Source organism: Cellulomonas sp., from assembly GCF_015234515.1.
GTDB lineage: Bacteria > Actinomycetota > Actinomycetes > Actinomycetales > Cellulomonadaceae > Cellulomonas.
Genome location: NZ_JADGMY010000010.1, coordinates 57,672 through 115,342 on the forward strand (window position 1 = coordinate 57,672; position 57,671 = coordinate 115,342).

General features: G+C 74.1%; 55 protein-coding genes (2 of these 55 cut by a window edge). 9 read left to right on the forward strand and 46 right to left on the reverse strand.

What is annotated here, in order from left to right:
- On the forward strand, window positions 1-419 hold the 3' portion of the coding sequence (locus IR158_RS02590) for a sodium-translocating pyrophosphatase (protein ID WP_291809107.1). It extends 2,257 nt beyond the left edge of the window; only the last 419 of its 2,676 coding nucleotides appear in the window; its start codon lies beyond the left edge, outside the window; it ends in the stop codon at window positions 417-419.
- Between the two features lie 11 nt (window positions 420-430).
- Complete coding sequence (locus IR158_RS02595; protein ID WP_291809109.1) at window positions 431-1,489, forward strand: glycosyltransferase family 1 protein; 1,059 nt, start codon at window positions 431-433, stop codon at window positions 1,487-1,489.
- Window positions 1,490-1,514: 25 nt separating this feature from the next.
- On the opposite strand, the gene rbfA is transcribed toward IR158_RS02595, so the two are convergent.
- From rbfA to IR158_RS02620, 5 genes are all read right to left on the reverse strand, one after another.
- On the reverse strand, window positions 1,515-1,955 hold the full coding sequence (rbfA, locus tag IR158_RS02600; RefSeq protein WP_227581228.1) for a 30S ribosome-binding factor RbfA: 441 nt from the start codon (window positions 1,953-1,955) through the stop codon (window positions 1,515-1,517).
- Window positions 1,956-2,112: 157 nt separating this feature from the next.
- Window positions 2,113-5,040 carry a translation initiation factor IF-2 gene (gene infB / locus IR158_RS02605; RefSeq protein ID WP_291809115.1) on the reverse strand — a complete coding sequence of 976 codons (2,928 nt, stop codon included), beginning with the start codon at window positions 5,038-5,040 and terminating at the stop codon, window positions 2,113-2,115.
- A gap of 71 nt (window positions 5,041-5,111) precedes the next feature.
- Complete coding sequence (locus IR158_RS02610; protein WP_366928398.1) at window positions 5,112-5,585, reverse strand: YlxR family protein; 474 nt, start codon at window positions 5,583-5,585, stop codon at window positions 5,112-5,114.
- Complete coding sequence (gene nusA, locus IR158_RS02615; RefSeq protein WP_291809117.1) at window positions 5,582-6,715, reverse strand: transcription termination factor NusA; 1,134 nt, start codon at window positions 6,713-6,715, stop codon at window positions 5,582-5,584. Before nusA ends, IR158_RS02610 begins: the two co-directional genes overlap by 4 nt.
- Window position 6,716: 1 nt before the next feature.
- The gene (locus tag IR158_RS02620; RefSeq protein ID WP_291809120.1) at window positions 6,717-7,283 is read right to left on the reverse strand and encodes a ribosome maturation factor RimP; all 567 of its coding nucleotides are present in this window, start codon (window positions 7,281-7,283) and stop codon (window positions 6,717-6,719) included.
- 140 nt (window positions 7,284-7,423) lie between these two features.
- On the opposite strand from IR158_RS02620, the gene IR158_RS02625 reads away from it, so the two are divergent.
- Complete coding sequence (locus IR158_RS02625) at window positions 7,424-8,521, forward strand: DUF4439 domain-containing protein (RefSeq protein ID WP_291809123.1); 1,098 nt, start codon at window positions 7,424-7,426, stop codon at window positions 8,519-8,521.
- A 43-nt stretch (window positions 8,522-8,564) separates the two neighbouring features.
- On the opposite strand, the gene IR158_RS02630 is transcribed toward IR158_RS02625, so the two are convergent.
- A complete protein-coding gene (locus IR158_RS02630; RefSeq protein WP_291809126.1) occupies window positions 8,565-10,358 on the reverse strand; it encodes a proline--tRNA ligase in 1,794 nt (597 codons plus the stop codon).
- Between the two features lie 140 nt (window positions 10,359-10,498).
- Here IR158_RS02630 and IR158_RS02635 point away from each other — a divergent pair, with 140 nt between their 5' ends.
- The gene (locus tag IR158_RS02635) at window positions 10,499-11,389 is read left to right on the forward strand and encodes a DNA-formamidopyrimidine glycosylase family protein (protein WP_291809128.1); all 891 of its coding nucleotides are present in this window, start codon (window positions 10,499-10,501) and stop codon (window positions 11,387-11,389) included.
- A 45-nt stretch (window positions 11,390-11,434) separates the two neighbouring features.
- Window positions 11,435-11,833 carry a hypothetical protein gene (locus IR158_RS02640; RefSeq protein WP_291809131.1) on the forward strand — a complete coding sequence of 133 codons (399 nt, stop codon included), beginning with the start codon at window positions 11,435-11,437 and terminating at the stop codon, window positions 11,831-11,833.
- 40 nt (window positions 11,834-11,873) lie between these two features.
- Here the strand turns inward: IR158_RS02640 and IR158_RS02645 are convergent, their stop codons facing one another.
- From IR158_RS02645 to IR158_RS02655, 3 genes are all read right to left on the reverse strand, one after another.
- Window positions 11,874-12,776, reverse strand: a complete 903-nt coding sequence (locus tag IR158_RS02645) for a DUF4081 domain-containing GNAT family N-acetyltransferase (protein ID WP_291809134.1) — start codon at window positions 12,774-12,776, stop codon at window positions 11,874-11,876.
- A 75-nt stretch (window positions 12,777-12,851) separates the two neighbouring features.
- The gene (gene ispG / locus IR158_RS02650; protein WP_291809543.1) at window positions 12,852-13,988 is read right to left on the reverse strand and encodes a flavodoxin-dependent (E)-4-hydroxy-3-methylbut-2-enyl-diphosphate synthase; all 1,137 of its coding nucleotides are present in this window, start codon (window positions 13,986-13,988) and stop codon (window positions 12,852-12,854) included.
- Between the two features lie 140 nt (window positions 13,989-14,128).
- Window positions 14,129-15,442: an RIP metalloprotease gene (locus tag IR158_RS02655; protein ID WP_291809138.1), complete on the reverse strand. Its 1,314-nt coding sequence runs from the start codon at window positions 15,440-15,442 to the stop codon at window positions 14,129-14,131.
- Between the two features lie 339 nt (window positions 15,443-15,781).
- Between IR158_RS02655 and IR158_RS02660 the strand changes: the two genes are divergently transcribed.
- Window positions 15,782-17,158, forward strand: a complete 1,377-nt coding sequence (locus IR158_RS02660; protein WP_291809141.1) for an FAD-dependent oxidoreductase — start codon at window positions 15,782-15,784, stop codon at window positions 17,156-17,158.
- A gap of 26 nt (window positions 17,159-17,184) precedes the next feature.
- On the opposite strand, the gene dxr is transcribed toward IR158_RS02660, so the two are convergent.
- The 8 genes from dxr to rpsB all read right to left on the reverse strand — a co-directional run bounded on the left by dxr (window position 17,185) and on the right by rpsB (window position 24,442).
- Window positions 17,185-18,339, reverse strand: coding sequence for a 1-deoxy-D-xylulose-5-phosphate reductoisomerase (gene dxr, locus IR158_RS02665; RefSeq protein WP_291809145.1), 1,155 nt, complete (start codon window positions 18,337-18,339; stop codon window positions 17,185-17,187).
- Window positions 18,340-18,370: 31 nt separating this feature from the next.
- Window positions 18,371-18,925 (reverse strand): DivIVA domain-containing protein, encoded by a 555-nt coding sequence (locus tag IR158_RS02670; protein ID WP_291809148.1) that lies wholly within the window; start codon window positions 18,923-18,925, stop codon window positions 18,371-18,373.
- On the reverse strand, window positions 18,922-20,052 hold the full coding sequence (gene rlmN, locus IR158_RS02675; RefSeq protein ID WP_291809151.1) for a 23S rRNA (adenine(2503)-C(2))-methyltransferase RlmN: 1,131 nt from the start codon (window positions 20,050-20,052) through the stop codon (window positions 18,922-18,924). Before rlmN ends, IR158_RS02670 begins: the two co-directional genes overlap by 4 nt.
- 31 nt (window positions 20,053-20,083) lie before the next feature.
- A complete protein-coding gene (locus IR158_RS02680) occupies window positions 20,084-20,926 on the reverse strand; it encodes a phosphatidate cytidylyltransferase (protein WP_291809154.1) in 843 nt (280 codons plus the stop codon).
- Window positions 20,926-21,483 carry a ribosome recycling factor gene (gene frr, locus IR158_RS02685; protein ID WP_291809157.1) on the reverse strand — a complete coding sequence of 186 codons (558 nt, stop codon included), beginning with the start codon at window positions 21,481-21,483 and terminating at the stop codon, window positions 20,926-20,928. The genes IR158_RS02680 and frr overlap by 1 nt, the downstream gene beginning before the upstream one ends.
- 64 nt (window positions 21,484-21,547) lie before the next feature.
- The gene (pyrH, locus tag IR158_RS02690) at window positions 21,548-22,303 is read right to left on the reverse strand and encodes a UMP kinase (RefSeq protein ID WP_291809159.1); all 756 of its coding nucleotides are present in this window, start codon (window positions 22,301-22,303) and stop codon (window positions 21,548-21,550) included.
- A 135-nt stretch (window positions 22,304-22,438) separates the two neighbouring features.
- Window positions 22,439-23,284 carry a translation elongation factor Ts gene (gene tsf / locus IR158_RS02695; RefSeq protein ID WP_291809162.1) on the reverse strand — a complete coding sequence of 282 codons (846 nt, stop codon included), beginning with the start codon at window positions 23,282-23,284 and terminating at the stop codon, window positions 22,439-22,441.
- Between the two features lie 117 nt (window positions 23,285-23,401).
- Window positions 23,402-24,442 (reverse strand): 30S ribosomal protein S2, encoded by a 1,041-nt coding sequence (gene rpsB / locus IR158_RS02700; protein ID WP_291809165.1) that lies wholly within the window; start codon window positions 24,440-24,442, stop codon window positions 23,402-23,404.
- A gap of 436 nt (window positions 24,443-24,878) precedes the next feature.
- Between rpsB and IR158_RS02705 the strand changes: the two genes are divergently transcribed.
- Window positions 24,879-25,445, forward strand: a complete 567-nt coding sequence (locus tag IR158_RS02705; RefSeq protein ID WP_291809168.1) for a M23 family metallopeptidase — start codon at window positions 24,879-24,881, stop codon at window positions 25,443-25,445.
- Between the two features lie 8 nt (window positions 25,446-25,453).
- Here IR158_RS02705 and IR158_RS02710 read toward each other — a convergent pair whose 3' ends face one another.
- From IR158_RS02710 to IR158_RS02850, 29 genes are all read right to left on the reverse strand, one after another.
- Window positions 25,454-26,383, reverse strand: a complete 930-nt coding sequence (locus IR158_RS02710) for a FliA/WhiG family RNA polymerase sigma factor (RefSeq protein WP_291809170.1) — start codon at window positions 26,381-26,383, stop codon at window positions 25,454-25,456.
- A gap of 80 nt (window positions 26,384-26,463) precedes the next feature.
- Window positions 26,464-27,396 carry a tyrosine-type recombinase/integrase gene (locus tag IR158_RS02715; protein ID WP_366928399.1) on the reverse strand — a complete coding sequence of 311 codons (933 nt, stop codon included), beginning with the start codon at window positions 27,394-27,396 and terminating at the stop codon, window positions 26,464-26,466.
- Between the two features lie 137 nt (window positions 27,397-27,533).
- A complete protein-coding gene (gene dprA, locus IR158_RS02720) occupies window positions 27,534-28,748 on the reverse strand; it encodes a DNA-processing protein DprA (protein ID WP_291809175.1) in 1,215 nt (404 codons plus the stop codon).
- Window positions 28,745-30,262, reverse strand: coding sequence for a YifB family Mg chelatase-like AAA ATPase (locus IR158_RS02725; RefSeq protein ID WP_291809177.1), 1,518 nt, complete (start codon window positions 30,260-30,262; stop codon window positions 28,745-28,747). The genes dprA and IR158_RS02725 overlap by 4 nt, the downstream gene beginning before the upstream one ends.
- Window positions 30,263-30,619 (reverse strand): YraN family protein, encoded by a 357-nt coding sequence (locus tag IR158_RS02730; protein WP_291809180.1) that lies wholly within the window; start codon window positions 30,617-30,619, stop codon window positions 30,263-30,265.
- 145 nt (window positions 30,620-30,764) lie between these two features.
- Window positions 30,765-31,088: a DUF2469 domain-containing protein gene (locus IR158_RS02735; protein ID WP_291809182.1), complete on the reverse strand. Its 324-nt coding sequence runs from the start codon at window positions 31,086-31,088 to the stop codon at window positions 30,765-30,767.
- A gap of 25 nt (window positions 31,089-31,113) precedes the next feature.
- Entirely contained in the window at window positions 31,114-31,941 is an 828-nt protein-coding gene (locus tag IR158_RS02740; RefSeq protein ID WP_291809185.1) for a ribonuclease HII, read from the reverse strand.
- Entirely contained in the window at window positions 31,938-32,825 is an 888-nt protein-coding gene (gene lepB, locus IR158_RS02745; protein ID WP_291809188.1) for a signal peptidase I, read from the reverse strand. Before lepB ends, IR158_RS02740 begins: the two co-directional genes overlap by 4 nt.
- Window positions 32,826-32,985: 160 nt before the next feature.
- Window positions 32,986-33,351 carry a 50S ribosomal protein L19 gene (rplS, locus tag IR158_RS02750; RefSeq protein ID WP_291809191.1) on the reverse strand — a complete coding sequence of 122 codons (366 nt, stop codon included), beginning with the start codon at window positions 33,349-33,351 and terminating at the stop codon, window positions 32,986-32,988.
- Window positions 33,352-33,636: 285 nt separating this feature from the next.
- Window positions 33,637-34,443: a tRNA (guanosine(37)-N1)-methyltransferase TrmD gene (gene trmD, locus IR158_RS02755; protein WP_291809193.1), complete on the reverse strand. Its 807-nt coding sequence runs from the start codon at window positions 34,441-34,443 to the stop codon at window positions 33,637-33,639.
- Window positions 34,444-34,446: 3 nt separating this feature from the next.
- On the reverse strand, window positions 34,447-35,010 hold the full coding sequence (rimM, locus tag IR158_RS02760) for a ribosome maturation factor RimM (RefSeq protein ID WP_291809196.1): 564 nt from the start codon (window positions 35,008-35,010) through the stop codon (window positions 34,447-34,449).
- A 78-nt stretch (window positions 35,011-35,088) separates the two neighbouring features.
- Window positions 35,089-35,328: an RNA-binding protein gene (locus IR158_RS02765; RefSeq protein WP_191783510.1), complete on the reverse strand. Its 240-nt coding sequence runs from the start codon at window positions 35,326-35,328 to the stop codon at window positions 35,089-35,091.
- A complete protein-coding gene (gene rpsP / locus IR158_RS02770) occupies window positions 35,328-35,756 on the reverse strand; it encodes a 30S ribosomal protein S16 (RefSeq protein WP_291809205.1) in 429 nt (142 codons plus the stop codon). Before rpsP ends, IR158_RS02765 begins: the two co-directional genes overlap by 1 nt.
- 179 nt (window positions 35,757-35,935) lie before the next feature.
- Window positions 35,936-37,024, reverse strand: coding sequence for an amidohydrolase family protein (locus IR158_RS02775; RefSeq protein WP_291809208.1), 1,089 nt, complete (start codon window positions 37,022-37,024; stop codon window positions 35,936-35,938).
- 5 nt (window positions 37,025-37,029) lie between these two features.
- Window positions 37,030-38,649: a signal recognition particle protein gene (gene ffh, locus IR158_RS02780; RefSeq protein ID WP_291809212.1), complete on the reverse strand. Its 1,620-nt coding sequence runs from the start codon at window positions 38,647-38,649 to the stop codon at window positions 37,030-37,032.
- Window positions 38,650-38,678: 29 nt separating this feature from the next.
- A complete protein-coding gene (locus tag IR158_RS02785) occupies window positions 38,679-40,475 on the reverse strand; it encodes a [protein-PII] uridylyltransferase (RefSeq protein ID WP_291809215.1) in 1,797 nt (598 codons plus the stop codon).
- A 21-nt stretch (window positions 40,476-40,496) separates the two neighbouring features.
- On the reverse strand, window positions 40,497-40,838 hold the full coding sequence (locus IR158_RS02790; RefSeq protein ID WP_291809217.1) for a P-II family nitrogen regulator: 342 nt from the start codon (window positions 40,836-40,838) through the stop codon (window positions 40,497-40,499).
- A complete protein-coding gene (locus tag IR158_RS02795) occupies window positions 40,838-42,142 on the reverse strand; it encodes an ammonium transporter (protein WP_291809219.1) in 1,305 nt (434 codons plus the stop codon). The genes IR158_RS02790 and IR158_RS02795 overlap by 1 nt, the downstream gene beginning before the upstream one ends.
- 181 nt (window positions 42,143-42,323) lie before the next feature.
- Entirely contained in the window at window positions 42,324-43,547 is a 1,224-nt protein-coding gene (ftsY, locus tag IR158_RS02800) for a signal recognition particle-docking protein FtsY (protein WP_291809221.1), read from the reverse strand.
- Between the two features lie 56 nt (window positions 43,548-43,603).
- Window positions 43,604-43,945 (reverse strand): hypothetical protein, encoded by a 342-nt coding sequence (locus IR158_RS02805; protein ID WP_291809224.1) that lies wholly within the window; start codon window positions 43,943-43,945, stop codon window positions 43,604-43,606.
- Between the two features lie 120 nt (window positions 43,946-44,065).
- Window positions 44,066-47,626 carry a chromosome segregation protein SMC gene (gene smc, locus IR158_RS02810; RefSeq protein ID WP_291809227.1) on the reverse strand — a complete coding sequence of 1,187 codons (3,561 nt, stop codon included), beginning with the start codon at window positions 47,624-47,626 and terminating at the stop codon, window positions 44,066-44,068.
- A 115-nt stretch (window positions 47,627-47,741) separates the two neighbouring features.
- Window positions 47,742-48,176, reverse strand: coding sequence for a nucleoside-diphosphate kinase (ndk, locus tag IR158_RS02815; protein ID WP_291809229.1), 435 nt, complete (start codon window positions 48,174-48,176; stop codon window positions 47,742-47,744).
- A 59-nt stretch (window positions 48,177-48,235) separates the two neighbouring features.
- Complete coding sequence (locus IR158_RS02820; protein WP_291809232.1) at window positions 48,236-48,634, reverse strand: DUF4233 domain-containing protein; 399 nt, start codon at window positions 48,632-48,634, stop codon at window positions 48,236-48,238.
- Between the two features lie 51 nt (window positions 48,635-48,685).
- Complete coding sequence (gene dhaM, locus IR158_RS02825; protein WP_291809235.1) at window positions 48,686-49,453, reverse strand: dihydroxyacetone kinase phosphoryl donor subunit DhaM; 768 nt, start codon at window positions 49,451-49,453, stop codon at window positions 48,686-48,688.
- Between the two features lie 72 nt (window positions 49,454-49,525).
- Window positions 49,526-50,167, reverse strand: coding sequence for a dihydroxyacetone kinase subunit DhaL (gene dhaL, locus IR158_RS02830; RefSeq protein ID WP_291809237.1), 642 nt, complete (start codon window positions 50,165-50,167; stop codon window positions 49,526-49,528).
- A 34-nt stretch (window positions 50,168-50,201) separates the two neighbouring features.
- Window positions 50,202-51,197 carry a dihydroxyacetone kinase subunit DhaK gene (gene dhaK, locus IR158_RS02835; RefSeq protein ID WP_291809240.1) on the reverse strand — a complete coding sequence of 332 codons (996 nt, stop codon included), beginning with the start codon at window positions 51,195-51,197 and terminating at the stop codon, window positions 50,202-50,204.
- Window positions 51,198-51,275: 78 nt separating this feature from the next.
- Window positions 51,276-52,661, reverse strand: coding sequence for a folylpolyglutamate synthase/dihydrofolate synthase family protein (locus IR158_RS02840; RefSeq protein ID WP_291809242.1), 1,386 nt, complete (start codon window positions 52,659-52,661; stop codon window positions 51,276-51,278).
- Window positions 52,658-55,918 (reverse strand): isoleucine--tRNA ligase, encoded by a 3,261-nt coding sequence (gene ileS, locus IR158_RS02845; protein WP_291809245.1) that lies wholly within the window; start codon window positions 55,916-55,918, stop codon window positions 52,658-52,660. The genes IR158_RS02840 and ileS overlap by 4 nt, the downstream gene beginning before the upstream one ends.
- Window positions 55,919-56,197: 279 nt before the next feature.
- A complete protein-coding gene (locus tag IR158_RS02850) occupies window positions 56,198-56,674 on the reverse strand; it encodes a DUF2975 domain-containing protein (protein WP_291809248.1) in 477 nt (158 codons plus the stop codon).
- Between the two features lie 87 nt (window positions 56,675-56,761).
- Between IR158_RS02850 and IR158_RS02855 the strand changes: the two genes are divergently transcribed.
- Both IR158_RS02855 and IR158_RS02860 read left to right on the forward strand, forming a co-directional pair.
- Window positions 56,762-57,433 carry an HAD hydrolase-like protein gene (locus IR158_RS02855; protein ID WP_291809251.1) on the forward strand — a complete coding sequence of 224 codons (672 nt, stop codon included), beginning with the start codon at window positions 56,762-56,764 and terminating at the stop codon, window positions 57,431-57,433.
- A gap of 27 nt (window positions 57,434-57,460) precedes the next feature.
- Window positions 57,461-57,671 carry the beginning of an HAD hydrolase-like protein gene (locus IR158_RS02860; RefSeq protein ID WP_291809254.1) on the forward strand. 512 nt of this gene lie beyond the right edge of the window, so the window shows 211 of its 723 coding nt (coding positions 1-211); it begins with the start codon at window positions 57,461-57,463; its stop codon lies off the right edge, out of view.

Below are 57,671 nucleotides of genomic sequence, written 5' to 3' on the forward strand. Positions count from 1 at the left end.
ACGCGTCGATCGTCGGCGACACCGTGGGCGACCCCTACAAGGACACGTCGTCGGTCGCGCTGAACCCCGTCATCAAGTTCACGACGCTGTTCGGCCTGCTCGCCGTCGAGCTCGCGGTCTCGCTCCGCCACCAGGGTCAGGGCACGCTCGTGCTGGTGCTCGCGGTGGTGTTCGCGGCCGTGTCCCTGTGGTGCGTCCACCGCTCGTTCTACGGGATGCGCATCGGCCGCTCGCACGACGGCGGGCCCGCGCCCCTGCCCACCGAGCCGGACGACGACAGCGCACCGGGAGCCTCGCTCCCTCGCGTCACCGCGCCGGGCGGCACGGCCGACGTCTGCGACGACGGCGCCCCCGAGGTCGAGGACGACACGCCCAGCGACGTGCCCGACCAGGCCCCGACGCCCGTACCCGCCCGGTGAGGGGCACGACCATGCAGATCGCGATCGCGTACACCAACCCCGTCGGCCTGCCCGTCCTCGACGAGGACGGGCGGGTCACCGGCCACGACGCGGGGGCCACGCTCGTGCGACGGCTCCTGCGGGTCTTCCCGGACGCCGTGCTCGTGGGGCACGAGGCCCGCAGCGGCCCCGTACCGGTCGTCCCGCTGGCGGACCTCGACACGGACTCGACCGTGGTCCTCAACATGGACGTGCTCGACTCCCCCGACCTGTGGCGCAGGCTGGCCCGCGACGGCGGCGAGCCGAGGATCATGAACTTCCTGTGGTGGAACGTCGGGACCCACCACACCCACCGCGTCGCCCGGTCCTCGCTCGCGCTGTCGTGCGCGCTGTTCCCGACGTTCGCGAACTCCGAGCGCACGGCGTCCGAGATCCGCGAGGTGGTGCGCATGTTCACGGTGCCGCCGCTCGCGGAGCGCGCGGTGATGGCATGGGTCGACCTCGGCATCCGCCTCGAGCACGTGCGACCCCGCACGCCGGCCGACGTCCCCGTGGTGCTGTACCCCGCGATCTACCTGTCGGAACGCAAGCAGCCGCGCCTGTTCGTCGACGTGGTCGAGCAGGTGCGGGCACGCACGCCGCTCATCGTGGAGATGCGGCTGCACGAGCAGCACCTCGTGAGCGAGCTCGCGATGCGGTTCTCACGCCACGACTGGACGTGGGTGGGCCCTCTGACGTCCGACCGCGAGTCGTACTGGCAGGCCCTGTCACGCACGACGGCCTTCCTCGCGACGTCGGTCGACGAGTCCTACGGCTTGGAGTACGTCGAGGCGCTCGTCGCCGGCGCGGTCGGGGTGTTCCCCGACCTCGCGTGGGCGCGGGCCATCCTGCCGACCCGCTACCCGTTCCTGTACGGCGACCCCGCGCAGGCGCAGTCCATGCTGCTGCGAGCGGTCCAGGACACGGACGGCTGCCGCGAGGAGCTCGACGCGTGCGTCGGAGGCTACTTCCAGGGGTGGTTGCGTGGACGGCACGACGACGACGTGTTCGAACGGGCGATCGCCGAGCGCGTGCGCGAGTGGTTCGCCTGAGGCTCGGTCCTGATCCGTCCGAGGCTCAGTCCTGGTCCGTGTCGGCGTCCTCGGGGCGCCGGTACGGGTCGGCGTCACCGGCGTACCGCGCGGCCGCGGCGAGCCGTGCGACCTCCGCGTCACGACGCGCTGCCTCCGCGAGCGCCTCCTCGAGGTGCGCCGCCGTCTCCGGCACCGCGTCGAGGTGGAACGCGAGCGTCGGCGTGAGGCGGATGCCCGTCTGCTTGCCGACCTCGGAGCGGATGAGCCCCTTGGCGCTCTCGAGCGCCTGGGCGGACCCCTGCCGCGCCTCGTCGTCCCCGAGCACCGTGTAGTACACGTCGGCGTGCTGCAGGTCACCGGTGACACGCACGTCCGTCACCGTGACGAACCCGAGCCGGGGGTCCTTCACCTTCGTGTCGATCATCTGCGCGACGACCTGCTGGACCCGCTCCGCCAGCTTGCGTGCCCGCCCTGAGTCGGCCATGGTCCTGCCTTCCTTCCAGCCCTGCGCCCGGGGGCGCGAGGGTCTGACGACTGACGGGGGTGGCCGCAGGGAGCGGCGCGCCGGGCCGTGGCCCGTCGCACCGCTCCCCGAGGCCGCCCGGGGGTGAGCCGATCGACTCACCCCCGGGCAACGGAAGTCACTTCCGCGGCTTCTCCCGCATCTCGAACGTCTCGATGACGTCCTCGACCTGCAGGTCGTTGTACGACCCGAGGCCGATGCCGCACTCGAAGCCCTCGCGGACCTCGGTCGCGTCGTCCTTGAACCGCTTGAGGGACTCGATCGTGAGGTTGTCCGCGACGAGCTTGCCCTTGCGGAGCACGCGCGCCTTGGTGTTCCTGCGGATCTCGCCCGAGCGCACGATCGACCCGGCGATGTTGCCGAACTTCGAGGAGCGGAAGACCTCGCGCACCTCGGCGGAACCGAGCTGCACCTCCTCGTACTCCGGCTTGAGCATGCCCTTGAGGGCCGCCTCGACGTCGTCGATCGCCTGGTAGATGACCGAGTAGAAGCGCACGTCGACGCCCTCGCGGTCCGCCAGCTCCTCGACACGCGGCGCCAGCTTCACGTTGAAGCCGATGATGATCGCGTTGTCGACCGTCGCCAGGTTGACGTCGTTCTGCGTGATCGCACCGACACCGCGGTGGATGACACGCAGGTCGACCTCGTCGCCGACGTCGATCTTGAGCAGCGCGTCCTCGAGCGCCTCGACGGCACCGGACACGTCGCCCTTGAGGACCAGGTTGAGCGTCTCGACCTTGCCCTGCTGCAGCGCCTGCGTGAAGTCCTCGAGGCTGATGCGCTTGCGGCGCTTGGCCAGGAGGGCGGCACGCTCGGCCGCCTCGCGCTTCTCGGCGATCTGCCGAGCGGTGCGCTCGTCGGGCGCGACCAGGAACGTGTCGCCGGCGCGGGGCACCGAGGACAGCCCGAGGACCTGCACCGGACGGGCCGGGCCCGCCTCGGAGACGGTCTCGCCGTGCTCGTCGAGCATGGCGCGCACGCGGCCGTGTGCCGTGCCGGCGACGATCGCGTCACCGACGTGCAGCGTGCCGGACTGGACCAGCACCGTCGCGACGGCACCGCGGCCCTTGTCGAGGTTCGCCTCGATCGCGACACCGCGCGCGTCCTTGTCCGGGTTGGCACGCATGTCGAGGGCGGCGTCCGCGGTGAGCAGCACCGCCTCGAGCAGCTCGTCAATCCCCATGCGCTGCTTGGCGGAGACGTCGACGAACATCGTGTCGCCGCCGTACTCCTCGGCCACGAGGTTGTACTCGGTGAGCTGCTGGCGGATCTTGTCGGGGTTGGCCCCCTCCTTGTCCACCTTGTTGACCGCCACGACGATCGGCACGTTGGCCGACTGCGCGTGGTTGAGCGCCTCGATCGTCTGGGGCATCACGCCGTCGTCCGCCGCGACCACGAGGATCGCGATGTCGGTGACCTGGGCACCACGGGCACGCATGGCGGTGAACGCCTCGTGGCCCGGGGTGTCGATGAACGTGATGGCCCGGTCGACACCCTCGTGCTCCGTGCGGACCTGGTACGCACCGATGTGCTGGGTGATGCCACCGGCCTCGCCCGCGACGACGTCCGTGGAGCGGATGGCGTCGAGGAGCTTGGTCTTGCCGTGGTCGACGTGACCCATGACGGTGACGACGGGCGGACGCGCGACGAGGTCGTCGTCCCCCTCCGCCTCGAGCTCGGCGTCGAGGTCGATGTCGAAGGCCCCGAGCAGCTCGCGGTCCTCCTCCTCGGCCGAGACCATCTCGATGATGTAGCCGAGCTCGGTCGCGAGCGTGCCGAACGTGTCCTCGTCGAGCGACTGCGTCGCCGTGGCCATCTCACCGAGGTGGAACAGCACGGTGACGAGCGACGCGGGGTTCGCGTCGATCTTGTCCGCGAAGTCGTTGAGCGACGAGCCGTGACGCAGGCGGACGACCGTCTTGCCGTTGCCGCGCGGGACGGACACGCCGCCCAGCGACGGCGCCTGCATCTGCTCGAACTCCTGGCGCTTGGCGCGCTTCGACTTCCGTCCGCGGACGGGCCGACCACCGGCGCGACCGAACGCACCCTGCGTGGAGCCGCGACCGGCGCCGCCGGGACGACCGCCACCGCCGGGACGACCGGCGAAGCCGCCGCCGCCCGCACCGGGGCCGGTACCGCCGCCGGGACGACCGGCACCGCCGCCGGCGTAGCCGCCGCGACCTGCGCCGCCGCCGCGACCGGCCGGAGCCGGACGCTCGCCGGGACGACCCACACCGCTCTGCGTGCGGCCGGGCATCATGCCGGGGTTGGGACGCGGCCCACCGGGACGCGGCCCACCAGGGCGCGGCCCACCGGGACGCTCCCCCGCCGCGGCCGCGGGCGCACCCTCGGCCGGTCGACGGTCACCGGGGCGGGGCATGCCCTGCGACGGCGCGAACGGGTTGTTGCCGGGACGCGGGGCGCCGGAGCGCGGGCCGCCGGGACGCTCGCCCTGGCGGGGCATGCCCTGCGCGGGAGCGAACGGGTTGTTGCCCGGACGTGCCGGGGGACGCGGCGCACCGGGACGGGCGCCGCCGCTCTGGCCACCGGCCTGGGGGGGCCGCGGCGCACCGGGACGAGCACTCTGCGCGGCCGGCGCGGGACGCGCGGCCGGGGCAGGTGCCTGCGGGGCAGGTGCCTGCCGGGCGGGTGCCTGCGGGGCGGGCGCCTGCGCTGCGGGTGCCTGCTGGGCAGGTGCCTGCGCTGCGGGTGCCTGCTGGGCAGGTGCCTGCGGTGCGGGTGCCTGCGGAGCAGCGGCCGGCGCCGGAGCGGCGGGGGCCGGAGCCACGGGTCGCGCGGGGGCCGGCGCGGCCGTGCCACCGGGAGCCGCGGGCGCCTTGGGGGCGGCAGGGCGTGCGGGCGCGGCGGACCGGCTGCTGCCGGACCCGCCGACCGGGTACGTGTCGCGCAGCTTGCGCACGACGGGGGGCTCGATCGTCGATGACGCCGAGCGGACGAACTCTCCGAGCTCGTTGAGCTTGGTCATGATGGTCTTGCTGTCGACCCCGAGCTCCTTCGCGAGCTCGTAGACGCGGACCTTGGCCACATCTCTCCTGTCCTGGCCCGCCCTGGACAGGGTCGGACCGTCGTTAGTGCTGGGTACTCATCGCTGGGTACTCATCGGTGCGTGCTCATCGGGTCGCCATCGGCTTCCAACCCGCTTTCCCTGTCGACGGTCGGCACCGGAGTCGGCTCCGGCACCGTGGTGCTGTGCTGTGGCTGGACCTGCGCGGCGAGCCGCGTCACGGCGCGCTCCACGGCCTCGGTCCCCAGGGGGCCCGTGTACCGCAGCGCCCGTCCGAACGCCCGCCGTCGTACGGCGAGCTCGAGGCAACGCTGGTCGGGGTGCAGCCACGCACCCCGGCCCGGCATCCGGCGGCGCTCGTCCACCACGAGCACGGGATCTCCCGCGCCGTCGTCGGACAGCACCACCCTCAGCAGGGCCGACCTGAGGCCGGCCGCTCGGCACCCCACGCACGTGCGGACGGGACCCGGTTCGAGCACCGGAGGCGCGGGATCGGGGGTCCGCCTGATCGGCGAGGAGAGCCGGGCACCCGGCCCAGCCTCGATGAGTCTACCGTGCCTGCTCACCGGACGTGACCGGACGCCCCCGGCCCCGGGTCGCTGCCGCCCTGCGCGGGCGCGGCGGGCGCAGTGCCGGCGGCCGGCTCGGCATCCGACCGGATGTCGATGCGCCAGCCCGTGAGCTTGGCGGCCAGGCGGGCGTTCTGCCCCTCCTTGCCGATGGCGAGCGACAGCTGGTAGTCCGGGACGACGACCCGAGCCGCCCGGGCGACGGGGTCGACGATGGTCACGCTCAGCACACGGGCGGGCGACAGCGCGTGGGCGATCATCTCGGCCGGGTCGTCCGAGTGGTCGACGATGTCGATCTTCTCGCCGTGCAGCTCCGCCATGACGGCACGCACGCGACCGCCCATCGGACCGATGCACGAGCCCTTGGCGTTCACGCCGGCGACGTTGGCACGCACCGCCATCTTGGTGCGGTGCCCCGCCTCGCGAGCCATCGCGGTGATGTCGACGGTCCCGTCGGCGATCTCCGGCACCTCGAGCGCGAACAGCTTGCGCACGAGGTTCGGGTGCGTGCGCGAGAGCGTGATCTGCGGACCGCGCTGACCGCGCGCGACGTCGAGCACGAGGGCCCGCAGCCGCTCGCCGTGCACGTACCGCTCGCCCGGCACCTGCTCGTGCGCGGGCAGGACCGCCTCGACACCCCCGACGTCGACGAGCACGGTCCGCGGGTCGCGACCCTGCTGGATGACACCGCCGAGGACCTCGCCGGCCTTGCTGCGGAAGGCACCGAGGACCTGGTCGTCCTCGGCGTCGCGCAGGCGCTGGACGATGACCTGCCGCGCCGTGGCGGTCGCGATGCGACCGAACCCGGCCGGGGTGTCGTCGTACTCCGGCATCTCGGGTGCGGGCGGCACGACGGCTGCGGCCGGGGCACCGTCGACTGCGGCGTCGCCCTCCGCGGCGTCGTCGCCCGTCGCCTCGTCCGGTGCCGGCTGCTCCGGGGCCGGGTCACGCGCCCACACCGTCACGTGCCCGGTGCGGCGGTCGAGCTCGACCCGGGCACGCGCCTGCGCGCCCGGCGTCCGGTGGTAGGCCGAGAGCAGCGCCTGCTCGATGGCCTCGACGAGTACGTCGAGGCTGATCTCCCGCTCGCGCTCGATGAGTCGCAGCGCTTGCATGTCGATGTCCACGTCAGCCCCTCCCTGCGCCGTCCCGGAGGCCGGCGTCGTCGTCGGCCTCGTCGTCGCGAACCGCGGCGAGGTCCACCTGCACACGTGCGTCGCGCACGTCGTCCCACGTCAACGTCACCGGCGCGCCCTCGACGGGGCGACGGCCCTTGCCGGGCGCCGTGACGGGCACCACGACGAGGTCCGGCGCGTCCCCGTCCGCGACCTGCACCAAGCGGCCCGTGAGGGAGCCGCCGTCCGTGCGCCGCACCACGACCGTGCGGCCGCGTGCCCGCCGCCAGTGGCGCGCCAAGGTCAGGGGACGCTCCGCACCGGGGCTGCCCACCTCCAGCGTGTAGGCACCGGGCAGCGCGTCGGTCGCGTCGAGCGCGTCCGACACGGCCCGGGTGACGTCACCGACACGGTCGAGGTCGAGCGTCCCGTCGTCGTCGTCCGCGAGGTCCACGGTGACGCGCACGACGGTGCTGCGCCCGCTGCCGGCGATCGCGAGGTCGTCGAGCAGCAGGCCCGCACCCGTCACGGCCGCCTCGACGATCTCCCGCACCCGCGGTGCGGTGGATGGCGCGCCCATGACCTGGCCTCCTGTCGACTCTCCTGCACGATGGGGCGCAGGCGGCGACCCTGTGACGTTGTCCCACCAGCGTAACGACTCCCGACCGCCGGTCCGACCCTGCGGCGTGCGCAGCGAGCGGCGTGGCAGGATCGCGCCCGATGCCCAGTCACCTGACCTCGTCGTCCCGTCCCCGTCCAGCGCGGTCGTCCGCGCGACGCTCGCGCGTCCTCACCGCGGTCGTCGCGTGCGCGGTCGTGCTGGCCGGGTGCGGCGTGCGGCTCGAGACGCCGCCGCCCACGGAACCGTCACCGGACGCGATCGAGCAGGTCCGGGGCCGCACGGTGGCCGATGCGCTCGACCTGGCCGACGGTGCGACGGCCGCGGCCGCGGGTCCCGTCGACGACCAGGTGCGCGTGGTGCTCGACGACGTCGCGGCCTTCTCGACCCGCCACGCGGAAGAGCTGGGCGGGGTCTACGACTCCAGGCTGCCGGACCCGTCACCCTCGGCTTCGCCCTCGCCGACGCCGCCGGTGGTGACCGACGTCACGGCACTGCTCGCCGCGCTCGTGGACGACGCCGCGCGTGCCGCGAGCGACGCGGACGCCGTGCCGGACCGCGAGCTCGCGCGGCTCGTCGCGTCGGTCGCGGTGGCCCGCGACTCCCTCGCCGACCGTCTCGCGGCCGTCAGCGGTGTCCCCCGGCCCGCCCCGGCGACGAGTGCCGACGGCGACGCGTCACCGCAGGACGCCACCTCGACGAGCGACCCCGGCGCGCCGTCCGCGACGACCGCGCCGGGCGAGGCCACCTCGCCGGACACCGAGCCGGTTGCAGGCGCGCAGGGTGCGGCGGCGCTCGCCCTCGCGCACGACGAGGCAGCCTGGGCCTTCACCGTCCTGGCGGCCCGCAGCAGCGACGCCGCACGCACCTCGATGCTGGAGGCCGCAGCCCGCCATCGGGCGGCGTCCGACGCCTGGGCGCGCACCGCGGACGTCGCAGGACGACCCGCCGACCCTCGCCGGGCGGCGTACGCCCTGCCCGCAGGGCTCGACGACCCCGCCGTCGCTCAGGCCCTGCCCCGCAGCCTCGAGCAGGCCGTGGCCGACGCGAGCGCCGGTGCGGTGGCGTCCGCCCCGGCGGGTGGCCGCATCGACGCGGTCGACTCGCTGCGCACGGCGACCGCGGCAGCCGTCGCGTGGGGCGCCGCACCCGTCCCCTTCCCGGGCATGCCGGAGCTCGCGACGACCCCCGTCCGCTGACGCGACCGGCTCCGCGCGGCCGGGGCTCCTCGACCCCAGCGGGTCAGCCGGCGACCAGCTCGTCGACGAGCTCCGCCACGCGGTCCGCGGCCGTCGCCACGGGCACCTGCTCGGACGTGCCGCCGACACGGGGACGCACCTCCACGACCCCGTCGGCCAGCCCGCGCCCGACCACGACGACGAGCGGCACACCCAGCAGCTCCGCGTCGGCGAACTTGACGCCGGGCGAGACCTTGGGGCGGTCGTCGTACAGGACCTCGACGCCGCGTGCCGAGAGGGTCGCCGCGAGCGCGTCGGCCGCCTCGAACACGGCGGCGTCCTTGCCCGTGGCGACCACGTGCACGTGCGCGGGCGCGACGTCGGCCGGCCAGGCCAGCCCACGGTCGTCGTGGTTCGCCTCGGCGAGGGCTGCGAGCACGCGCGTGACGCCGATGCCGTACGAGCCCATCGTGACGACCTGCGCCTTGCCGTTGCGGTCCAGGACCGTCAGACCCAGCGCCTGGGCGTACTTGCGGCCGAGCTGGAAGATGTGACCGATCTCGATGCCACGGGCGAGCTCGAGCGGGCCCGTGCCGTCGGGCGCCGGGTCGCCCGCGCGCACCTCGGCGGCCTCGACCGTGCCGTCCGCGGTGAAGTCCCGTCCGGCGACGAGGTCGAACACGTGACGCCCGGGCTCGTTCGCACCCGTGATCCACCGGGTCCCGGGGACGACGCGAGGGTCGAGCAGGTACCGCACGGCGGTGCGCTCGGCACCCTCGGCGACCGGCACGTTCGGCCCCAGGGCCGAGGGGCCGATGTAGCCGCGCACCAGCTCGGGGTGCGCTGCGAAGTCCGCGTCGCCGGCGGGCTCGACCTCGGCGGGTGCGACGGTCGCCTCGAGCCGCTTGAGGTCGACGTCGCGGTCACCGGGCAGCCCGATCACGACGAGCTCGCGCTCCCCGGTCGGCTGCACGAGCGCGAGCACCACGTTCTTCAGCGTGTCCGCGGCCGTCCACGGCCGGTCCGCACGCGGCAGCCGCTCGTTGGCCAACGCCACGAGCGAGTCGATCGTGGGCGTGTCGGGCGTGTCCTCCACGTGGGCCGCGGGCGCGTCGGACCAGTCCAGCGCCTCGGGGACCACGGTCGTCACGGCCTCGACGTTGGCCGCGTACCCGCCGGGCGAGCGCACGAACGTGTCCTCACCGATCGCCGTCGGTGTGAGGAACTCCTCGGACCGGGAGCCGCCCATGGCGCCGGACGTCGCCGCGACGATGACGTACTCCAGCCCGAGGCGTCGGAAGATCCGCTCGTAGGCGTCGCGCTGCGCCTCGTACGACGCCGCGAGGCCCTCGTCGTCGACGTCGAAGGAGTAGGCGTCCTTCATGACGAACTCGCGACCCCGGATGAGCCCGGCACGGGGCCGGGCCTCGTCCCGGTACTTGGTCTGGATCTGGAAGAGGGTCAGCGGGAGGTCCTTGTACGACGAGTACAGGTCCTTCACCAGGAGCGTGAACATCTCCTCGTGCGTGGGAGCGAGGAGGTAGTCACCGCCCTTGCGGTCCTTCAGCCGGAAGATGTTGGGCCCGTACTCCGCCCACCGCCCCGTCGCCTCGTACGGCTCCTTGGGCAGCAGCGCGGGGAAGTGCACCTCCTGCGCCCCGGCCCGCGCCATCTCCTCGCGGACGACGCCCTCGACCTTGCCGAGCACCCGCAGACCCAGCGGCAGCCAGGTGTAGATCCCGGGAGCGGCGCGGCGGATGTACCCGGCGCGCACGAGCAGCCGGTGGCTGGCGACCTCGGCGTCGGCCGGGTCCTCGCGCAGGGTGCGGACGAACAGCGTGGACATGCGCAGGAGCATGCCGACGAGCCTAGTCCGCCCGACCGCCCGTCCCGACACCCGCTCCGCGGGGCGCGGTGCCACGCCCGCGCGGCCGCACGGTCGCGCCGCATCCCTCCGCTCCCCTGTCGGCCGCGAGCACTCGGTGCGAGGATGCGGTCGTGCCGGAGCTGCCCGAGGTGGAGGCGCTCGCGCAGTACCTGCGCGGGCGGACCGTCGGCCGTACCGTGACCCGCGTCGAGGTGGCCGCGATCAGCGCGCTGAAGACGTTCCGGCCGCCGCCGACGGCGCTGCGGGGCGGGACCGTGGCCGACGTCGCACGGCACGGCAAGTGGCTCGACACCGTGGTCGACTCCCCCGCCGACGGGCGGCTGCACCTCGTGTGGCACCTGTCGCGTGCCGGGTGGGTGCGCTGGTACGACGCGCTCCCGGAGCGTCCGGCACGTCCCGGCAAGTCGCCGATCGCGCTCCGCGTCGGGTTCGACGACGGGTCCGGGTTCGACCTCACGGAGGCCGGCACCCGCAAGCGCCTGGCCGTGCACGTGGTGGCGGACCCGTCCGACGTGCCGCAGATCGCCACGCTGGGCGTCGAGCCGTTGTCCGACGACTTCACCCCCGAGCGGCTCGGTGAGCTGCTCGCGGCACGCAACCAGCAGGTCAAGGGGCTGCTGCGCGACCAGGGGACCATCGCCGGCATCGGCAACGCGTACTCCGACGAGATCCTGCTGGTCGCGCGCACCAGCCCGTTCGCCCCCACCCGGTCCTACGACGAGGCCCGCACCCGCACCCTGCACGGCGCGATCCGGGCGGTGCTGACCGAGGCGGTCGCCACCGCGACCGGACGCCCCGCCGCCGAGCTCAAGGACGCCAAGCGCCGCGGCATGCGCGTCCACGGCCGGACGGGCGAGGCGTGCCCGGGCTGGGACGGCACGCCGTGCGGCGACACCGTCCGCGAGGTCTCCTTCGCCGACTCGTCCCTGCAGTACTGCCCGACGTGCCAGACGGGTGGCAAGCCGCTGGCCGACCGGCGGATGTCCCGCCTCCTGCGCTGACCGGAACGCCCCCCGGACCGGCGGCGCGCTCGCTAGCGTGAGCCCATGACCGCGACTGCTCCTCCGTCGCGCGCCGCCCACCCACCGGTCCGCCTCGCGGCGGCCGGCGGGCTCACGACCGCCTGCTCGGTCGGTGGCCTGGCCCTCGTGGGTGCGGGACAGGGCATCGGCGGGTGGGCTCTGATGATCCTGGGTGTCGCCGTCACGGTGGGGGTGCAGCTGAGCCTGCGCACGACCGACGACGTCCGTCCACGCGGCACGCGCGTCGGCCGCGTCGGGACGGTGGTGGCCCTGGTGGCCGTGGTGGTCGTCGCCGCCCTGGGTGCCCGCGCCGCCGTGGTCGCGCACCCCTGGCTCGCCGCGACCATCGCGCTGGCGTCGGGCGCGGCGGCCGCCGGCCTGCTGCGCTGGTGGCAGGTTCGCCCCGGCGCCGAGCGACTCTGACGCGCGACGTCGCCGCCCGTCCCAGGACGGGCCGCCCGCCTCAGAACAGCACGGTCGCGTACGCGCCGACCTCGCGGAACCCGACCGCCTCGTAGGCGCGCACGGCACGCGTGTTGTAGCCGTTGACGTACAGCGAGACCACCGGTGCGATCTCGGCGCGCGTGGCCTGCACCACAGCCGCCATGCCACTCTCGGACAGTCGCTCGCCACGCCGTTCGGGGTCGACCCACACGCCCTGCACCTGCGCCACGCCGCACGCGACGGCAGGCACCTCGGCCTTGAACACGACGCGCGGCCGACGCAGGCCGCCGACGCGGTCCACCAGCACGAACGAGCGGCCGTCGTCGACGAGGCGACGCACCCGGACCTCGTAGGGCCCCCCGGGCCCGCTCGCCGGCGAGTACCCGACCTCCTCGGTGAACATCCGGATGCACGCCGGCAGCACGAGGTCGTACTCCTCCGAGCGCGACCTGCGCACGCGGGGGTCCGCGTTCACGAGCGGTGCGCCGTCCAGCACCATCGACGGCTGGTGCGCGCGCACCTCGCGCTCGACGGGCCACGCACCACGCAGCCGTGACCACAGCCCGAGCACGGGGTCCGCCGGCCCCACGATGGACGAGCACCGGCGCCCTCGTGCCCTGCCGAGCTCCGCGAAGGCCGCCAGCGCGCGGGACGTGACGTCGGCGTCGAGCGTCCCGACGACGGGCACGAGGTTGGCCCCCACCCAGCACACCGCCAGCAGGACGCCGTCCTCCGAGTAGCCCCACAGCTCCCCGCCTGCACGGCGCAGACCGGTCGACGTGGCCTGCTCCAGGCGGCTCGAGGCGAGCACCGAGCCGACGGGGTCGGTCGCACAGACGGCGAGGGCCGCCGGGACGTCGGCGTCGCCCAGGACGACCGCGCCGGTGCGTCCCGAGAGCGTCGTCGCCGGCGGCACCACCATGGGCCGATTGTGCCCTACGTCACACCCACCTGTCGCACGGGCGGCACGCCCGCCCGTCGGCACCACCGGCGGCGCTCAGCCGACGCTGACGACGGGGCTGCCTTCGCCCGACTCGACCGGGTCCATCGTCTCGGCGAGACGCATGGCCTCCTCGATGAGCGTCTCGACGATCATCGACTCGGGCACGGTCTTGATGACCTGGCCCTTGACGAAGATCTGGCCCTTGCCGTTGCCGGACGCCACGCCCAGGTCCGCCTCACGGGCCTCACCGGGACCGTTGACGACGCACCCCATGACGGCGACGCGCAGCGGCACCTCCATGCCCTCGAGGCCCGCGGTGACCTTCTCGGCCAGCGTGTACACGTCGACCTGCGCACGGCCGCAGGACGGGCACGAGACGATCTCGAGCTTGCGGGGCCGCAGGTTCAGGGCCTGCAGGATCTGGATGCCGACCTTGACCTCCTCGACGGGAGGTGCGGACAGCGAGACCCGGATCGTGTCACCGATGCCCTTGCTGAGCAGCGCCCCGAACGCCGTCGCGGACTTGATGGTGCCCTGGAACGCGGGCCCGGCCTCCGTGACGCCGAGGTGCAACGGCCAGTCGCCCCGCTCGGCCAGCATCTCGTAGGCCCGCACCATGACGACGGGGTCGTTGTGCTTGACGCTGATCTTGAAGTCGCGGAAGCCGTGCTCCTCGAACAGCGAGGCCTCCCACACGGCCGACTCGACGAGCGCCTCGGGCGTGGCCTTGCCGTACTTCGCCAGCAGCCGGGGGTCGAGCGAGCCGGCGTTCACACCGATCCGGATGGACACGCCGGCGTCGGTCGCGGCCTGCGCGATCTCCTTGACCTGGTCGTCGAACTTGCGGATGTTGCCCGGGTTCACGCGGACCGCGGCACACCCGGCGTCGATGGCCGCGAAGACGTACTTCGGCTGGAAGTGGATGTCGGCGATGACGGGGATCTGCGACTTGCGCGCGATCGTGGGCAGCGCCTCGGCGTCGTCCTGGGTGGGCACCGCGACGCGCACGATGTCGCACCCGGACGCGGTGAGCTCGGCGATCTGCTGCAGGGTCCGGTTGATGTCGGTCGTCGGGGTCGTCGTCATCGACTGCACCGACACGGGGGCGTCACCGCCCACCTCGACCTTGCCGACGCGGATCTTGCGGGACGCTCGCCGCGGGGCGAGGACGGGTGCGGGCGCCTGCGGCATGCCAAGACTGATCGGGGTGCTCACCTGACCATCATCCCACCCCGGCGGCGTGCGCACGGCGGGTCCCTCGGCCGCCCGTCGCACGCTCACCGAGCCGTCACCGGACGTCCACGAGGAGTCCCGCGCCGTGGCGACGCTCGTCAGCCGATCCGGACCGGGTTCACGATGTCGACGTACACGAGCAGCAGCCCGACGCCGCCCAGCACGACGAACACCGTGTACGCGAGAGGCACGAGCAGCGCCGAGTCGGCGGGCCGCGGCCGCACCGCCCCGCGCAGGCGGGCGAGCTGGCGACGCGCACCCTCCCACAGGGCGGTCACGACGTGGCCGCCGTCCAGCGGCGGCAGCGGCAGCAGGTTGAAGACGAAGAGCGCGAGGTTGAGCATCGCGAGCGTCGACAGCAGGCCGGCGGCCCGCACGGCGACGGCCTCGGTGTCCATCGCGGCGATCTCACCGGCGAACCGCCCGACCCCCACCGGCCCCACGATCGAGGTCTCGTCGCGCTCGCCGCCCGTCACGGTCGTGGACACGAGGTCGGCGATCCGCTGGGGAAGCGTGACGACGACCTGGGCGGTCTGCCACGTCGCCGACGCGGCGACCGAGACCGCCGTGCCGACGGACTGACGCTGGATCACCGTCGCGGGGCCCACGCCGAGGAAACCGACCTCCTGCGTGACCATCTCGCCGGCGTCGTCCACGACCGCCATGCCGTCGGCGTCGGCGACCGGACGCTCGGCGACCACCGGTGTCGCCGTGAGGTCGACCTGCCGGCCGTCGCGCTCCACGACGAGCGTCACGGTGCGGTCGCCGCTCTCGCGGATCAGGCCACTGACCTGGTCCCACGAGGTGACCTCGACGCCGTCGTACGAGACGAGGCGGTCCCCGGGGCGCAGGCCCGCAGCGGCGGCGGGGGCCGGCGGGTCGTCGGCGGTGCAGGCGGTGCCGGCGGGGGCGTCGACCGCCACGATGCACTCCGAGACGCTCGCGACGGTCGTCCCGGCGACCGGCACACCGATGCCGACGTACGCGACGACCAGCAGCACGACCGCGATGAGCAGGTTCATCACCGGCCCACCGAGCATCACCACCAGCTTCTTGGGCGTGGACAGCCGGTAGAAGGCCCGGTGGTCCTCCCCCGGTCGGATCTCGGAGGCGCTCGCCTCGCGCGCATCGGCGGCGAGACGCTGCCACCAGTTGCGCGGCTGGGCCGCGCCGACCGCCTCGTCCGTGGGGTACATGCCGATGAGGCGGACGTACCCGCCCAGCGGGAGCGCCTTGACGCCGTACTCCGTCTCACCCCGGGTGCGGGACCAGAGGGTCGGGCCGAACCCGACCATGTACTGGCTCACGCGCACGCCGAAGCGCTTGGCCGGCACCATGTGGCCCACCTCGTGCAGCGCGATCGAACCGAGCAGCACCACGACGAAGACGAGCACCCCGACGAGGGTCTCCACGACAACCACCTCCCGCGGGCCGGACGGCCCCTGCCTGCTGCACAGGGTACGTGCGCCCGGGACCATCATCCGCCCGCGGCGGCCCCGTCCCGGCGACGTCCCCCGGGCGGCGCAACGATCGGCCGCGTGGGCGTGCCCGGGGCGGCGACCGTCACCTCCAGGAAGACGTCCCGTCGCGCCGGACGTCCGGCCCCCGACCGTCGGTGACCCGACCGCGGACCGGCCGTCGCCCCGGATCGTGACCCGGGACCGCTTGCCCTGACAGCGGCACGGCGCCACGATCGGCTGCATGACGCAGCGCGACCGCCGCACCGTGGCGCCCGTGGCGGGGACACGCGTGTGACGGTCGCGGACGTGTCGCTGTGGTGGGAGCAGGTCGTCGCCGACGACCCCGAGGCCGCGCGTGCGCGACCGCCGCTCGACGGCGACACCACCGCCGACGTCGTCGTCGTGGGCGGCGGGTACACGGGGCTGTGGACGGCGTACTACCTGCTGGAGGCCGACCCGTCGCTGGACGTCCTGGTCGTCGACGCGCACGTGGCGGGCTTCGGCGCCAGCGGCCGCGACGGCGGCTGGTGCTCGTCCCTGTTCCCGGTGGGGCCGGACGCCCTCGCACGTCGCCACGGGGCCGTCGCCGCCCGGGCGATGCGCGCCGCGATGCGCGACACGGTCGTCGAGGTCGGGGGCGTGACCGCCGCCGAGCAGATCGACTGCGACTTCCGGTTCGGCGGCACGGTCACCCTCGCCCGCACGGCACGACAGGTCGAACGGGTCGCGGCGCAGGTTTCCGAGGCGGGCCGCTGGGGCGACGAGGCGCACCTGCTCGACGCCGAGGGCGTCGGCACCCACGTCCGCGCCTCACGCGTGCTCGCGGGCTCCTGGACCCCCGACTGCGCACGCATCCAGCCGGCGCGGCTCGTGCGGGGTCTTGCGCGCGTCGTCGAGCAGCGCGGGGCGCGCATCGCCGAGGCCACGACCGCCCTGCGCCTCTCCCCGCGCGCGGTCGTCACCGACCGCGGCACCGCGCGCTGCCGCTGGGTCGTGCGCGCCACCGAGGCGTGGACGGCCCAGCTGCCCGACTCCCGTCGCGACATCGCCCCCGTGCGCTCCGTCATGATCGCCACCGAGCCGCTGCCCGCCGACGTGTGGGCACAGATCGGTCTCGACCGCGGTCAGACCTTCACCGAGGCCGGCCGCCTCGCCGCCCACGGGCAGCGCACCGCGGACGACCGCATCGCGTTCGGCGGGCGCGGGGCGACGTACCACCTGGGCAACGGCGGCGACCCGTCGTACGACCGCGCAGCGCGGGAGCGCGAGCACCTGCGCCGCGCGCTCGTCGACCTCTTCCCGCAGGTCGCGCCCTTCGCGGTGACGCACGCCTGGGACGGACCGCTCGGCGTACCGCGCGACGGGCAACCGTCGGTCGGCCTCGACCGCGACACCGGGCTCGGCTGGGCCGGGGGCTACGCGGGCGACGGCGTGGGAGCGGCGAACCTCGCGGGGCGGACCCTGGCCGATCTGGTCACGGGCGCCGACACCCCGCTGACACGGCTGCCGTGGGTCGGTCACCGCTCGCCCGCGTGGGGGCCCGAGCCGGTGCGGTGGGCCGCGTTCACCGCCGCCCGGTGGCTGACGACGTGGTCCGACCGTGCCGAGCGCCGGACCGACCGCCGCAGCCGTGCGTGCGACGCCGTCGCGTCCCCCCTCGGCAGCTGACGGCGCCGGGGCAGGACGCTGGGGGGTCAGTCGACCGCGAGCACCTCGTGGGCGCGTGCTCGCGCCCACGACTCGGCGGCGAGCACGGCCTCCAGCGTGAGCCCGTCGGCAGGGGTCCCGTCGTGCTCCGAGAGCACGCGCTCCACGGTGGAGACGATCTGCCCGAAACCGATCCGTCCCGCCAGGAACGCCTCGACGCACTCCTCGTTGGCCGCGTTGTAGACGGCCGGGTGCGTCGCCGACGCCGCGACCGCGGCGCGCGCGAGGCCCACCGCGGGGAACACGTCCTCCGCGAGCGGCTCGAACGTCCACGACGTCGGCCCGGACCAGTCGCACGCGAGGGCTGCGCCCGGGACGCGGTCGGGCCACGCCAGACCGAGCGCGATCGGCAGCCGCATGTCCGGCGGCGACGCCTGCGCGATCGTCGACCCGTCGACGAACTCGACCATCGAGTGCACGACCGACTGCGGGTGCACGACGACCGCGATCCGCTCGGCCGGGACACCGAACAGCAGGTGCGCCTCGATGAGCTCGAGCCCCTTGTTCATGAGGCTCGCCGAGTTGACGGTCACGACCGGCCCCATCGACCAGGTGGGGTGCGCCAGCGCCTGCCGCGGCGTGGCTGCGCGGACCTCGTCGGCGGACCAGCCGCGGAACGGCCCGCCCGAGGCCGTCAGGACCAGGCGCCGGACCTCCTGCTCCCGGCCCGACCGCAGGGCCTGCGCGATCGCCGAGTGCTCGGAGTCCACGGGCACGATCTGGTCGGGCCGCACGGCCGCGGCGTGCACCAGCGCACCGCCGACGACGAGCGACTCCTTGTTCGCGAGCGCCAGGCAGCTGCCGGCACGCAACGCGGCGAGCGTCGGCAGCAGGCCCACGGATCCCGTGATCCCGTTGAGGACGACGTCGGCGCCGGAGCCCGCGAGCTCGGCGGCGGCATCGGGCCCGGCGAGGACGCGGGTAGCGGGCAACGCGTCGCGCACCACCGCCGCCGCCGCGTGGTCGGCCACCGCCACGACGGGCACGGCGTGCGCGCGGGCCTGGGCGACGAGGAGGTCGACGTGGGCACCGCCCGCCGAGAGCCCGGCGACGGTGAAGCTCTCCGGCCGGGACGCCATGATCTCCAGCGCCTGCGTGCCGATCGAGCCGGTGGACCCGAGCACGACGACGGACCGGCTCACCGTCGGCTCCCGCGGTCGGTGCGGTGCGTGCTCACTCGACGCCGAGCAGGACCTCGACCGCGCGCGCGACGAACGCGTCGACGGGTCCCTCCGCGTAGCCGTTGCGACCGTTGCGGCGCCGGAACGTCGTCGCACGCACCTCGGCGGCCGACAGCGGCGCTCCGGTGTCGAAGTAGGCGACGAGCCGGTGGCACAGCTCGTCCACGTCGGCGGGCTCGTACCCGGCCTTGCGCCCCACCGGCGGCGCGAAGCGGTCGCCGTCAGGTCGGCCGAGCCGCCCGTACAGGGTGCGCGCCTGCGCGCCCAGGTGAGCCATCCAGGCGTCCTGCCCGCGCTCGGTGACGAACTGCGCCCGGTGACGCGCGACGAAGGCCGCCTCGAGCCGGTCGAGCGCCGCATCCACCGCCGCGGTGACGTACCCGCCCCGCACCAGGTCGAACGCCACCTGGCGCACGTCCGCGCCGGAGATCGTGCCCGCGGGCCCCTGCTCGTAGACCGAGCGCGCGTGCGAGAAGAACTCGTCGACCTCGTCCGGGTCGTAGCCGCGCCGGAGCCCGGAGACCGTGCGGAACATGCCGTCGCTCACTCGTCCTCCTCCGCCGCGAGCTGACCGCACGCGCCGTCGATGTCGCTGCCACGGGTGTCCCGGATGGTCGTCGGGATGCCGTGCGCGCGCAAGCGTGCCACGAACTCGCGCTCCACCTGCGGATCGCTCGCCGTCCAGCGCGAGCCGGGCGTCGGGTTCAGCGGGATGGGGTTGCAGTGCACCCACCCCGTCCCACCGCGTGCCAGCAGCTTCTCGCCCAGCAGGTCGGCCCGCCACGCGTGGTCGTTCACGTCACGGATCAGCGCGTACTCGATGGACACGCGGCGTCCGGTCGCGTCGAAGTACCGGCGCGCCGAGTCGAGCGCCTCGTCGACGCTCCAGCGCGTGTTGACCGGCACGAGCTCGCTGCGGAGCTCGTCGTCGGGCGCGTGCAGCGACAGCGCGAGGGTCACGGGGATGCCCTCGCCCGCAAGCTTGTCCATGGCCGGGACCAGGCCCACCGTCGACACCGTGACGTTGCGTGCCGACAGGCCGAGCCCGTCCGGCGCGGGCGCCACCAGGCGGCGGACGGTCGCCATGACCGACTTGTAGTTGGCCAGCGGCTCCCCCATGCCCATGAAGACGACGTTGCTCAGGCGGGTCTCGCCGCCGGGGACCTCACCGTCCGCCAGCGCGCGCGCGGCCTGGCGGACCTGCTCGACGATCTCGGCGGTCGACAGGTTGCGCAGCAGGCCCATCTTCCCGGTCGCGCAGAAGGAGCACGCCAGACCGCAGCCCGCCTGTGACGACACGCACAGGGTCGTGCGGTTGGCGTACCTCATGAGGACCGACTCGACCTTGGCACCGTCGAACAGGTGGTACAGCGTCTTGACCGTGGTGCCGTGGTCGGCCGTCAGCGTCCGGCTCGTGGTGAGCAGCTCGGGGAACAGGTCGGCGACGAGCGCGTCGCGGCTGGCCTTCGGCAGGTCGGTCATCGCCTCCGGGTCCGCCGTCAGGTGCGTGAAGTAGTGGGTCGCGAGCTGCTTGGCGCGGAACGGCTTCTCACCGAGCGCCGTGACCGCCTCGACGCGCTCGTCCGGGCTGAGGTCGACGAAGTGGCGCGGCGGCTTGCCGCGTGCACCGCGGGAGGTCGCGGTGAGCTGGAGACGTACGGGGGTGGCGTTCACGGTCAGCGCCTCCTTTCGGGGGTCAGGGCGTTCAGCCGGCAGCCGGCTGCAGGACGGTCAGCAGCACCCACACGGTGGGGGCGGTGAGCAGGAGGGAGTCGAGACGGTCGAGCACGCCGCCGTGGCCGGGGAGCAGACGGCCCATGTCCTTGAGCTCGAGGTCACGCTTGATCAGCGACTCGGCGAGGTCACCGAGCGTCGCGCTCACCACCACGCCGAGGCCGAGCAGGGCACCGACGAGCGGCTCACCGTGGAAGACCGTCTGGATGCCGACGACGCCGACGACGCTCGTGAGCACCAGGGAGCCGAGCAGCCCTTCCCACGACTTCTTCGGGCTCACGGACGGGGCGAGCGGGTGGCGACCGAGCAGCGTCCCGACGACGTAGCCGCCGGTGTCGCACGCGACGGCCAGGAGCACGAAGAGGGCGACACGCGCCGGTCCGTCGGGCTCGGCGAGCAGCAGCATGACGAACCCGCCGAGGAACGGCAGGTAGGCGGCGGCGAACGTCGCGGCCGACGCGTCCCGCAGGGCGGCCTCCCCGCTGCCGTCGAGCACCCGCCACACGACGGCACCCCCGACGGTCAGCAGGAACGCGACGAACAGCGCCTCGGTCCCCGCGACGTACGCGGAGACGAGGATCCCCGCGGAGCCGACGATCAGCGGGACGAGCGGGAGGTGGATCGAACGCCGCGTGAACGCCTGCGCGAGCTCCCACATCGCCGCTGCGATCGCGATCACGGCGAAGGCCGCGAACGCCTCCTTGCGGATGAAGAGCGACGCGCCGACGACGCCGAGCAGCACGACACCGACCGTCACAGCGGCCGGGAGATCCCGGCCCGCGCCGGTCTTGCGGGGTGCGGCGAGCTGAGTCATCAGACCTCGAGAAGCTCGCTCTCCTTGGAGGCGAGCAGCTGGTCGACGACCTCGACGTGCTTCTTCGTCAGCGCCTCGAGCTCCTTCTCGGCGCGGGCGACCTCGTCCTCGCCCGCCTCGCCGTCCTTCGCGATGCGGTCGAGCTCCTCCTTGGCCCGGCGGCGCACGGACCGCATCGAGATGCGCGCGTCCTCCGCCTTGGTCTTGGCGAGCTTGACGAAGTCCTTGCGGCGCTCGGCGGTGAGTGCCGGGAGCACCACGCGCACGACGTTGCCGTCGTTGGTGGGGTTGACGCCCAGGTCGGAGTCGCGCAGCGCCTTCTCGATCGCGGTCGTCGACGACTTGTCGAACGGCGACACCAGGATCGTGCGCGCCTCGACGACGTTGAACGAGGCAAGCTGCTGCAGCGGCGTCGGCGAGCCGTAGTAGTCGACGAACACCTTCGCGAACATCGCGGCGTTCGCGCGGCCCGTGCGGATCGCCGCGAAGTCCTCCTTGGCGACCTCCACGGCCTTGTCCATCTTCTCCTCGGCCTCGAGAAGTGTGTCGTCGATCACCGGTGCTCCTTCGTCTGGTTCGTGGACCTGGGCGTGGCGGACGGCGGGCCGTCCGGCGCGGTGCTCAGCTCGTCGTGACGAGCGTCCCGATCTTCTCACCCTCGAGCGCACGGGTGACGTTGCCGGTCTCCTCGAGTCCGAAGACGCGCATCGGCACGTCGTTGTCGCGGCACAGGCTCAGCGCGGAGGTGTCCATGACCCCGAGCTCCCCGACGATCGCCTCGGTGTACGTCAGGTGGTCGAGCTTGCGCGCGTCCGGGTCGTGCCGCGGGTCGGCCGAGTAGACGCCGTCCACACCGTTCTTGCCCATGAGGACCTCGTGGCAGTGGGTCTCCAGGGCTCGCTGCACGGCGACCGTGTCGGTCGAGAAGTACGGCATCCCCGCACCCGCGCCGAAGATCACGACGCGGCCCTTCTCGAGGTGACGGATGGCTCGCAGCGGGATGTACGGCTCGGCGACCTGTCCCATCGTGATGGCGGTCTGCACGCGCGTGCTCACGCCGGCCTGCTCCAGGAAGTCCTGCAGCGCCAGGCAGTTCATGACCGTGCCGAGCATCCCCATGTAGTCGGCGCGAGCGCGGTCCATACCGCTCACCTGCAGCTCGACGCCGCGGAAGAAGTTGCCTCCGCCGACGACGATCGCGACCTGGACGCCGTTGTTCACGGCCGCGGCGATCTCCTTCGCGATCCGGCGGACCACGGGGACGGCCAGGCCGACGGCTCCGCCGCCGAAGCTCTCGCCGGACAGCTTGAGCAGGACCCGGCGCGCTCCGTCCGGCGTGCCTCGCTGCGACTCCTGCGACGACGGCTGCTCGCTCACGTGTCCTCCACCTCGCTCGTGCGCCGCATGGCGCGTGGCCGCTGGCTCGGTGCGGGTCGCCCGGCGGACCGCGGACGCCCGGTGCGGCAGTGGCCCCGGCCCTCGCGGGCCGGGGCCACCGTCGTCGTCACGCGCTCAGGCTCCCACGCGGTAGCGCACGAAGCCCGTCACGGTCCCGCCGGCCTCGGCGAGGACCTGGGCGACGGTCTTCTTGTTGTCCTTCGCGAACGCCTGGTCCAGCAGGACCGCCTCCTTGAAGAACCCGTTGAGGCGACCCTCGACGATCTTCGGCAGCGCACCCTCGGGCTTGCCCTCGTTGCGCGCCGTCTCCTCGGCGATGCGGCGCTCGTTCTCGACGACGTCCGCAGGCACCTCGTCACGCGACAGGTACGACGGCGAGAACGCTGCGATGTGGGTCGCGATGTCGCGTGCGACCGGGGCACCCGCGCCGTCGGTCGCGACGAGCACGCCGACCTGGGGGGGCAGGTCCTTGCTGACCTTGTGGAGGTAGACCTCGACGTGCTCGCCGGCGAGGCGGGCGACGCGGCGCAGGACGATCTTCTCGCCCAACGTCGCGGCCGTCTCGTCGACGACCGTCTGGACGGGCGTGCCGTCCGACTCGGCGGCGAGCAGCGCGTCGGCGTCGGCGGCACCGCTGGCGACGGCTGCGGCGAGCACGCGGTCGGCGAGCGAGATGAACGTCTGGTTCTTCGCGACGAAGTCCGTCTCGGAGTTCACCTCGACGAGCACGCCGACCTGACCCTCACCGTCGGCGGTCGGGCCGACGTGCGCCGCGACCAGGCCGTCGGAGGCGGAGCGTCCCTCACGCTTGCCGACGCCCTTGAGCCCCTTGACGCGGATGATCTCGAGCGCCTTGTCGGCGTCGCCCTCCGCCTCCTCGAGCGCCTTCTTCACGTCGAGCATGCCGGCGCCGGTCCGCTCCCGCAGCGCCTTGATGTCTGCCAGCGAGTAGTTCGCCATGACTTCCGTCCGTCCTCGAGTTCTCGTCATGCCGACGTCCTCGGCATGCCGGGTGCGGCGCGGTGGTCCGCGCCGCACCCGTGGGGTCGTGCCGGGCGCCCGTCAGGGCGCCGGGCGTCAGGCCTGCTCGGCGTCCTCGGCCGCGGCGGGCTCGGCGACGGCCTCGGCAGGAGCCTCCTCGACGGGGGCGTCCTGCGCGACTGCGGCCTCCTCGCGCGCCTCGGCGGCGGCAGCGGCCTCGACGGCCGGAGCAGCGTCCTGACCAGGCACGACTGCTGCCTCGTCCGGCGTCGGAGTGCCGGGGGCGGCCTCGACGTCGCCGACCTGCTCGGCGGCGGCCTCGACGGCTGCCGGTGCGAGCGCCGGGTCCTGCAGACCGGCCTCGGCACCTGCGAGCAGCTCGCGCTCCCACTCGGCCAGCGGCTCGGCTGCGGCGTCGGTGCCCTGCGCGCCCGCGGCACCACCGGAGTGACGCTTGAGCGTCCCGTCGGCGACGGCGTCCGCGATCACCCGCGTGAGCAGCTGGACGGCACGGATGGCGTCGTCGTTGCCCGGGATCGGGTAGTCGACGACGTCCGGGTCGCAGTTGGTGTCGAGGATCGCGACGACCGGGATGCCGAGCTTGCGCGCCTCGTTGACCGCGAGGTGCTCCTTGTTCGTGTCGACGATCCACACGGCCGAGGGGACCTTGGCCATGTCACGGATGCCGCCGAGCGTCTTCGTGAGCTTGTCCTTCTCGCGACGCAGGACCAGCAGCTCCTTCTTCGTCAGGGACGAGCCCGCGACGTCGTCGAAGTCGACCTGCTCCAGCTCCTTGAGGCGCTGCAGACGCTTGTGGACGGTGGAGAAGTTGGTGAGCATGCCGCCCAGCCAACGCTGGTTGACGTAGGGCATCCCGACGCGGGCGGCCTGCTCGGCGACCGGCTCCTGCGCCTGCTTCTTCGTGCCGACGAAGAGGATCGACCCGCCGTGCGCGACCGTCTGGGAGACGAACTCGTACGCGCGGTCGATGTAGGACAGCGACTGCTGCAGGTCGACGATGTAGATGCCGTTGCGCTCGGTGAAGATGAAGCGCTTCATCTTGGGGTTCCAGCGGCGGGTCTGGTGTCCGAAGTGGACACCGCTCTCGAGCAGCTGGCGCATGGTCACGACGGCCATGGCACGTCCTTCCGGCGCGCACCGCGAGGTGCACGCGCTCCTGCGGACCCCCCGGGCCCGCGATCTCGGTTGTCGGCGCGGCCGGCGGCCGTGCCCCTGGTGCCGCACACCGCCCGCGCCGGGCACGAGGCCCGGACCGCTGCGGACGGTGCCCCGCCGTCGGCGCCGGGCCCGCACGACCTCCACCCACCGGACGGCGGGACGGACGTCGCAGGACGTCGGCGTGGACGACCAGGGTCGTGGCACGCGAATTCGACCGACACACGCCGGTCGTGGGAGCAGTCTAGCCCACCGACGCCCGGCGCCCGGACCGCGCGGACGCACGGTCGCCCGCGGCAGGAGCGCGACCCGACCACAGACCCCCGCCGCTGCACGCCCGTCCCCAGCTCGCCGCGCCCCTCCACCATGCCATCGCGCGCAGCACGACGATCGAGGGGTGCACCCGCCCTCCCGTCCTCTCGCCGGCGCCGCCCGACGTCACGCCCGGTCGGTCGTCGCCTGGACGGTCGGTGTCTGCCTGGGTGCCGCCGCGACGTGGGTCGCCGCGGGCGTCGCGGGACCCGCACCGACGGCTCCCCTGGTCACGACCGTCTACCGCCTCCCGCTCGACGGGCCAGTCCGCGTCCTGCGCCCTTTCGACCCGCCCGCGCAGCCGTGGCTCGCCGGTCATCGCGGGATCGACCTGTCGGCGAGCGACGGCGGTCAGGTGCGCGCGCCGGCAGACGGGGTGGTGACGTTCGCGGGCACGGTCGTCGGCCGTGGCGTCGTGTCGGTCCTGCACCACGACGGGCGCAGGAGCAGCCTCGAGCCGGTCAGCACGACGCTGCCGCCCGGCACGGTCGTCGTCGCGGGTGACCCGCTCGGCACGGTCGCGGGCGACGCGCACGGCGGCGTCCCGGGCGGCCCCGCGCTGCACTGGGGCGTACGCGAGGGCGACGTCTACGTCGACCCGTGGGCACTGCTGCCCGGTCGGGGGCCGGTGGTCCTGCTGCCGGTGCCGTGAGGCGGGGGTCAGGCGTGCTCGGCGTCGCGCAGGCGCGTACGGAGGCGACCCATGGCGGCCGTGTGGATCTGCGAGATGCGCGACTCGGTGACACCGAGGACACGACCGATCTCGGCCAGGGTCATGCTCTCGTAGTAGTAGAGGACGACGACGAGCCGCTCACGCTCCCCCAGGCACTCGATCGCCCGGGACAGCAGGTACTTGGTCTCCTGCGCCTCGACCGAGCCGGCCGGGTCCTCCGCTCGACGGTCACCCAGGGTGTCCGCGAGCGTGGCCGCACCGGGGCGGTCGTCGCTGCCGGCCAGGAGCTCGTCGAGCGCCGCGATGTTGACCGAGGCCAGCTGGGAGTAGACGGCGCGCAGCTCGCTGACGGGCAGCTCGAGCCGATGCGCGACCTCAGCCTCGGTGGGCGCACGGTGCAGCGTCGACTCCAGCTCGCCGTAGGCGCGGTCGACGGCCCGGGCCTTGGTGCGCACCGAGCGCGGGACCCAGTCCATCGCGCGCAGCTCGTCGATGATGGCGCCGCGGATCCGCGACGACGCGTACGACTCGAACTTCACGGCGCGATCCGTGCGGTACTTCTCGATCGCGTCGATCAGACCGAACATGCCGTACGAGACCAGGTCGGCGTGCTCGACCGTCGACGGCAGGCGCATGCCGATGCGGCCGGCGACCGCCGTCACGAGGGGCACGTAGTTCAGGATGAGCTGCTCACGGGCCTGGGCGCAGTGCGTCGTCGTGAAGCGGTCCCACGCCATGTCGACGGGCGACTGCTGCTCGACCACCTCGGGCGCGGGCGCGGCGACCGCAGGCGCGAGGCCCTCGGGGAGCGCCGTGCGCTGCTGCGGGATGACACCGGTCGGCGCGGTCCCCGGGCCGTAGCCGCGCAGCGCCGTGCGCGTGTCGGGGCCACCGAGGACCTCATGCAGTGCCGGCATCGTCGGCTCCGTATCTGTGCTGGTGGTGCGCGTCGTCAGGCAGGGGGAAGGGGCCCCGCCCCGAGTGGTGGTCATGGTCGTCACGCCCGCGGATGGGCGAGCTGGAAGGCGGAGCGCAGACGCTCGGCCGAGACGTGGGTGTAGCGCTGCGTGGTCGACAGGCTCGCGTGCCCGAGGATCTCCTGCACGGTGCGCAGGTCGGACCCGCCCTCGAGCAGGTGCGTGGCCGCGGTGTGACGCAGCGCGTGGGGTGCGACGTCGTCCACACCGACCAGCGCTGCCAGCTCGTGGACCACCGCGCGGACCTGCCGCTGGTCGATCCGCCCGCCGCGACGGCCGAGCAGCAGGGCGCCGCGCGAGCCGTCACGGGCCAGACGCGGTCGTCCCGTGCGCAGCCAGGTGCGCACGGCACGCGACGCGGGGCGCCCGAAGGGCACCACCCGCTCCTTGTCCCCCTTGCCGATCACCCGCAGGGTGAGCTCGTCGAGGTCCAGGTCGTCGACGTCCGCGCCGCACAGCTCACCGACCCGGACGCCCGTCGCGTACAGGAGCTCGACCGCCGCCCAGTCGCGCACGTGGACCGGGTCGCCGTCCGCGGCGCGCTCCCGAGCCGCGTCGAGCAGCCGCGTGACGGGCTCGACGGCCAGGACGGTCGGCAGGGTGCCTGCGGCGCGGGCGGTGCCGAGGCGCAACGTCGGGTTGGCGGCGACGCGGCTCGTGCGGGTGGCCCACGTGAAGAAGGTGCGGGCGGCCGCCGCGCGCCGTGCGAGCGTCGCGCGGCTGAGATCGGCATTCGCCATCGCCGCCAACCATCCGCGAAGAACTGTGATGTCGATCTCGTCCACACGGGTGACGCCATGGCGTACCGCGTGCTCAAGAAGATGCTCCACGTCGCCGACATATGCACGGACGGTGTGCTCCGAGACACCTCGCTGCGCACGCAGGTGCAGGGCGAAGTCACTGCACAGAAGCGCACGGTGGGGCGCCCCCGGAGTGATCTCTGCCATCTGCATCCCCCTAAGGTGACGTGAGACACGCAGTTCGACAAGAGGCGTTCTCGACACCTCTCGAATGCAGTGCACGGATTGGTGGAGGATGTCCGTTCCTCCGGCGCGTAATCCCACGAACGCCGCTTTTTTTCACCCGTCCGCTACCTATGCCCCCCAGACACCACCCAACCGGACGCGACCCGCCGTGCCAGGCCGTCGAGCTCGAGGAGCCCGAGCATCGCACGGGCCTGGTCGAGCGTCGTCCCGGCACGCGCGGCGATCTCCGCCGTGTCGCGCGCGTCACGCCGCGACAGGCCGTCGTGCACACGACGTGCCACCGGGTCCAGGCCGTCGGTCGGCCGGACGTCGCTCCCGGCCGGCACGGGCGTGAGATCGGCGCCCACGTCCCCGGCGAGCTCCACGACCTCGTCCGCGTCCGTGACGCACACGGCGACCCCGTCCCGCAGGAGCCGATGGCACCCCGCCGACGCGGCCGACGTGACCGGCCCGGGAACTGCTCCGACCGGTCGCAGCAGGCGCGCCGCGTGGTGCGCCGTGCTCGCGGCCCCCGAGCGCCACGCGGCCTCCACGACCACGGTCGCACGGGAGGCGGCCGCGATGAGCCTGTTCCGCTGCAGGAACCGCCCGCGGGTGGGCGTCGAGCCGGGCGGCACCTCGCTGATCAGGCTCCCGCCGGCGCGCACCACCTCCTCGAGCAGGTGCGCGTTGCCGACCGGGTACGCACGGTCCACTCCCCCGGCGAGCACGACGTGCGTCGCACCGCCGCCCGCGAGCGCACCTCGGTGGGCCGCGGCGTCGATGCCGTAGGCGCCGCCGGAGACCACCACCCAACCCCGGCGTGCCAGCTCCACGGCGAGGTCGACCGTCACCCGCTCGCCGTAGCTCGTGCTGGCCCGCGCGCCCACGAGCGCCACGGACCGCGAGGCGGTCGGCGGGGCGCCGCGCACCCACAGGGCGAACGGTGCGAGCGCCGAGAGGTCGTCCAGCCCACGTGGCCAGGCGGGATCGCCGGGGACCACGAGGCGCGCGCCGCACCTGCGCGCGGCGGCACGGTCGCGCTCGGGGTCGAGCGACGGCCACCGGGCCGCCCACCGGCGGACCCCGACCTCGACACGTCGCCGCAGCGCGTCGTCCAGCTCACCGGCCGAGCGCTCGAGCCGCGACCAGTCCGGCCGGTCGGTGTCCACGGCGCCCGTGACCCAGGCCAGCGCCACCGCTGCCCCGCACGCCTGGACCAGAGCCCCCGCGACGGCGTCGCCGGGTTCGGCCAGTGCGCTCCAGACAGCCCGGGCGTGGCGGTCGCTGTCGGGTCCGGCCTGGTCGGGCATGCCCTGCGACGCGTGCGTGCCGCTCATGCCCCGTGCCCCCGGGTCCGCAGCACCAGGGCGTGCGCGACGTCGTGGCGGTGAGGGGCGGCTCGGCCGGCGAGGTCCGCCACGGTCCAGGCGACCCGCAGGACCCGGTCGGCACCTCGCAGGCTCAGCGTCCCGCGGTCGACAGCCCGCTCGAGGTCCGCGACGAGGGGACGGTCCGCCCCCAGACGAGCGTGCAGCGCCCGGCCCGGCACCTCGGCGTTGGTGCGCCACCCCGCCTGGTGCCAGCGGTCGCGCTGCGCGGCACGCGCAGTCGCCACCCGTCGTGCGACCGTGGCGGTGTCCTCGCCCGCGACGTCGGCAGCGCGGGCCGCCGGCACCTCGAGCTGCAGGTCCACCCGGTCCAGCAGGGGCCCGGACAGCTTGCCGAAGTACCGTCGGCGCTGCTCGGGCCGGCACGTGCAGGCCAGGCCCTTGCCGACCGCGTGCCCGCACGGGCACGGGTTGGCCGCGAGGACCAGCTGGAACCGCGCCGGGTACCGCGCGGTGCCGGCCGCGCGGTGCAGCACGAGCTCGCCGTGCTCGAGAGGCTGCCGCAGCGTCTGCAGCACGGCCGAGGTGAACTCCGGTGCCTCGTCGAGGAACAGGACCCCGCGGTGCGCGCGGGACGCCGCTCCCGGCCGAGGCAGGCCCGAGCCGCCGCCGACGATGCTCGCGGGCGTCGCGGTGTGGTGCGGGTCCTCGAACGGAGGGCGGCGGACGAGCCCGCCTCCCGGGTCGAACGTGCCCGCGACCGAGTGCACGGCGGTGACCTCCACGGCGTCGGCCTCGTCGAGGTCCGGCAGCAGTCCCGGCAGCCGCGCCGCCAGCATCGTCTTGCCGGCGCCGGGCGGTCCGACCATGAGGAGGTGGTGGCCGCCGGCTGCTGCGACCTCCAGCCCGTACCGCGCCTCGTCCTGGCCGAGCACGTCGCCGAGGTCGGGCTCCCGGCGCGCGGTGACGGCGTGGACCACGTCGCGCACGGGCTCGACGTCGGGCACCTCGATGTCGGCACCGTGGTGGACGGCCACCTGCGCGAGGCTGTCCGCGGCGAGGACCTGCGCGCCGGGGACGAGGCGCGCTTCCTCGACGTTGCCACGCGGGACCACGACCCGCGGGTGCCCGGCCGCGACGGCCGCCGCCACCGACGGCAGCACCCCTCGCACGGGCCGCAGCCGGCCGTCCAGCCCGAGCTCGCCGAGGTGGACCCACCCGGCCACGGACGCGACCTCGACCAGACCGGCACCCGCCAACGTCGCGACGGCGACGGCCAGGTCGAACGACGAGCCGGTCTTGGGCAGGGTCGCCGGTGAGAGGTTGACCGTGATGCGTCGCGTCGGCCACGCCAGCCCGGACGACGTCACCGCAGCCCGCACGCGGTCCCGCGCCTCGGCCAGCGAGGCGTCGGGCAGTCCGACGAGCGTGAAGGCCGGCAGGGACGGCGCCAGGTGGGACTCCACGTCCACGAGGTGACCGACGAGCCCCACGAGCGCGACGGCGCGCGTGCGCCCGAGCACTCAGACCACCCCGACGAGGTGCTCGACCTGCGCCGCGCCTCTGCGCTGCACGAGCACGGCGATGACGTCGACCCGCACCGACCGGGCGCGCACGTCGTGCTCGCTCAACCACCGGGCGGTGAGTCGTCGCAGGCGTGCCAGCTTGCGGTACGTGACCGCCTCCGCCGGGTGCCCGTAGGCCGTCGAGCGGCGCGTCTTCACCTCGACCGCGACGACCTCGTCGCCGTCGAGGGCCACGATGTCGAGCTCACCCTCGGCGCACCGCCAGTTGCGGGCGAGCACCGTCCAACCCGCTTGCGTGACGAATGCCGCCGCCACGTCCTCGCCGTACCGCCCGACCGCGTCCTTCGCCCGCACGTCGACCACCTCCGGCACCGACCCTGCCCGCGCGCGGGCCGGTCGCGGGTGCGCGGCGTGGGATCGGTGGACGGACCCTCCGGGGGCGGGGGCTGTGGTCGGCTCGGTGCCGGCGACGACGTCGGGGCGGGCGACCTGGCGACCGTCAGCGGGTGAAGCCGGGCCCCGTCCCGAGGTCCAGCTCGGCCTTCGCGAGCTCCTCGACGTTGACGTCCTTGAAGGTGACGACCCGGACCGACTTGACGAACCGCGCCGAGCGGTAGACGTCCCAGACCCACGCGTCGACGAGCGACAGCTCGAAGTAGACCTCGCCCGCGGCGGAGCGGACCTGCAGGTCGACGTGGTTCGCGAGGTAGAAGCGTCGTTCCGTCTCGACGACGTACGAGAAGAGCCCGACCACGTCGCGGTACTCGCGGTACAGCGCGAGCTCCATGTCGGTCTCGTAGTTCTCCAGGTCCTCGGCGCTCACCGCACCATCATCCCCCATCGCGCCGTCACGACGGTCCGCGCAGCACCTCGTCCGGCAGCAGCGTGTCGGCGGCCCAGCCGTCACCCGCGGCCGGGACGCTCGGTTCCTGCGTCGTCGGCAGGCGCCAGGACCTGCGGTGCAGCGGGCTCGGCCCGTGCTCGCGGAGCGCAGCGAGGTGCTCGGGTGCTGCGTAGCCCTTGTTCTCCTCCCACCGGTACTGGGGGTGCGCGACGGCGTGCCGCACCATCAGGGCGTCGCGCTCGCACTTCGCCAGCACGCTCGCCGCCGCGACGCTCGCGCACGACCGGTCCGCCTTGACCTTCAGATGCACCACGGGCAGCGAGATCTCCCCCTGCCCGTCGAACAGCTGACCCTGGGTGCCGAACAGGTCCGGCGCCGGCGGTGTGAGCCAGTCGTGCGACCCGTCGAGCACCACCGCGTCGACGTGCTCGACGACGGCGAGGACCGACCGCAACGCACGCGTCCCCGCCAGCCGCAGCGCCGCGATGATGCCGCGCTCGTCGATCTCGTCCGGCGAGGCGTGCCCGACGGCACGGGCCACGCCCCAGCGGTCGAGCGAGGGCAGCAGCGCCTGCCGCGCGGCAGGGCTCAGGAGCTTGGAGTCGGCGACGCCGCGCGGCGCGGACCGGGTGGCGACGTCCACGACGACCACCCCGACCGAGACCGGCCCGGCCAGCGAGCCGCGCCCCACCTCGTCCATCCCGGCGACGTAGCGCAGGCCGGTGCGCAGCAGGGCGCGCTCGTGGCGCAGGTGGGGCGTGGGACGCGATGTCACGCGACGGGTCGCCCGCCCGGGCACCCGGGCGTCCGCCTCGGGAGCTGCGGTCGTCATCCCGCGTCGGGCACGTCCGCGAACGTCGCGGACGGGTTCTTCAGGAGGGTGAAACGGTCGACGGGCCAGACCGTGACGAACGCGACGCCCACGACGTTGGCGACCGGCACCGAGCCACCGCCCGCCGAGCCCTGGTGGCGGCGGGAGTCCGCCGACTGCTGGCGGTTGTCCCCCATCAGCCACAGCGAGTTCTCCGGGACGACGACGTCGAACTGCATCTCGCTCGGCTGCGAGCCGGGCGCCAGGTAGGGCTCGTCGAGCGGGACCCCGTTGACGGTGATGGGCTCCCCGGGGCCCGCGCTCGCGACGCGGTCTCCCGGCAGGCCGATGATGCGCTTCACGAGGTGCTCGCCGGCGTCCTGCGGCAGCAGCCCGATGAACGTCAGCCCCTCGTTGACGGCCTCCGCCATCGCACCCTTCGGCTCCTCGATCACCGGCTGCAACCAGCCGCCGGGATCCTTGAACACGACGATGTCGCCGCGACGCAGGTCGAAGGGGCCGGGAGTCAGCTTGCTGACCAGGATCCGGTCGTTCTCGACGAGCGTCTGCTCCATCGACTGCGACGGGATGAAGAACGCCTGCACGAGGAACGTCTTCACGACGAGCGACAGCACGAGCGCGCTGACCAGGATGATCGCCGTCTCGCGGACCCACGACCATGCCGTGGACGGGCGGCGGCGGACGGCGTTGCGATCGCGGTGCGAGACGGGCGCAGCCTCACCACCGGGGCGCTCGTCGCGCGACCGAGAGGCCCAGTCCTGGCCGGAGCCACCCCCGTGGGCGCCCGTGGGTGTCCACAGCGGGTGCGCGGCGGTCGGTGGTGCGTCGGCGGGGCGGCCCGAGGACGGCGTCGGCCCCGGTCCGTCGGATCGGAACTCGGTCACCGACACACTCTGACACGGACTCGCGCGCCCCGGGGTCCGGGTGCCACCTCGCGAGACCACCAGGACGCCTCCTGGACGCCCGCTGGACGCCCTGCGAGACGACGACGGGCGGGCACCCGAGGGTGCCCGCCCGTCGCGACGTGCCGGGATCGCGGAGTGCTCAGCCCTTCTTGGCCGGAGTGTTCTCGCGCTTCTCCTTGATCTTCGCCTTCTTGCCGCGCAGCGCACGCAGGTAGTACAGCTTCGCGCGCCGCACGTCACCGCGCGTGACGACCTCGATCGTGTCGATCGACGGCGTGTGCAGCGGGAAGGTCCGCTCGACGCCCACGGCGAAGCTGATCTTGCGGATCGTGAAGGTCTCGCGCACACCGGCACCCTGGCGGGCGATGACGACACCCTGGAAGGCCTGGATGCGGGAGCGGTTGCCCTCGACGACCTTCACGTTGACCTTGAGGGTGTCTCCGGGGCGGAAGTCCGGGTGGTCGTGCCGCAGCGATGCTGCGTCGATCGCGTCGAGCGTCTGCATGTCGTGTCGCTTCCCCGCCCTGCCGCAGGTCAGGAACGTGATCGACGGGCGCGCGCGTTGCCTGGGCAGGGCACGCGCCCGTGGTTCGGGTCTGTCGGTGCGGACCGGGTTCCCGGCCGACGGCCGGTCCGGTCCGCGCGTCACGAGCGCTCTCCCCTGCGGCAGAGAGGCGGCGGACGCACACCGAGCAGACAGTCTGCCACAGCGGCCCGTCGGGTCCCAATCCCGGCCGTCCCGCCGTCAGCGCGCGCGACGACGCAGGTCGGGACCGCGCGGCCCGTGGCGTCAGGTGCCGACGGGCTCCTGCCGCGGCTCCCCACCGGCGCGCGGGTGCAGCCGGCCGTCGGTGAGGACCCACCCGCACTCGGCGAGGACCTCGAGGTCGTGCCGGTCCCACCGCGCCGCGTCGAGACCCGCGAGGATGTCCGGGCGGCGGGCTGCGGTGCGGCGCAGCGCCTCGTCACGGCGCCACCGCGCGATGCGGGCGTGGTGCCCGGACAGCAGCACGTCGGGGACGTCGTGCCCCTGCCACGACGGCGGCTTGGTGTAGACGGGGTACTCCAGCAGCCCCGCCGCCCCGTGCGACTCCTCGACGAGCGACTCCGGGTTGCCGACGACCCCGGGGAGCAGCCGCGCGACCGCCTCGACGACCACGAGCGCGGCGACCTCGCCGCCGTTCAGGACGTAGTCGCCCAGCGACACCTCCGTGACCCGCGTCCGCGCCGAGTAGTGCTCCACGACGCGGGCGTCGATCCCCTCGTACCGGCCGCACGCGACGACCAGGTGCTGCTCGGTGGCCCACGCCTCGGCCGTGCGCTGCGTGAAGGGCGTGCCGGCGGGCGACGGCACGAGCAGGTGCGCGTCGGGCGTCAGGACGTCGTCGAGCGCACGGCCCCACACGTCGGGCCGCATGACCATGCCGGCGCCACCGCCGAAGGGGGTGTCGTCGACCGTCCGGTGCCGGTCGTCCGTCCACGTCCGCAGGTCGTGGACCCGCAGGTCGAGGAGCCCGGCCGTGCGGGCCTTGCCGACGAGCGACAGCTCGAGCGGTGCCAGGTACTCGGGGAAGATCGAGACGACGTCGATGCGCACGGCTCAGGCCTCGTCGGGCGCGGTGCCGCGGGTCTCGTCGCTCACCACGAGGTTCGCGGCGTCGGCCGCGAGCAGCCCTCCCGGCGGGTCGAGCGCGACGCGGCCGCCCGCGACGTCGACGACCGGGACGATCGCCTCGACGAACGGGACCAGGGTGCGGGCACCGTCGGGCTCGCGCAGGACGAGGACGTCGTGCGCGGGCAGGTGCTCGAGTCCCACCACCTCGCCGAGGACACGCCCGTCGGCGACGTGCTCCGCGCGCAGCCCGACGAGCTCGTGCGGGTACCACCCGTCGTCGTCGTGCGGCTCGTCGTCGGAGTCGACCACGAGCGCCACCCCGCGCAGCCCCTCGGCGGCGCTGCGGTCGTCCGCGCCCTCGAACGTGGCGTACCAGCGCCCCTGCGCGTCGCGCACCTGCGCGACGACGAGCGGGCCGGCGGCAGCCGGCTCCGTGGCGAACGTCGCGCCGACGACCAGCCGGTCCTCGGGCGCGTCGGTCCGCACGTCCAGCGCCACCTCCCCGCGCAAACCGTGGGGACGCCCGATCCGGGCGACGGTCAGCAGCATGTCACTCCCTCCCCCGACGTGTCGGGGACGACGACGGCCCGGTCCCTCGTCGAGGGACCGGGCCGTCGGTGTCTGCAGTCAGCGCCGGTCGACGTCGACCACGTCGACGCGCACGGCACCGTCGGGCGACAGCGCGCCAACCACCGTGCGCAGCGCGCGAGCGGTCCGGCCACCACGCCCGATGACGCGGCCGAGGTCCTCGGGGTGCACACGCACCTCGAGCATCTCCCCACGGCGCAGCGACGAGGAACGCACGTGCACGTCGTCCGGGTGGTCGACGATGCCGCGCACCAGGTGCTCGAGCGCGTCGGCGAGCATCAGGCCTGCTCGTCCTCGGCGGGAGCCGCCTGCTCGGCGGGCTCCGCGGCGGCAGCCTTCTTCTCCGACGCCTTCGCCTTGACCTTCTCGGCGTCCAGCGCGGCAGCCTCGACGGCGGCCTTCGGGTCGACCTTCGGCTGCTTGACGCGCAGGGTGCCCTCGGCGCCCGGCAGGCCCTTGAACTTCTGCCAGTCACCGGTGATCTTGAGCAGCACCTGCACCTGCTCGGTCGGCTGGGCGCCGACGCCCAGCCAGTACTGCGCCCGCTCCGAGGTGATCTCGATGAGCGACGGCTCCTCGGTCGGGTGGTACTTGCCGATCTCCTCGATCACACGACCGTCGCGCTTGGTGCGCGAGTCGGCGACGACGATGCGGTAGTACGGCGCGCGGATCTTGCCCAGGCGCTTGAGACGGATCTTCGTTGCCACGAGGTGGTGTTCTCCTGATGTCTGCTGGGGTGGCCAGGCGGTGCGACCCGTGGGGGTGGGCGCGCCGGTCCGGCCGGAGGACACGGGCACCGAGCAGGTAGAGGGGCTGCGCGGACCGAGTACAGCCGACCATTCTGCCAGACGTGGCGTACTCGCCCAAACGGCGGGGCGCGGGTGCCTCAGCGGACCCGGACGCCCCGCAGCACGACGGCCCGCGGGTCTGCCAGTGCGCCGACGTCGACACGGGGATCGGTGCCGTACACGACGACGTCCGCGCTCTCGCCCTCCGCGATGCCGGGGACGCCCAGCCACGCGCGGGCGCGCCAGGACGCGGCGGCCACGACGTCGTGCGCGGGGATCCCCGCCCGGACCATCTCGGCCGCCTCGTCCGCGACGCGGCCGTGCGGGATCGTCCCGCCCGCGTCGGTCCCGACGAGCACCGGCACGCCGGCGTCGTGCAGGTCGCGCACGTGGTCGTAGCGTCGGGCGTGCATCGCGCGCATGCGCGCGGCGAAGCGCGGGTAGCGGGCTTCGCCCTGCGCCGCGATGGCCTCGAACTGCCCCACCTGCAGCAGCGTCGCGGTCACCGGGATGCCCGCGTCCGCGATGCGGGAGATCTGCTCGGGCGTGGCGCCGGTCGCGTGCTCGAGCCCGTCGACGCCCGCGTCGAGCAGCGCGTCCAGGGCCTCGTGGCTGAACGTGTGGGCGGTGACCCGTGCGCCCGCGGTGTGCGCCGCGGCCACCGCCTCGGTCAGGACGTCGGCGGGCCACAGCGGACGCAGGTCGCCGTCCGGCCCGAGGTCGCGGTCGATCCAGTCGGCGACGAGCTTGACCCAGCCGTCGCCCCGCGCCGCCTCCTCGCGCACGGCCTGCGGCAGCTGCGCGGGGTCGGTGAGCTCGCGGCCGTAGTGGCGCAGGTAGCGCTTGGTCAGCGCCAGGTGGTGACCGGCACGCAGCAGCCGCGGCAGGTCGGCGCGGCCGTCGACCCAGCGGGTGTCGGCCGGTGAGCCTGCGTCGCGCACGAGCAGCACGCCCGAGTCCCGGTCGGCCCGCGCCTGCGCCTCGGCCGTCGCGTCGTCCACCGGGCCGTCGGACGCCAGCCCGATGTGGCAGTGCACGTCCACGAGCCCCGGCAGGACCCAGCCCTCGAGCACGGTCTCCGCCGGCTCCACCGGCTGCTCGAGGGTGAGCCGGTCCCCGACGACCCAGGCCTCGCCGACCTCGTGCTCGTCACCCAGGACGACGGTGCCGCGCAGGTGGGTGATCACGGGCGTCAGCGACCCTTGAAGAGGTCACCCAGACCCGCGGGGAGCTCGGCGGGGTCGAAGCTCGCCGCCTCCGGTGCGGCGTCACGGCCGGCGAGGCCGAACGCCGAGCCCGCAGGTGCGGCCGGCGCCTCGCCCGCCGCGCGCGCGGCGGCGGCGCGCTCCTGCTCGGCACGCTTCGCGGGATTGCCGGACCGCGCACCCTTGGCACGCTTGGGCTGCGGCGCCTGGCGGCCGCGGGACTTCTTGCCCCCCATGCCGGGCAGGTTGCCCATGCCGGGCATCCCCCCGGGCATGCCGCCGCCCTTGGCCATCTGGCGCATCATCTTCTTCGCGCCGTCGAACCGCTCGAGCAGCTGGTTGATCTCGCTCGTGGTGGTGCCCGACCCGCGCGCGATGCGGGCACGGCGCGAGCCGTTGATGATCTTCGGGTTCTGCCGCTCGCCGGGGGTCATCGAGCGGATGATCGCCTCGATCCGGTCGACCTCGCGCTCGTCGAAGTTCTCGAGGGCCTCGCGCATCTGCCCCATGCCCGGCAGCATGCCGAACATCTTCTTGATCGAGCCCATGTTCTTGAGCTGCTGCATCTGCACGAGGAAGTCCTCGAGCGTGAAGTCCTCGCCGGCCACGAGCTTGCCGGCCATCTTCTCGGCCTGCTCGGCGTCGAACGCCTTCTCGGCCTGCTCGATGAGGGTGAGCACGTCACCCATGTCGAGGATGCGCGACGCCATGCGGTCGGGGTGGAAGACCTCGAAGTCGGTGAGCTTCTCACCCGTCGAGGCGAACATGATCGGGCGTCCCGTGACGCTCGCGATCGACAGCGCCGCACCACCTCGCGCGTCGCCGTCGAGCTTCGAGAGCACCACACCGGTGAACCCGACGCCGTCGGCGAACGCCTGCGCGGTGGTCACGGCGTCCTGGCCGATCATCGCGTCGACGACGAACAGGACCTCGTCGGGGTCGACGGCGTCGCGGATGTCGGACGCCTGCGCCATGAGCTCGGCGTCGACGCCCAGGCGTCCCGCGGTGTCGACGATGACGACGTCGTACTGCTTCTGGCGTGCCGTCTCCAGGCCCGCGCGCGCGACCGCCACGGGGTCGGCACCCGCCGGCAGGACGTCGTCGGCGCCCTGGTTGCCCGGGTGCGGTGCGTGGACGGGGACCCCGGCGCGCTCACCGACGACCTGCAGCTGCGTCACCGCGTTGGGGCGCTGGAGGTCCGCCGCGACGAGCAGCGGCGTGTGCCCCTGCTCGCGCAGCCACAGCGCCAGCTTGCCCGCGAGCGTCGTCTTGCCGGCACCCTGCAGGCCGGCGAGCATGATGACCGTCGGCGGCTGCTTGGCGAACGAGAGGGTGCGCGTCTGCCCCCCGAGGATCGCGACGAGCTCGTCGTTGACCACCTTGACGACCTGCTGCGCGGGGTTCAGCGCCCCCGACACCTCGGACGAGAGCGCGCGCTCGCGCACCGCCCCGGTGAACTGGCGGACGACGGGGACGGCGACGTCGGCGTCGAGCAGCGCGCGCCGGATCTCACGGATCGTCGCGTCGATGTCCGCCTCGGACAGGCGTCCCTTGGCACGGAGGTTCTTGAACGTCGACGTGAGACGGTCGGAGAGGGTGGCGAACAACCTGGGCCTCGCGGTGGTCGGCGGTACGGCTACGGACGTCCCAGGGTACCCGCCAGCGCACGCGCGGCCCGGGCGGTGAGGTCGTCGACGAGGGTCGCGCGCCACGTGGTCCACGCGGCGGGGCCTGCCGCCGACGCATCGGCCTCCGTGAGCGCCCGCAGCAGCGCCAGCAGGTCCGCCCGGTGGTCCACGGCGTCGAGCAGCCGCTCGACCGTCGCGGGGTCGTCGTGGTCCGCCGTCGTCGCCAGCTCGGCGAGCGTCAGGTGCTCGCGCACCAGGCGGGTCACGTCGGCCCCGACCTCCGGGCCGAACCCCATGCGGGCGATGATCGGGCCGGCGAGCCGAGCGCCCTCGACGGAGTGGTCACCCGCGCCCGCGCGCTTGCCGATGTCGTGGAGCAGCGCGGCGAGCAGCAGGGTGTCGGGAGCGTCCACCGCCCGCCGGTCCCGGCCCGCTCGGGCCACGGTCTCCACGAGGTGCCGGTCGACCGTGTGGCGGTGGATGGCCGAGCGCTGCGGCCGGTTGCGGACACCGGCCCACTCCGGGATCCACGTCGTGGCGACGCCCGCGAGGTCGAGGGCCTCCCACACCGGCACCTGCGCCGGCCCGGAGCCGAGCAGGTGCAGGAGCTGCTGGCGGGCCGCGCGCGGCCACGGCGTCGGCAGCGGCGGGGTCGCCTCGAGGCTCGCGACGGTCACCGGTGAGAGCACGAGCCCGGTGCGGGTGGCCGTCGCAGCGGCGCGCAGCGACAGCACGGGGTCCTCCGCCGGTCGCGCGTCGACGGCGAGGACGATCTCGCCGTCGTGCTCCACGAGGCCCTCGGCGATGGTCCGCAGCCGGGGCGGTGTGCGCCGGCCCCGCACCAGCATCGGTGCGCGCGCCGGACGCTGCAGCGCCTGCCGCGCGTTGCGCGCGGTCGTGTCCAGCGCGTAGGAGATGACACGCCCGGCCTCCGCGATGGAGGCCAGCAGGTCGTCGCGGTCGTCGAAGCCGACGAGCGCCGCGACCTCGTCCTGGTCCGCCTGCAGCAGCCGGTTGCTGTGCCGGCGCGTCACGACCTGGACCGCGTCGCGCACGTCCAGCAGGTGCGTGTACGCGTGGTCGACCGCACCGTGCGGCCGGTCGGTGAGCCACGTGGCGGCCAGCGCCGACAGGACGACGGCGTCGCGGATCCCGCCGCGTGCCTCCTTGAGGTCGGGCTCGATGAGGTAGGCCAGCTCGCCGTGCCGGTCGGCGCGCTGACGCGTCGAGGCGAGCAGCTCCGGCAGGCGCCGACGCGCGGCCGACCGCCAGTCGGCGAGCAGCGCGGACGTGGCGCGCGCGATCACGACGCCGTCACCGGCGACGGGCTGCAGCTCCAGCAGCCCGACGGCCGCCGGCAGGTCCTTGGACGCCACCTGGCGGCACTGCGCGAGCGAACGGACCGAGTGGTCGAGGTCGAGCCCCGCGTCCCAGATCGGGTACCACAGGCGCTCGGCGAGCCGTGCGAGGTCGTCCGCCGAGTGGCCCCTCCCTTCGTGGACGAGCAGCAGGTCGAGGTCGGAGACGGGGCTCGCGTCGCCGCGACCCACGCTCCCGACGACGCCGAGCGCGACGCCCTGCACGTCGCGGCCCTCCGTCGCCTCGGTCCAGAGCAGCGCGAGCGCGCCGACCACCAGGTCCGCCACGGCGCGGCGTCGTGCCACGCCGTCACTGGCTGGTGTCATCATCCGTGCGGCCAGGTCGAGCCTGGCAGCGCGCAGGTCCCGCACCCCGACGGGGTGCGGGACCTGCGGCTGCTGCGGCGACCCGGCCGCGCCCCCCGCGGGCGGCCGTGCGATCGTCATCTGTGTGCTGCGACCGTCCGTCTAGAGGGCGTCGTCGCCGTGCTCACCGGTGCGGACGCGAGCCACGTCCTCGACCGGCACGACCCAGACCTTGCCGTCACCGATCTTGCCGGTCTGCGCCGCCTGCACGACGACCTCGGTGACACCGGCGACGTCCTCGTCCGCGACGAGCACGTCGATCCGCACCTTCGGGACCAGGTCCACCGTGTACTCCGCACCACGGTAGACCTCGGTGTGCCCCTTCTGGCGGCCGTAGCCGCTGGCCTCGCTGACCGTGAGTCCGCGGACCCCGGCGGCCTCGAGGGCCGACTTGACGTCATCCAACCTGTGCGGCTGGATGACCGCCGTCACGAGCTTCGTCATCACTTCACCTCCGACACGACACGGGCGCCGCCCAGGTTCTCGTACGCGGTCTCGCCGTGCACCGCGAGGTCGATGCCGCCGACCTCGACGTCCTGCGAGACGCGCCACCCGAGCGTGGCCTTGAGGATGAGACCGATCACCAGCGTCACCAGGCCGGAGAACACGATCGCGACGAGTGCGATCACGATCTGGATGACGAGCTGGTTGGCGCCACCACCGAAGAACAGACCCGTGTCGGCGGCGAGGAAGCCGATCATCACGGTGCCGACGAGACCGCCGACGAGGTGGACACCGACGACGTCGAGCGAGTCGTCGTAGCCGAACTTGTACTTCAGACCCACGGCCAGGGCGCAGAGCACACCGGCCACGACGCCCAGGATGATGGACGTCACGGGCCGCAGCGCGCCGGCGGCCGGCGTGATGGCGACCAGACCGGCGACGATGCCCGAGGCGGCACCGAGCGACGTGGCGTGGCCGTCACGGAACTTCTCCGTCAGGAGCCAGGCGAGCATCGCCGCGGCGGTGCAGGTCGTCGTGTTGACCCACGCCATGCCCGCGGTCTCGTTGGCGCCGAAGGCGGAGCCGGCGTTGAAGCCGAACCAGCCGAACCACAGGAGCGCCGCACCGAGCATCACGAACGGCAGGTTGTGCGGGCGCATCGCCTCGGTGCCGAAACCCTTGCGCTTGCCGACGATGAGCGCGAGCACGAGCGCGGCGACACCGGCGTTGATGTGCACGACCGTGCCACCGGCGAAGTCGATCGGAGCGGTGTTGGCCGCGCCGTCCGTCGTCCCGAACAAGGCGGCCGCGATGGAGCCCTCGGCACCGGACAGCTGCCCGCCGCCCCAGACCATGTGCGCCATCGGGAAGTACCCGACGGTGACCCACACGGCCACGAAGGCGAGCCACGTGCCGAACTTCGTGCGGTCGGCGAGCGCACCGCTGATGAGCGCGACGGTGATGATCGCGAACGTCACCTGGAAGGCGACGTCGATGACCTGCGGGTAGTTGCCGAGCCCGACGACCGGGTCACCGGCCTCGTCGAACAACGTGCCGCTGAGGCCGAACTGGTCGAACGGGTTGCCGAAGACGCCGGCGACGCTCGAGCCGTACGACATCGACCAGCCCCACAGCACGTAGATCACGCCGACGACGCCGATCGCGCCGAACGACATCATCATCATGTTCAGGACCGACTTGCCCCTGACCATGCCCCCGTAGAAGAACGCCAGTCCTGGCGTCATGAGGAGCACGAGAGATGCTGACGTCAGCATCCAGGCTGCGGCTCCGGTGTCCCACTCCATGTCTGCACTCCCCTCGCCAGCCGGGCGGCCGGACTGCGACAACTGTGGAGCGGAGCGGTTTCGCGGGACCGGCGCGGGCGTTACGGGCGTGTGACAGCCACCGGTGCCGCGTAAACGTTGGGTTTCGTGCTGGGCGGTCGTCCAGGCTCTGGGACGGTTCGTCCCGGTAGCCAGGACCACGTCAGGACTGCAGGAGCCCGTCGACGAACGCCTCGGGGTCGAACGGCGCGAGGTCGTCAGGTCCCTCCCCGAGCCCCACGAGCTTGACCGGCACGCCCAGCTCGCGCTGCACGGCGACCACGATGCCGCCCTTGGCGGTGCCGTCGAGCTTCGTCAGGACGATGCCGGTGACACCCGCGACCTCGCCGAACACGCGGGCCTGGTTGAGCCCGTTCTGGCCGGTGGTCGCGTCGAGGACGAGGAGGACCTCCGACAGCGGTGCCGTGCGCGTGATGACGCGGGTGATCTTGCCGAGCTCGTCCATGAGGCCCGCCTTGTTCTGCAGGCGACCTGCCGTGTCGACCAGGACGACGTCGGCGCCGTCCGCGACACCGGTGCGCACGGCGTCGAACGCGACTGCTGCGGGGTCGGCGCCGTCCCGGTCCGACCGCACGGTCGGGACACCGACGCGCGAGCCCCACGTCTGCAGCTGGTCGGCCGCGGCCGCACGGAACGTGTCGGCCGCGCCGAGCACGACGCTGCGGCCGTCCGCCACCAGGACGCGGGCGAGCTTGCCGACGGTCGTCGTCTTCCCGGTCCCGTTGACGCCGACGACCAGCACGACGGCCGGGACCTTGCGCCCGTCCTCATCCGTGGTGGGCGCGGTCCCCAGCGACCGGTCGAGACCGGGGTCGACGAGTGCGAGCAGCTGCTCACGCAGCACGGCGCGCGCCTCCTCGCCGTCGCGCAGGCCGTCGACGCGCACCCGGGTGCGCAGGGCGTCGATCAGCTCGTCGGTCGGGCCCGCCCCGACGTCCGCGAGCAGCAGGGTCTCCTCGAGCTCGTCCCAGTCGTCCTCGGTGAGGTGGTCGCGCGACAGGACGCCGAGCAGCCGGGTCCCGAGCGGGGAGCCGGAGCGCGCGAGCCGCTCCCGGAGCCGACGCAGACGACCGGCCGTGGGCGCCGGGACCTCCAGGGCGGGGGTCGCGATGTCCTCGGGGACCAGGAGGTCCTCGGGTGCGGCGGTCGCCGTGGGGGCGTCGGGCTCGGCGACGTCCGGCTCGGCGACGGGCGCCGCGGCCGGGCGGTCCACGACGGCCGTGCCGGTCGACGCGCCGGCAGGCTGGTCACCGGGGGGCGGCGCCGGGGCGTCGGTGCGGCGCCGGCGCACGGACACCGCGGCTGCGGCGCCCGCGACCAGCACGGGGACGCCGATGAGGTAGGGCAGGAAGTCGTTGAGGTCCACGCGGACAGTCTGTCGGGCGCAGGGACCTCGCGGCGACCCGGGGCGTCAGCAGTGCGTCAGCGGGTCCTGCTGTGCGCGTCCACGACGTCGCGACGGGGACGCACTGCCGCAGCGGCGCGCTCGCGGGCCACGCGCAGGTCCTCGACCAGCTCGTCCGGGTGCAGGTAGCCGTCGCCCTCCGACGCGGTCGCGCGCAGGAAGTCGGCCAGCGAGAGGTCGACCGGTGCCGCGGTGGCCGCGCGGGCTGCCGCCGCCTGGTCGCGGTCGGGGTTGCGGCGCGCGCGCACACCACGGCGGAAGGTGGTCAGCGGGTTGTCGGCGCCGGTGCTCGCCGAGACGACGAGGAACACCGCCGCAGCGGTCAGCAGAGCAACGAGAGTCCAGATCACGACGGCCACGTGACCAGTGTCCGGGCCGTTGCGCCGGCGGGCTGCTCGACGCACGCACCCCGGCGGAACCCGCCCACAACCTTCACACGACGGCACCTGCGCCGGTGCGGCGCGCGCGCCCCGCGCCGCTCAGGCGGGGACGTCCTCCACCATGCGCTGGCTGATGACGGTCGTGACGCCGTCACCGCGCATCGTCACGCCGTAGAGCGCGTCCGCGATCTCCATGGTCCGCTTCTGGTGCGTCACCACGATGAGCTGCGAGTCCTCCTGCAGCTCACGGAAGATGCCGAGCAGACGCCCCAGGTTGGCGTCGTCGAGCGCGGCCTCGACCTCGTCCATGACGTAGAACGGGCTGGGACGCGCCTTGAAGATCGCGACGAGCAGCGCCACCGCGGTGAGCGAGCGCTCGCCGCCGGAGAGCAGCGACAGGCGCTTGACCTTCTTGCCCGCGGGACGCGCCTCGACCTCGATGCCGGTCGTCAGCATGTCGTCGGGGTCGGTGAGCACGAGGCGGCCCTCACCCCCGGGGAACAGCCGCGGGAAGACCACGTCGAACGCCGCCGCGGTGTCGCGGTACGCGTCGGTGAACACCTGCTCGACCCGCTGGTCGATGTCCTTGACGATCTCCAGCAGGTCCGCGCGGGACTTCTTGAGGTCGGCGAGCTGCTCCACGAGGAACTGGTGCCGCTCCTCGAGCGCGGCGAACTCCTCGAGCGCGAGCGGGTTGACCTTGCCGAGCAGCGCGAGCGCACGCTCGGCGGCGCGCAGCCGCTTCTCCTGCTCCGCCCGGACGTACGGCACCGCGGTCGGCGCGTCGTCGTCGGGCTCCGTCCCGGGCGGCAGCACCACGGGCACGTCGCGGTGCGGCCCGTACTCGTCGAGCAGCACCTGCGGGTCGAGGCCGAGCTCCTCGACGGCGCGCGTCTCGAGCTGCTCGATGCGCAGGCGCTGCTCGGCGCGCGCGACCTCGTCCTTGTGCGCGACGTCCGTCAGCTCGGCCAGGTCCCGCGCGAGCCCGTCGACGCGCGTGCGGACGTCGGCCAGGGCCGCGTCCCGCTCGGCTCGCGCGGCCTCGGCGGCGTCCCGCTCGTCCGACGCGCGGCGCAGCGCACGGTCGAGCAGACCCCCGGTGTGGACCGCGGCCGCGTGGACCGCCCGCGCCACCCCGGCCTGCCGCGCGCGCTCCTGCTGCCGGCGTGCGGCCTTGTCGCGGGCCGCACGCTCCGACGCCGCCGCGCGCTCGAGCGACTCCGCGCGGCCGGCCAGCGCGCGGGCCCGCTCCTCGCCCGTGCGCAGGGTCAGCCGCGACTCGGTCTCCCGGCCACGGGCGGCGGTGGCCTCCCCCGCGGTGGCGTCGCGCCGTGCCGTGGCCTGCGCGATGGCCGCCTCGGCGTCCTCCGGGGCCTCCTCGGCGGCTGCGAGCCTCGCGGTGAGCTCGGCGAGCGTCGCGTGGTCCGCCACGAGCGTGGTGCTCGCCGCGTCCAGCGAGCGCTGCACGCGCTCGGCCTCGGCGCGCGCCGCCCGCGACGCCGACCCGAGGTGCCCGAGCTGCTCCGCGACGGCGGCGAGCGCCGCGTCGGACTCGTTGAGGCGTTCGAGGGTCGCGTCCACGGCGCCCTGTGCGGCGGTACGTGCCTCACGCGCGGTCGCCAGCTCGAAGCGCAGCCGCTCGGCCGCAGCGGTCGCGGTCTGCGCGGCGGCGCGGGCCGTGTCGAGGGCACCCTGCAGGTGCAGCGCGCTCGGCGCGGAGACGGATCCGCCCGAGGCGCGGAAGCGCGAGAGCACGTCGCCCGTGCGGGTCGCGACGACGAGGTCCGGGTGCGCCGCCACCAGGGGACGCGCGGCGGCCAGGTCGTCCACGACGACGACGTCGGCGAGCAGCGCCCGCACCGCGTCGAGGACGGCCGCGGGAGCCTGCACGAGGTCGACGGCGCGCTCGGCGCCCGCCGGGAGGTCGACGGCGCGGACCTCCCCTGCCCCGGCGACCATGAGCGTCGCGCGGCCCGCGTCCTCCGTGCGCAGGTGCCGGATCGCGTCGACCGCCGCGTCGACCGACTCGACCGCCACGGCGTCGGCCACCGCACCGAGCGCCGCGACGATCGCCTCCTCGTCGCGCGCGTCCACGCTGAGCAGGGCCGCGACGGAGCCCACGACGCCGGGCAGGCCGTCCGCCGCGAGGAGCGCACCCGCACCGTCCTTGCGGCTCAGCGACATCTCGAGCGTCTCCGCACGCGACGACTGCTGGTCCCGCTCCCGCTCGGCGGTGCGCAGCTCCTCCTCGAGGGCCGTGACCCGCGCGGTGGCGACGTCCAGCGCCTCGGCGGCGGCCTCGTGCTCCGCGTCGAGCCCCTCCTCGCCCTCCTCGACGCCGGCGACCTGCGACTCGAGCGCGGCGAACTGCGTGGTGGCGTCGCGTGCGCGCTCCTCGGCGGCGGCCAGGCTCGCGCGCAGGCGTCCGATCTCAGCCTCGGTGGCCTCGACGCGGCTGCGTCGCGCCGCGACCTGCCCCGCGAGCCGGGCGACGCCCTCACGCCGGTCGGCCGCCCCGCGCTGCAGGTCCGCCAGCGCACGCTCGGCCGCCGTGGCGGCCGCCTCCGCCTCCTGACGTGCGGTCGCGGCGGCCGCGACGGCGGCGCGCGCGAGGTCGACCTCGGCCGCCAGCTCCGCCTCCGCGTGCCGGACACGCTCGGCCTGCGCCTCCAGGTCGGCCGGGTCCTGCCCGCCGGTGCGCTCGCTCGACGCGGTCCCGAGCAGGCGCGCGCGGTCGGCCGCGAGGGACGCGGTGCCGCGGACGCGCTCGCGCAGCGCGGACAGCCGGTACCAGACCTCGCCTGCCTCGCTCACGGCGGGTGCCGCCTCGGCGGCCTCCCGCTCGAGGGCCCCGAGCCGGGCACGCGCCTCCGCGAGCTGCGCCTCGACCTGCGCTCGTCGCTCGAGCACCGCGGACTCGTCGGCGATCTCCTGCTCGAGCCGCGCCCGCAGCTGCGCGAGGTCGTCGGCCAGCAGCCGGGCGCGCGAGTCACGCAGGTCCGACTGGACGACGGCGGCCTTGCGCGCGACCTCCGCCTGCCGGCCCAGCGGCCCGAGCTGACGGCGGATCTCGGCCGTCAGGTCACCCAGACGCGTCAGGTTGCCCTGCATCGCGTCGAGCTTGCGCAGCGCCTTCTCCTTGCGCTTGCGGTGCTTGAGGACGCCAGCGGCCTCCTCGATGAAGCCGCGCCGCTCCTCGGGGGTCGCCCGCAGCACCGCGTCGAGCTGGCCCTGCCCCACGATGACGTGCATCTCGCGGCCCAGGCCGGAGTCCGACAGCAGGTCCTGGATGTCGAGCAGGCGGCAGCTGCGGCCGTTGATCGCGTACTCCGAGCCGCCGTTGCGGAACAGGGTCCGCGAGATCGTGACCTCGGAGTACTCGATCGGCAGCGCACCGTCGGAGTTGTCGATCGTCAGCGCGACCTCGGCCCGGCCGAGCGGCGGGCGCCCGGACGTGCCGGCGAAGATGACGTCCTCCATCTTGCCGCCGCGCAGCGACTTGGCGCCCTGCTCCCCCATGACCCAGGCGAGCGCGTCCACGACGTTGGACTTGCCGGAGCCGTTGGGCCCGACGACGCACGTGATCCCCGGCTCGAAGTTCAGCGTCGTCGCGGAGGCGAACGACTTGAACCCGCGCAGGGTCAGGGTCTTGAGGTGCACGTAGGGCAGCCTAGGCAACGCACGGCGCCCGGCCGCGCACGCTCCGACGCCCGGGCGTGTGCGCCGCGGCGGGAACGAGCGCGGCCGACGCCGCGCGCACCCTGCGTGAGGGGTGTCAGAGCGCCGGGAACCAGAGCGCGATCTCGCGCGCGGCCGACTCCTCGCCGTCGGAGCCGTGGACGATGTTCTCGATGAGCTTCGTGCCCCAGTCACGGGCCAGGTCGCCCCGGATGGTGCCGGGGGCCGCGACCGTCGGGTCGGTCGCACCGGCCAGCGAGCGGAACCCCTCGATGACGCGGTGGCCCTCGACCACGGCGGCGAGCACGGGGCCGGACCGCATGAAGTCGACGAGGGCACCGACGAACGGCTTGCCGGCGTGCTCGGCGTAGTGCTCGACCAGCAGGCTCTCGTCCGCGTGGCGCAGCTCGACCGCGACGAGCGTGTAGCCCTTCGCCTCGATGCGGCGCAGCACCTCACCGACGTGGCCGCGGCGCACACCGTCGGGCTTGACGAGGACGAGGGTGCGCTGGGGGGCGGGTGCGTCAGTCATGGCGGTCACCTTAACGGCGGACCGGGCGCGCACGGCGACCGCGTCCGGCGGGCTGTGCGTCAGGCGGGTGCGGGCCCCTCCGGGTGGGCCGCGTCCCACGCGGCCCGCTCGCGGTCGATCCGTGCGCCCAGCCGCAACGACACGACCCACAGCACGACGAACACCGCGCCGACGCCGTACATCATCGGCACGAGGACACCGAACCCGAGCACGGCGAGCTGCGCGAACGACCCGGCGACGTAGCCGCCGGGGCGGCCGACGTAGCCGGACAGCAGCACGAGGATCACGAAGGTCACGCCGCCGAGCGTCCACACGGTCGCGGGCGGCGCGACCCGCAGGCCGTACGCGACGAGCGTCGCGAAGCCGACCACGAAGGCCTCCAGCAGCAGCGTCATCTGCGTGAACTGCGGCTTCGCCGGGCGCTTGCGCCGCGTCGGGGCGGGCTGCTGGGTGGTCATCCCACCAGGCTAGCCGCGCGGCGCGGTCGACTCGTCGACGTGCCGCCGGCGTCACACCTCGCCGAAGCCCGCCTCCACGTCGGCGACGAGGCGAGCGACCGCCTCGGCGGCCTGCGGGCCCTGCGCGCGGATCGTCAGGACGTCGTCCTTCACCGCACCCAGCTTCATCAGGTCCAGCACGCTCGCCGCGTTCATGCCGTTGACCTGGACCTTGGCGTCGAGGTGGGCCAGCATGCGGACGATCAGCGCGGCAGGGCGAGCGTGCAGGCCGAGCGGGTTGCGCAGCACCGCGGTCGCCTGCACCGATCCGTCCGGCGCGGTCTGCGGCGCCGTCACGGCGGGTGTGCCGGGGACGGCACCGCTCGCCGCGGGCGCACCCGACGACGACGAGCCGTCACGAGCCGGGCGCGCGGGTCCGAACGTTCCCGCCGCCGCCTGGGCGGAGTCCAGGACCGTCGCCAGGTCCGCCTTGCCGTGCGCCGTCACGGCCGCCGCGACGGCGCCCTCGACGAACGGCGCGTCCGCGAGGCGCACGCGCGCGGCGACGTCCTCGTCCATCAGCTCCAGCACCGACTCCGCCGTCAGCACCGCCGACCCGAGGTCCGCGACGACCACGGCCGAGCGTCCGTCGTCGGTCGCGTCACGCAGCGCGGCGTCCACCCGGTCGAAGCTCGTCCCCAGCCCGCCGTCGTCCGTGCCGCCCGCCGCGACGAGGCGCACACCGGGCGCCATCTGGGCCGCGACCTCGACCGCGCCCTCCGCGAGCGCACGCGAGTGCGACACCAGCACGAGCGCCACCGGCGCCCAACGATCCGTCACCGGGTCCTGCCTCCCCCGCGGCGTCCGCGCCGCACCGTGGTGCCGCACCGTGGTCGGTGCGGTCGTCGTCGGTCAGTCCGCCGCCGCGGCCGCCTGCGCCGCCGCGAGCAGGATGAGCTCGCTCGAGCGGGCGCCCGGATCGAGGTGCCCCGCCGAGCGTTCGCCCAGGTAGCTGGCACGGCCCTTGGTCGCGACGAGCGGCACGGTCGACTCCGCGCCGTCGTGCGCCCCGCGGGCCGCCGCGGCGAGCACGGCCGAGGGCGGCGCGCCGTGGTCGGCCGCGTCGACGGCGGCCGCGACCGCCGGCGTCCACGCGTCGACCATCGTCTTCTCCCCCGCGCCGGCGCGTCCGCGCGTGACGATCCCGTCCAGCGCGGCCTCGAGGAGCGCGACGACGCCGTCGGGACCCAGCTCGGTCGCGGTGCCCGACTTCGACGCCCGCAGGTAGGCGGTGCCGTACAGGGGGCCCGCCGCGCCGCCGACCGTGGACATCAGCGTCGTGGCGACCAGCCGCAGGACGTCGCCGACGGTCGCGGGCGGCGTCTCGAGCCCGTCGAGCTTGGCGACGACCGCGCGGAACCCCCGGTCGAGGTTCTCGCCGTGGTCACCGTCGCCGATCTGCCGGTCGAGCTCCACGAGCTCGTCCCGGTGCTCGGCGACCGTCGCCGCGCTACGGCGTACCCAGTCGACGGCCCATGCCGCGTCCAGCGTCATCCGCCCCGCCTCTCCGAGTCCCCACCCGTATCGGTCACCAGCGCAGCGCCGACGTGTGCACGGGTGCGTCCCACAGGGCGGTCAGCTCGTCGTCCAGACGGAGGACGGTGACCGACGCGCCCTGCATCTCCAGCGATGTCACGTAGTTGCCGACGAGCGAGCGGGCCACCTCGACCCCGCGCTCGGAGAGCAACGCGCGTGCCCGACGATAGACGACGTACAGCTCGGACGCGGGCGTGCCGCCCATGCCGTTGACGAGCAGCAGCACCCGCTCGCCGCTGGCGAGCCCCAGGTCCTCGACGACCGGCGTCAGGAGCTTCTCGGTGAGCACGTCGGCACTCTCCAGCCCGACGCGGTGGCGCCCCGGCTCGCCGTGGATCCCGATGCCGATCTCGATCTCGTCGTCGGGCAGGTCGAAGCTGGGGCCTCCGACGTGGGGCACGGTGCACGCGGTGAGCGCCAGGCCCATCGTGCGGACGTTGTCCACCACGCGCTGCGCGACGGCGGCGACCGCGTCCAGGTCGTCGCCGCGCTCGGCGGCCGCCCCCGCGATCTTCTCCACCGCCACCGTGCCGGCCACGCCGCGCCGCCCGGCGGTGTAGAGGGAGTCCTCGACGGCCACGTCGTCGTTCACGACCACCTGGCGCACCGTGATCCCGTCGGCGTCGGCGAGCTCCGCGGCGGTCTCGAAGTTCAGCACGTCGCCCGTGTAGTTCTTGACGATCGTCAGGACGCCCGCGCCGGCGTCGGCCGCGGCGATCGCGGGCAGGATCTGGTCCGGCGTGGGCGAGGTGAAGACCGCGCCGGGGACGGCTGCGTCGAGCATCCCGACGCCGACGAAGCCCGCGTGCAGCGGCTCGTGGCCGCTGCCGCCCCCGGAGACGAGGCCCACCTTGCCGGGCGCGGTGCCGCCGGCGCGGGTGACGAACAACGGGTCGACGTGCACCCGCACCACGTCGGCGTGCGCGAGACCGAACCCCTCGACCGACTCGGCGACGACATGCTGCGGGTCGTTGATGAGCTTCTTCACGCTCGACTCCCTCGACGTGCCGGCGGTGGTCGCTCCACTCCACCCCGGAGCAGGACGGACGTCAAGGCGAGACGCGTCTCACTCACGTCCCAGCAGCACCCGGGCCTCGGCGACGAGCAGGACGGAGCCCGTCACCAGCACACCGGCGCCCCGCTCCTCCTCGCTCTCGGCACGCTGGACCGCGACGTCGATCGCGTCCGGCAGGCGGGCCGCCACGTGCACGCGGTCCTCGCCGAACACGTCGATCGCGATCTCGGCCAGGTCGTCCGCGTCGAGCGCGCGCGGCGTCGACGCCTGGGTCACGACGACCTCGGCGAGCAGCGGCTCGAGCGCCGCGAGGATGCCCTCGGGGTCCTTGTCCGCCATGACCCCGACGACGCCGACCAGCCGCGTGAAGTCGAACGCCTCGGTCACCGCGTCGGCCAGCGCCTCGGCACCCGCGGGGTTGTGCGCGGCGTCGACCAGGACGGTCGGGCTCGACCGGACGACCTCGAGGCGTCCCGGGGACGTCACGCCGGCGAACGCGGCCTCGACGACCGACCCGTCGAGCGCGGCGCCACCGGTGAGCAGCGCCTCCGTCGCGACGAGCGCCAGCAGCGCGTTGTGCGCCTGGTGCTCGCCGTACAGCGGCAGGAACACGTCGGTGTACACGCCGCCCAGACCGCGCAGCGCGACGAGCTGGCCGCCGACGGCGACCTGCCGCTCGACGACCGCGACGTCGACGTCCTCGCGCACGACGCGCGCGCCGCGCTCGGCCGCCGCCGCCAGGACGACGCCCTCGACGTCGTCGGTCTGCTGCGCGAGCACGAGCGTCGCGCCGTCCTTGACGATGCCGGACTTCTCCGACGCGATCTCCACCAGGGTGTTCCCCAGGTAGCGCTCGTGGTCCATCGCGACGGGCGTCATGACGGCGACCTCGGCGTCGATCACGTTGGTCGCGTCCCAGCGCCCGCCCATGCCGACCTCGACGACCGCGACCTCGACGGGAGCGTCGGCGAACGCGGCGTACGCCATGACGACGAACACCTCGAAGAACGACAGCCGGGGCTCACCGCGCCCGGCCGCGTCCGTGTCCACCATGTGCACGTAGGGCGCGACGTCCTGCCAGACCTCGACGAAGCGCTCGTCGCTGATCGGCTCGCCGTCGATGCTGATGCGCTCGTTGGCGCGCGTGAGGTGCGGGCTGGTGAAGCGGCCCGTACGCAGCCCGTGCTCGCGCAGCAGTGCCTCGACCATGCGGGCGGTCGAGGTCTTGCCGTTCGTGCCGGTCACGTGCAGCGAGCGGAACGCGCGCTGCGGGTCGCCGAGCAGCTCGAGCACCGCGCGGACGCGGCCCAGCTCGGGGTCGATGTCGTGCTCGGGAGCACGCGCGAGGATGCTGCGGTACACCTCGTCCGCGGCCCGGCGCGCCGCCCGGGCGGCCTCGTCCTTCAGGTGGTCCGCGCCACCGCGCTCGCGGCTCACGCGTCGGCCCGCACGACGCTCACGGCGACCTCGGCCACGTCGGCGGCCTCGATCGTGACGGACGACGCGAGCGTCTCGGCGGCGACGAAGTCGCGGTGCGCCTCGACGTCCGCGACGTGCGCCGTCGGGACCCTGAGCGTGAGGTCCACGCGGTCCGCGACGTGCAGGCCCGCGGCCTTGCGTGCGTCCTGCACCGCGCGCACGACGTCGCGGGCGTAGCCCTCGGCCCGCAGCGCGTCGTCCAGCGACAGGTCGAGGACGACGACCACACCGCCGCTCAGGACGGCGGCGGCGACGTCGGCACCAGCACCCTCGCCGACGACCGTCGTCAGCTCGTACTCGGCCGGCTCCAGCGCGACGTCCCCGGCGTCGGTCGTGACGACGACGGTCTCGCCGTCGACCCGCCACGCACCGGAACGGGCGCCCTTGATGACCTGCTGGACGGCGCGACCCAGGCGGGGGCCGGCCGCCCGCGCGTTGACCGCGAGCCGCTGCGTGATGCCGAACCGCTCGGCGGTCGCGGCGTCCGCCTCGACGACGTCGACGTGCTTGACGTTGAGCTCGGCGGCCAGCAGGTCGGTGTACGGCGCGAGCGCGGCGGGGTCGGCCACGGCCACGGTGAGCCGGCGCAGCGGCTGGCGCACGCGCACCTGGTGCGCCTTGCGCAGGCCGAGCGCCGCCGAGACCACGGCGCGGACCTCGTCCATCGCGGCGACCAGCGCGTCGTCCCGGACGAGCGCGTCGACGGCCGGCCAGTCGGTGAGGTGCACGCTGCGTCCGCCCGTCAGGCCGCGCCACACCTCCTCGGTGACCAGCGGCGCGAGCGGCGCCATGGCGCGCGTGAGCTCCTCGAGCGCGGTCCACAGGGTGTCGAACGCGTCGGCGTCCTCCGACCAGAACCGGTCGCGCTGCGTGCGCACGTACCAGTTGGTGAGCAGGTCGAGGTGCTCGCGGACGGCCTCGCACGCGGCGGGGATGTCGTACGCGTCGAGCTGGGCGGTCATCGTGGCGGTGAGCTCACCCGTCCGCGCGAGCAGGTACCGGTCCATCGGGGCCAGCCCGGCGGCGCGCTCGGCCGTGACGCGCTGCGCGGTGTACCCGCGTCCCTCGTCCGCGGCACCCGCGTACAGCGTGAAGAAGTAGTACGTGCTCCACAGCGGCAGCAGCACCTGGCGCACGCCGTCGCGGATCCCCTCCTCGGTGACGACGAGGTTGCCGCCCCGCAGGATCATCGAGGACATGAGCGACCAGCGCACGGCGTCGGACCCGTACTTGTCCCACATCACGACGGGGTCGGGGAAGTTGCGCAGCGACTTGCTGGCCTTGCGGCCGTCGTCGCCCAGCACGATGCCGTGGCACATGACGTTGCGGAACGCGGCGCGGTCGAAGATCGCCGTGGCCAGCACGTGCAGCGTGTAGAACCAGCCACGTGTCTGGCCGATGTACTCGACGATGAAGTCGCCCGGGTAGTGGTGCTCGAACCACTCGCGGTTCTCGAACGGGTAGTGCACCTGCGCGAACGGCATGGAGCCGGAGTCGAACCACACGTCGAGCACGTCGGGGATGCGGCGCATGGTCGAGCGGCCCGTCGGGTCGTCCGGGTTGGGTCGCGTCAGGTCGTCGATGAAGGGCCGGTGCAGGTCGGGCTCGCCGGCCTCGTTGGTGGGCACGCGGCCGAAGTCGGCCTCGAGCTCGGCGAAGGAGCCGTAGACGTCGATCCGCGGGTACGCCGGGTCGTCGCTCACCCACACGGGGATCGGCGTGCCCCAGTAGCGGTTGCGGCTGATCGACCAGTCGCGCGCGTTCTCGAGCCACTTGCCGAACTGGCCCTCCTTGATGTGCCCGGGGATCCACTCGATGCCCTGGTTGAGCTCGACCATGCGGTCCCGGAACTGCGTGACCCGGACGAACCACGAGGACACGGCCTTGTAGATCAGCGGGTTCCGGCAGCGCCAGCAGTGCGGGTAGGAGTGCTCGTACGTCTCGTGGCGCACGAGCGCGGCCCGGTGGGCGGCGTCGACGCGCGCGAGCGGCCCGGTGCCGTTCTTGAGGTCGGCGATGACCTGCTTGTTGGCGTCGAAGACCTGCACGTCCGCGTAGTCGGTGACCTGGGAGGTGAAACGGCCCTTGGAGTCGACGGGCACGACCGGCGTGATGCCCGCGGCGTCGCACGCGGCCATGTCGTCCTCGCCGAAGGCGGGGGCCAGGTGCACGACGCCCGTGCCGTCCTCGGTCGTGACGAAGTCCGCCGCGAGCACCTGGTGGGCGTTCTCGTGCCCCGCGAAGTAGTCGAAGGGCGGCGTGTAGCGCCGGCCGACGAGGTCGGCACCCGTCAGTCGCGCGACGACCGTCGGCTCGTCACCCAGCTCGCGGGCGTAGGCGCCCAGACGCGCGGCGGCGAGCACGACCCGCTCACCCGGGTGGGCCTCGCCGAACGGCGAGCCGGCCGCGGGCTCGACGACGACGTACTCGACGTCGGGGCCGACCGCGACCGCCAGGTTGGACGGCAGCGTCCAGGGCGTCGTCGTCCAGATCAGCAGCAGCTCACCGCTGTCGAGCCGGAACCCGACCGTGAGCGCGGGGTCCTGACGCGACGCGTACACGTCGTCGTCCATCCGCAGCTCGTGGTTGCTCAGCGGCGTCTCGTCACGCCAGCAGTACGGCAGGACGCGGTAGCCCTCGTAGGCCAGGCCCTTGTCGTAGAGCTGCTTGAACGCCCAGATCACCGACTCCATGAAGGACGGGTCGAGCGTCTTGTAGTCGTTCTCGAAGTCGACCCAGCGCGCCTGCCGCTCGACGTACTGCTGCCACTCCTTGGTGTACGTCAGCACGGAGCGGCGGCAGGCCTCGTTGAACGCCGCGATGCCCATCTCGTCGATCTGGGACTTGTCCGTGATCCCCAGGACCCGCTCGGCCTCCAGCTCGGCCGGCAGGCCGTGCGTGTCCCAGCCGAACCGGCGCTCGACGTGCCGCCCGCGCATGGTCTGGTAGCGCGGCACGACGTCCTTGGCGTAGCCGGTCAGCAGGTGGCCGTAGTGCGGCATGCCGTTGGCGAACGGCGGGCCGTCGTAGAAGACGTACTCGTTCTCGCCGTTCTCGCCGGTCGGCCGCAGCGCGACCGAGGCGCGGAACGTGTCGTCCGCCTCCCAGTACCGCAGCACGTCCTGCTCGAGGTCGGGCAGGTCGGGGCTCGGCGGGACGGTCGCGGGAGTGCCGGCGGACGTGCCGTCGGAGGTGCGGTGCAGCGGGTACGCCACGGTCGGTGCTCCTGGTCTCGCGCACCCGGTGGGGTGCGTACGGCCACGAGGACGACGACACCCGGACCACCCGGGCACCACCGCGGTGCCACCTCGCTTGCCGGGGACGGGTCCCCGACCTCTCGCCTGCGGCTGTGACGGGCCTGCCCCGTCCGGTTCTACTGAGGACCCGCGCCCTGCGACGCGCGTCCCGTTCTTCCGGAGGCTCACCGGTGATGGCCGGGTCGATGCCTGTGGAGGCAGTCTATCGGCGTGTGCCGCGTGAGCGCACCGTGGTCGTCAGACGACCGCCGCGAGCTCGGTGCGGTCGGCGGTCGCCGCGACGAGCACGGACCGCAGCACCCGGAACCCGCACGTGAGCCCGACCCCGCCCGCCAGGCACGCGAGCAGCGCGAGCAGGACACCGGGGCCCCCGACGCCCACCACGAAGAGCAGGTGCACGACCGGTGCGGCGGCGAGCACCGTCGCCAGCACCACCGCCCCCGTGGCGACGTCGACGCCACGCAGCGCGCGCGGGGTGAGGATCTCGTCACGATCGACGCGGGTCACGAGCCACCAGGCGGCGCCGAGCAGAACCTGCAGGCACGCGACCGAGGCGATCCCCGACGCGGCGTACGGCAGCACGAGCCCCGCCGTCTCGGTGTACCCGCCGCCGGCCTCGTCGGCGATCAGCGGCAGGAGGGCCTGCAGCAGCAGCGACCCCAGCAGCAGGGCCACGAGGACGATGCGCAGTGAGTGACGAAGCGTCGGCGTCATCTATCGATGATCAATAGATTCCTCTCGACTGTCAAGAGCCTGCGCAGCGATTGGCCCGACGCGCACACCACAAGGCACCATCGCCGCATGACCACCGCCCGGCCCGTGGCCCTGCTCGACCTCGACGGCACCCTCATGGACTCCGCGTCCGGCATCGTCGCGGCCGTCCGCTCCGCGTACGAGGGGGTCGGGCTCCCCGCGCCGAGCGAGGCGGTGATGCGCTCGTTCGCAGGTCCGCCCATCGCCTGGTCGTTCACCACGCACGGCGTGCCGGCCGACCTGCTCGACGCGGCGATCGCCGGGTACGGCGACCACTTCAGCCGGGAGGGGGTGTGGGACACGCGCGTCTTCGACGGCATCCCCGACGCGCTGGCGGCGCTGCGGGACGCCGGTGTGCTGCTCGTCGTCGCCACGGCCAAGCCGTTCCGCTGGGCGCTGCCGATCTGCGAGGAGGTCGGGCTGTCGCCGCTGCTCGACCACGTCGTGGGGGCGCCCGACGACGAGTCCGAGACCAAGGGCCAGATCATCGGTCGCGCGCTCGACTGGGTGCGCGGCACCGTCGGGGACGCACCCGTGCGCGCGGTCATGCTCGGCGACCGCGAGCACGACGTGCACGGCGCCGCCGACCACGGCCTGCCGTGCCTCGGGGCGCTGTGGGGCTACGGCGGCGAGGACGAGCTGCGCGCCGCCGGTGCGGTGGACGTGCTCGCCACGCCCGCCGACGTCCCCGCCGCCGTGCTCGCGCGCGTGAGCGGCTGACGGCTGCCTCCTGGGAGGATGGTCGGGATGACTCCCGCACCTCTGGTCCTGCTCGACCTCGACGGCACCCTGACCGACTCCTACCCCGGCATCGCCGCGAGCGCGCGCGTCGCGTTCACCACGCTGGGTCTCCCCGTGCCGGACGACACCGCGCTGCGCCGCTTCGTCGGCCCGCCGCTCGCCGACTCGTTCCCGCTGTTCGGGGTGGCGGACGACCGGGTCGCGGACGCGATCGCCG

Excerpts from the sequence above, each read along its gene's own strand:
- rimM (WP_291809196.1), bottom strand. The coding sequence starts at position 35,010 with ATGCTGCTGACCGTCGCCCGGATCGGGCGTCCCCACGGTTTGCGCGGG.
- IR158_RS02850 (WP_291809248.1), bottom strand. The coding sequence starts at position 56,674 with ATGACGCCGACGCTTCGTCACTCACTGCGCATCGTCCTCGTGGCCCTG.
- IR158_RS02855 (WP_291809251.1), top strand. The coding sequence starts at position 56,762 with ATGACCACCGCCCGGCCCGTGGCCCTGCTCGACCTCGACGGCACCCTC.
- IR158_RS02595 (WP_291809109.1), top strand. The coding sequence starts at position 431 with ATGCAGATCGCGATCGCGTACACCAACCCCGTCGGCCTGCCCGTCCTC.
- ispG (WP_291809543.1), bottom strand. The coding sequence starts at position 13,988 with ATGCCGCAGGCGCCCGCACCCGTCCTCGCCCCGCGGCGAGCGTCCCGC.
- IR158_RS02625 (WP_291809123.1), top strand. The coding sequence starts at position 7,424 with ATGCCCAGTCACCTGACCTCGTCGTCCCGTCCCCGTCCAGCGCGGTCG.
- dhaL (WP_291809237.1), bottom strand. The coding sequence starts at position 50,167 with ATGACGCTGGACGCGGCATGGGCCGTCGACTGGGTACGCCGTAGCGCG.
- IR158_RS02710 (WP_291809170.1), bottom strand. The coding sequence starts at position 26,383 with ATGCCGGCACTGCATGAGGTCCTCGGTGGCCCCGACACGCGCACGGCG.
- ndk (WP_291809229.1), bottom strand. The coding sequence starts at position 48,176 with ATGACTGACGCACCCGCCCCCCAGCGCACCCTCGTCCTCGTCAAGCCC.
- rbfA (WP_227581228.1), bottom strand. The coding sequence starts at position 1,955 with ATGGCCGACTCAGGGCGGGCACGCAAGCTGGCGGAGCGGGTCCAGCAG.
- IR158_RS02640 (WP_291809131.1), top strand. The coding sequence starts at position 11,435 with ATGACCGCGACTGCTCCTCCGTCGCGCGCCGCCCACCCACCGGTCCGC.
- IR158_RS02790 (WP_291809217.1), bottom strand. The coding sequence starts at position 40,838 with ATGACGAAGCTCGTGACGGCGGTCATCCAGCCGCACAGGTTGGATGAC.
- rplS (WP_291809191.1), bottom strand. The coding sequence starts at position 33,351 with ATGCAGACGCTCGACGCGATCGACGCAGCATCGCTGCGGCACGACCAC.
- IR158_RS02820 (WP_291809232.1), bottom strand. The coding sequence starts at position 48,634 with ATGACCACCCAGCAGCCCGCCCCGACGCGGCGCAAGCGCCCGGCGAAG.
- IR158_RS02620 (WP_291809120.1), bottom strand. The coding sequence starts at position 7,283 with ATGGGCGCGCCATCCACCGCACCGCGGGTGCGGGAGATCGTCGAGGCG.
- IR158_RS02795 (WP_291809219.1), bottom strand. The coding sequence starts at position 42,142 with ATGGAGTGGGACACCGGAGCCGCAGCCTGGATGCTGACGTCAGCATCT.
- IR158_RS02630 (WP_291809126.1), bottom strand. The coding sequence starts at position 10,358 with ATGCTCCTGCGCATGTCCACGCTGTTCGTCCGCACCCTGCGCGAGGAC.
- dprA (WP_291809175.1), bottom strand. The coding sequence starts at position 28,748 with ATGAGCGGCACGCACGCGTCGCAGGGCATGCCCGACCAGGCCGGACCC.
- IR158_RS02765 (WP_191783510.1), bottom strand. The coding sequence starts at position 35,328 with ATGCTCGCCGACGCGCTCGAGCACCTGGTGCGCGGCATCGTCGACCAC.
- IR158_RS02645 (WP_291809134.1), bottom strand. The coding sequence starts at position 12,776 with ATGGTGGTGCCGCCGGCGACGACGCTCTCGGGACGCACCGGCGCGGTC.
- IR158_RS02680 (WP_291809154.1), bottom strand. The coding sequence starts at position 20,926 with ATGACTCAGCTCGCCGCACCCCGCAAGACCGGCGCGGGCCGGGATCTC.
- rpsB (WP_291809165.1), bottom strand. The coding sequence starts at position 24,442 with ATGGCCGTCGTGACCATGCGCCAGCTGCTCGAGAGCGGTGTCCACTTC.
- IR158_RS02785 (WP_291809215.1), bottom strand. The coding sequence starts at position 40,475 with ATGACGATCGCACGGCCGCCCGCGGGGGGCGCGGCCGGGTCGCCGCAG.
- IR158_RS02715 (WP_366928399.1), bottom strand. The coding sequence starts at position 27,396 with ATGCAGATGGCAGAGATCACTCCGGGGGCGCCCCACCGTGCGCTTCTG.
- IR158_RS02740 (WP_291809185.1), bottom strand. The coding sequence starts at position 31,941 with ATGACGACCGCAGCTCCCGAGGCGGACGCCCGGGTGCCCGGGCGGGCG.
- tsf (WP_291809162.1), bottom strand. The coding sequence starts at position 23,284 with ATGGCGAACTACTCGCTGGCAGACATCAAGGCGCTGCGGGAGCGGACC.